52 protein-coding genes and 3 tRNA genes (2 of these 55 cut by a window edge) are annotated in these 57,671 nt (G+C 45.7%); 46 read left to right on the top strand and 9 right to left on the bottom strand.

Features of this window, described 5'->3' with window-relative positions; all coding sequences use genetic code 11:
- From fliF to AC27KT_RS01620, 32 genes are all read left to right on the top strand, one after another.
- Positions 1–321: the 3' portion of a flagellar basal-body MS-ring/collar protein FliF gene (gene fliF, locus AC27KT_RS01775; protein WP_487126871.1), read on the top strand. It extends 1,374 nt beyond the left edge of the window; the window shows 321 of its 1,695 coding nt (coding positions 1,375–1,695); the start codon falls outside the window, past its left edge; its stop codon occupies positions 319–321.
- Between the two features lie 12 nt (positions 322–333).
- Positions 334–1,374, top strand: coding sequence for a flagellar motor switch protein FliG (fliG, locus tag AC27KT_RS01770; RefSeq protein WP_025254367.1), 1,041 nt, complete (start codon positions 334–336; stop codon positions 1,372–1,374).
- A gap of 103 nt (positions 1,375–1,477) precedes the next feature.
- A complete protein-coding gene (gene fliH / locus AC27KT_RS01765) occupies positions 1,478–2,260 on the top strand; it encodes a flagellar assembly protein FliH (RefSeq protein WP_334057493.1) in 783 nt (260 codons plus the stop codon).
- Entirely contained in the window at positions 2,253–3,587 is a 1,335-nt protein-coding gene (gene fliI, locus AC27KT_RS01760; protein WP_039223070.1) for a flagellar protein export ATPase FliI, read from the top strand. Before fliH ends, fliI begins: the two co-directional genes overlap by 8 nt.
- A gap of 72 nt (positions 3,588–3,659) precedes the next feature.
- Positions 3,660–4,097, top strand: a complete 438-nt coding sequence (gene fliJ, locus AC27KT_RS01755; RefSeq protein WP_487126868.1) for a flagellar export protein FliJ — start codon at positions 3,660–3,662, stop codon at positions 4,095–4,097.
- 358 nt (positions 4,098–4,455) lie between these two features.
- Positions 4,456–6,759 carry a flagellar hook-length control protein FliK gene (locus AC27KT_RS01750; RefSeq protein WP_487126866.1) on the top strand — a complete coding sequence of 768 codons (2,304 nt, stop codon included), beginning with the start codon at positions 4,456–4,458 and terminating at the stop codon, positions 6,757–6,759.
- A 227-nt stretch (positions 6,760–6,986) separates the two neighbouring features.
- Entirely contained in the window at positions 6,987–7,526 is a 540-nt protein-coding gene (gene fliL / locus AC27KT_RS01745; RefSeq protein ID WP_487126864.1) for a flagellar basal body-associated protein FliL, read from the top strand.
- A gap of 27 nt (positions 7,527–7,553) precedes the next feature.
- Positions 7,554–8,612: a flagellar motor switch protein FliM gene (fliM, locus tag AC27KT_RS01740; protein ID WP_014948638.1), complete on the top strand. Its 1,059-nt coding sequence runs from the start codon at positions 7,554–7,556 to the stop codon at positions 8,610–8,612.
- A 17-nt stretch (positions 8,613–8,629) separates the two neighbouring features.
- A complete protein-coding gene (gene fliN / locus AC27KT_RS01735) occupies positions 8,630–9,037 on the top strand; it encodes a flagellar motor switch protein FliN (protein WP_014948639.1) in 408 nt (135 codons plus the stop codon).
- 28 nt (positions 9,038–9,065) lie between these two features.
- Positions 9,066–9,518: a flagellar biosynthetic protein FliO gene (gene fliO, locus AC27KT_RS01730; protein ID WP_487126861.1), complete on the top strand. Its 453-nt coding sequence runs from the start codon at positions 9,066–9,068 to the stop codon at positions 9,516–9,518.
- A complete protein-coding gene (gene fliP, locus AC27KT_RS01725; RefSeq protein ID WP_487126859.1) occupies positions 9,511–10,266 on the top strand; it encodes a flagellar type III secretion system pore protein FliP in 756 nt (251 codons plus the stop codon). The genes fliO and fliP overlap by 8 nt, the downstream gene beginning before the upstream one ends.
- An 8-nt stretch (positions 10,267–10,274) precedes the next feature.
- Positions 10,275–10,544, top strand: a complete 270-nt coding sequence (gene fliQ / locus AC27KT_RS01720) for a flagellar biosynthesis protein FliQ (RefSeq protein WP_012517675.1) — start codon at positions 10,275–10,277, stop codon at positions 10,542–10,544.
- A gap of 12 nt (positions 10,545–10,556) precedes the next feature.
- Positions 10,557–11,336 carry a flagellar biosynthetic protein FliR gene (fliR, locus tag AC27KT_RS01715; RefSeq protein ID WP_487126856.1) on the top strand — a complete coding sequence of 260 codons (780 nt, stop codon included), beginning with the start codon at positions 10,557–10,559 and terminating at the stop codon, positions 11,334–11,336.
- Positions 11,337–11,342: 6 nt separating this feature from the next.
- The gene (gene flhB / locus AC27KT_RS01710) at positions 11,343–12,467 is read left to right on the top strand and encodes a flagellar biosynthesis protein FlhB (RefSeq protein ID WP_487126854.1); all 1,125 of its coding nucleotides are present in this window, start codon (positions 11,343–11,345) and stop codon (positions 12,465–12,467) included.
- 163 nt (positions 12,468–12,630) lie between these two features.
- Positions 12,631–14,730: a flagellar biosynthesis protein FlhA gene (gene flhA, locus AC27KT_RS01705; protein WP_487126852.1), complete on the top strand. Its 2,100-nt coding sequence runs from the start codon at positions 12,631–12,633 to the stop codon at positions 14,728–14,730.
- A gap of 29 nt (positions 14,731–14,759) precedes the next feature.
- Complete coding sequence (flhF, locus tag AC27KT_RS01700) at positions 14,760–16,169, top strand: flagellar biosynthesis GTPase FlhF (protein WP_487126850.1); 1,410 nt, start codon at positions 14,760–14,762, stop codon at positions 16,167–16,169.
- Positions 16,170–16,174: 5 nt separating this feature from the next.
- Positions 16,175–17,041 carry a MinD/ParA family protein gene (locus AC27KT_RS01695; RefSeq protein ID WP_039223052.1) on the top strand — a complete coding sequence of 289 codons (867 nt, stop codon included), beginning with the start codon at positions 16,175–16,177 and terminating at the stop codon, positions 17,039–17,041.
- On the top strand, positions 17,038–17,769 hold the full coding sequence (locus AC27KT_RS01690; RefSeq protein WP_039223050.1) for an RNA polymerase sigma factor FliA: 732 nt from the start codon (positions 17,038–17,040) through the stop codon (positions 17,767–17,769). The genes AC27KT_RS01695 and AC27KT_RS01690 overlap by 4 nt, the downstream gene beginning before the upstream one ends.
- A gap of 36 nt (positions 17,770–17,805) precedes the next feature.
- Complete coding sequence (gene cheY / locus AC27KT_RS01685) at positions 17,806–18,189, top strand: chemotaxis response regulator CheY (protein ID WP_025254383.1); 384 nt, start codon at positions 17,806–17,808, stop codon at positions 18,187–18,189.
- 34 nt (positions 18,190–18,223) lie between these two features.
- On the top strand, positions 18,224–18,979 hold the full coding sequence (locus tag AC27KT_RS01680) for a protein phosphatase CheZ (RefSeq protein ID WP_487126847.1): 756 nt from the start codon (positions 18,224–18,226) through the stop codon (positions 18,977–18,979).
- A 12-nt stretch (positions 18,980–18,991) separates the two neighbouring features.
- Positions 18,992–21,226, top strand: a complete 2,235-nt coding sequence (locus AC27KT_RS01675; RefSeq protein ID WP_487126845.1) for a chemotaxis protein CheA — start codon at positions 18,992–18,994, stop codon at positions 21,224–21,226.
- Positions 21,227–21,254: 28 nt separating this feature from the next.
- Positions 21,255–22,385, top strand: a complete 1,131-nt coding sequence (locus tag AC27KT_RS01670; protein ID WP_487126843.1) for a protein-glutamate methylesterase/protein-glutamine glutaminase — start codon at positions 21,255–21,257, stop codon at positions 22,383–22,385.
- 28 nt (positions 22,386–22,413) lie between these two features.
- On the top strand, positions 22,414–23,178 hold the full coding sequence (locus AC27KT_RS01665) for a ParA family protein (protein WP_487126841.1): 765 nt from the start codon (positions 22,414–22,416) through the stop codon (positions 23,176–23,178).
- Between the two features lie 7 nt (positions 23,179–23,185).
- Entirely contained in the window at positions 23,186–23,992 is an 807-nt protein-coding gene (locus tag AC27KT_RS01660; protein WP_487126839.1) for a chemotaxis protein CheW, read from the top strand.
- A gap of 17 nt (positions 23,993–24,009) precedes the next feature.
- Positions 24,010–24,501 carry a chemotaxis protein CheW gene (locus AC27KT_RS01655; protein ID WP_039223036.1) on the top strand — a complete coding sequence of 164 codons (492 nt, stop codon included), beginning with the start codon at positions 24,010–24,012 and terminating at the stop codon, positions 24,499–24,501.
- Positions 24,502–24,560: 59 nt separating this feature from the next.
- Positions 24,561–24,995, top strand: a complete 435-nt coding sequence (locus tag AC27KT_RS01650) for a DUF2802 domain-containing protein (protein WP_487126836.1) — start codon at positions 24,561–24,563, stop codon at positions 24,993–24,995.
- 110 nt (positions 24,996–25,105) lie between these two features.
- On the top strand, positions 25,106–26,044 hold the full coding sequence (metA, locus tag AC27KT_RS01645; protein ID WP_487126834.1) for a homoserine O-succinyltransferase MetA: 939 nt from the start codon (positions 25,106–25,108) through the stop codon (positions 26,042–26,044).
- Positions 26,045–26,047: 3 nt separating this feature from the next.
- Entirely contained in the window at positions 26,048–27,115 is a 1,068-nt protein-coding gene (locus AC27KT_RS01640; protein ID WP_487126832.1) for a homocysteine S-methyltransferase family protein, read from the top strand.
- Between the two features lie 9 nt (positions 27,116–27,124).
- On the top strand, positions 27,125–29,749 hold the full coding sequence (gene metH, locus AC27KT_RS01635; protein WP_487126830.1) for a methionine synthase: 2,625 nt from the start codon (positions 27,125–27,127) through the stop codon (positions 29,747–29,749).
- A 23-nt stretch (positions 29,750–29,772) separates the two neighbouring features.
- A complete protein-coding gene (locus tag AC27KT_RS01630) occupies positions 29,773–30,363 on the top strand; it encodes a DUF938 domain-containing protein (protein WP_487126828.1) in 591 nt (196 codons plus the stop codon).
- Between the two features lie 34 nt (positions 30,364–30,397).
- Entirely contained in the window at positions 30,398–30,682 is a 285-nt protein-coding gene (ppnP, locus tag AC27KT_RS01625; RefSeq protein ID WP_014948660.1) for a pyrimidine/purine nucleoside phosphorylase, read from the top strand.
- A gap of 273 nt (positions 30,683–30,955) precedes the next feature.
- Complete coding sequence (locus AC27KT_RS01620; protein WP_487126826.1) at positions 30,956–32,977, top strand: methyl-accepting chemotaxis protein; 2,022 nt, start codon at positions 30,956–30,958, stop codon at positions 32,975–32,977.
- 134 nt (positions 32,978–33,111) lie between these two features.
- On the opposite strand, the gene AC27KT_RS01615 is transcribed toward AC27KT_RS01620, so the two are convergent.
- Positions 33,112–33,999 carry a LysR family transcriptional regulator gene (locus AC27KT_RS01615; RefSeq protein WP_487126824.1) on the bottom strand — a complete coding sequence of 296 codons (888 nt, stop codon included), beginning with the start codon at positions 33,997–33,999 and terminating at the stop codon, positions 33,112–33,114.
- Positions 34,000–34,016: 17 nt separating this feature from the next.
- Positions 34,017–34,985, bottom strand: coding sequence for a hydrogen peroxide-inducible genes activator (locus AC27KT_RS01610; protein ID WP_487126822.1), 969 nt, complete (start codon positions 34,983–34,985; stop codon positions 34,017–34,019).
- Between the two features lie 158 nt (positions 34,986–35,143).
- Here AC27KT_RS01610 and AC27KT_RS01605 point away from each other — a divergent pair, with 158 nt between their 5' ends.
- From AC27KT_RS01605 to betI, 4 genes are all read left to right on the top strand, one after another.
- Positions 35,144–35,797: a carbonic anhydrase gene (locus tag AC27KT_RS01605; RefSeq protein WP_014948664.1), complete on the top strand. Its 654-nt coding sequence runs from the start codon at positions 35,144–35,146 to the stop codon at positions 35,795–35,797.
- Positions 35,798–35,808: 11 nt separating this feature from the next.
- Positions 35,809–37,446: a SulP family inorganic anion transporter gene (locus tag AC27KT_RS01600; protein ID WP_487126819.1), complete on the top strand. Its 1,638-nt coding sequence runs from the start codon at positions 35,809–35,811 to the stop codon at positions 37,444–37,446.
- Positions 37,447–37,697: 251 nt separating this feature from the next.
- On the top strand, positions 37,698–40,130 hold the full coding sequence (locus tag AC27KT_RS01595; RefSeq protein ID WP_487126817.1) for a TonB-dependent receptor domain-containing protein: 2,433 nt from the start codon (positions 37,698–37,700) through the stop codon (positions 40,128–40,130).
- Between the two features lie 74 nt (positions 40,131–40,204).
- Complete coding sequence (gene betI / locus AC27KT_RS01590) at positions 40,205–40,780, top strand: transcriptional regulator BetI (protein ID WP_487126815.1); 576 nt, start codon at positions 40,205–40,207, stop codon at positions 40,778–40,780.
- Positions 40,781–40,996: 216 nt separating this feature from the next.
- Here betI and AC27KT_RS01585 read toward each other — a convergent pair whose 3' ends face one another.
- Together AC27KT_RS01585 and AC27KT_RS01580 are read right to left on the bottom strand one after the other, a co-directional pair.
- Positions 40,997–43,072 carry a M13 family metallopeptidase gene (locus AC27KT_RS01585; protein WP_487126813.1) on the bottom strand — a complete coding sequence of 692 codons (2,076 nt, stop codon included), beginning with the start codon at positions 43,070–43,072 and terminating at the stop codon, positions 40,997–40,999.
- A complete protein-coding gene (locus tag AC27KT_RS01580; protein ID WP_487126811.1) occupies positions 43,062–44,387 on the bottom strand; it encodes a GNAT family N-acetyltransferase in 1,326 nt (441 codons plus the stop codon). The genes AC27KT_RS01585 and AC27KT_RS01580 overlap by 11 nt, the downstream gene beginning before the upstream one ends.
- A gap of 118 nt (positions 44,388–44,505) precedes the next feature.
- Between AC27KT_RS01580 and AC27KT_RS01575 the strand changes: the two genes are divergently transcribed.
- The 10 genes from AC27KT_RS01575 to AC27KT_RS01530 all read left to right on the top strand — a co-directional run bounded on the left by AC27KT_RS01575 (position 44,506) and on the right by AC27KT_RS01530 (position 53,185).
- Positions 44,506–44,964, top strand: coding sequence for a regulatory protein RecX (locus tag AC27KT_RS01575; protein WP_487126809.1), 459 nt, complete (start codon positions 44,506–44,508; stop codon positions 44,962–44,964).
- A gap of 297 nt (positions 44,965–45,261) precedes the next feature.
- Positions 45,262–47,859: an alanine--tRNA ligase gene (gene alaS, locus AC27KT_RS01570; protein ID WP_487126807.1), complete on the top strand. Its 2,598-nt coding sequence runs from the start codon at positions 45,262–45,264 to the stop codon at positions 47,857–47,859.
- A 134-nt stretch (positions 47,860–47,993) separates the two neighbouring features.
- On the top strand, positions 47,994–48,185 hold the full coding sequence (gene csrA / locus AC27KT_RS01565) for a carbon storage regulator CsrA (protein WP_012517705.1): 192 nt from the start codon (positions 47,994–47,996) through the stop codon (positions 48,183–48,185).
- A 565-nt stretch (positions 48,186–48,750) separates the two neighbouring features.
- Positions 48,751–48,842 (top strand) — tRNA-Ser (locus AC27KT_RS01560).
- 37 nt (positions 48,843–48,879) lie between these two features.
- Positions 48,880–48,956 (top strand) — tRNA-Arg (locus AC27KT_RS01555).
- A gap of 53 nt (positions 48,957–49,009) precedes the next feature.
- Positions 49,010–49,086 (top strand) — tRNA-Arg (locus AC27KT_RS01550).
- 141 nt (positions 49,087–49,227) lie between these two features.
- Positions 49,228–49,704, top strand: coding sequence for an acyl-CoA thioesterase (locus AC27KT_RS01545; RefSeq protein ID WP_487126804.1), 477 nt, complete (start codon positions 49,228–49,230; stop codon positions 49,702–49,704).
- A gap of 219 nt (positions 49,705–49,923) precedes the next feature.
- Positions 49,924–50,211, top strand: coding sequence for an OadG family protein (locus AC27KT_RS01540; protein WP_061485071.1), 288 nt, complete (start codon positions 49,924–49,926; stop codon positions 50,209–50,211).
- 19 nt (positions 50,212–50,230) lie between these two features.
- Positions 50,231–52,051 (top strand): sodium-extruding oxaloacetate decarboxylase subunit alpha, encoded by a 1,821-nt coding sequence (oadA, locus tag AC27KT_RS01535; protein ID WP_487126802.1) that lies wholly within the window; start codon positions 50,231–50,233, stop codon positions 52,049–52,051.
- Positions 52,052–52,054: 3 nt separating this feature from the next.
- Complete coding sequence (locus AC27KT_RS01530; protein ID WP_487126800.1) at positions 52,055–53,185, top strand: sodium ion-translocating decarboxylase subunit beta; 1,131 nt, start codon at positions 52,055–52,057, stop codon at positions 53,183–53,185.
- A gap of 164 nt (positions 53,186–53,349) precedes the next feature.
- Here the strand turns inward: AC27KT_RS01530 and AC27KT_RS01525 are convergent, their stop codons facing one another.
- The 5 genes in view from AC27KT_RS01525 to AC27KT_RS01505 are tightly spaced (at most 47 nt apart) and all read right to left on the bottom strand, a layout consistent with a single transcriptional unit that may run on beyond the window.
- A complete protein-coding gene (locus tag AC27KT_RS01525; RefSeq protein ID WP_487126798.1) occupies positions 53,350–54,153 on the bottom strand; it encodes an ATP-binding cassette domain-containing protein in 804 nt (267 codons plus the stop codon).
- Positions 54,153–55,148, bottom strand: a complete 996-nt coding sequence (locus tag AC27KT_RS01520; RefSeq protein ID WP_487126796.1) for a peptide ABC transporter ATP-binding protein — start codon at positions 55,146–55,148, stop codon at positions 54,153–54,155. The genes AC27KT_RS01525 and AC27KT_RS01520 overlap by 1 nt, the downstream gene beginning before the upstream one ends.
- Position 55,149: 1 nt before the next feature.
- Positions 55,150–56,043: an ABC transporter permease subunit gene (locus AC27KT_RS01515; protein WP_487126794.1), complete on the bottom strand. Its 894-nt coding sequence runs from the start codon at positions 56,041–56,043 to the stop codon at positions 55,150–55,152.
- Entirely contained in the window at positions 56,030–57,010 is a 981-nt protein-coding gene (locus AC27KT_RS01510) for an ABC transporter permease subunit (protein WP_487126792.1), read from the bottom strand. Before AC27KT_RS01510 ends, AC27KT_RS01515 begins: the two co-directional genes overlap by 14 nt.
- A 47-nt stretch (positions 57,011–57,057) precedes the next feature.
- Positions 57,058–57,671, bottom strand: the 3' end of a protein-coding gene (locus tag AC27KT_RS01505; RefSeq protein WP_487126790.1) for an ABC transporter substrate-binding protein. Its footprint extends 1,090 nt past the window's final position; 614 of the gene's 1,704 nt are visible here — the last part of the coding sequence; its start codon lies off the right edge, out of view — the gene reads right to left on this strand; it ends in the stop codon at positions 57,058–57,060.

Here is a 57,671-nt window from a genome sequence, read left to right as displayed (position 1 = left end):
CTAGTTGTTGGTGGCTTGGTTATAATAGTGCTTATCATCTTTGTGATTCGACCTATGCTGCGTCGTCTTATCAACCCAGATGAGTCTAACGAGGCCGATGAATTTGATGCCGATGAAGGCTTAGACTTAGGCGATGACACAATTAGCATGCTAACGTCTGACTTTGACGAAGGACAGGTAGGCTTTGCGCCAGATGGCTCACTTATGCTGCCTGACCTACACAAAGACGAAGATGTACTTAAAGCCGTACGCGCCCTAGTGGCCAATGAACCAGAATTATCAGCCCAAGTAGTGAAGGGCTGGTTAATGCAAGACGAGTAGTGAGATAAGATTATGGCTGAAGAACTTGCCAATGTTGAAGAACCGTCATACGACGTCAGTAAATTAGAAGGCGTAGAGAAAGCTGCCATCTTACTACTAAGCTTATCTGAAGAAGACGCGGCGCAGATATTAAAGCACCTTGAACCGAAACAAGTGCAGAAGCTGGGTTCTGAAATGGCGAAAGTGGACGATATGACGCAAACCAAAATCACGTCAGTTCACAAACATTTCATTGAAGAGATTCAGAACTACAGCACTATTGGCTTCCAGAGCCAAGACTTTGTTAAGCGAGCGCTAACTGCGGCGTTAGGTGAAGATAAGGCAGCAAATCTTATCGATCAGATCCTAATGGGCAGCGGCGCAAAAGGTCTAGATTCACTGAAGTGGATGGACTCTAAGCAGGTGGCGAGCATTATTCGCAACGAACACCCGCAGATCCAAACTATCGTATTGTCTTATTTAGAGCCTGAGCAAAGTGCTGAAATATTGGCGCAGTTCCCGGAAAAGGTTCGACTCGACTTGCTAATGCGTATTGCAAATCTAGAGGAAGTTCAGCCGGCAGCACTACAAGAGTTGAACGAAATTATGGAGAAGCAGTTCGCAGGTCAAGCGGGAACGCAAGCGGCGAAAATGGGCGGCTTGAAGTCTGCGGCGAATATTATGAACTACCTGGATACCGCGATAGAAGGTCAGTTGATGGACGCTATCCGCGAGCAAGACGAAGAGATGAGCCAGCAAATCCAAGACCTCATGTTTGTTTTCGACAACTTAGTCGATGTAGACGACAAAGGCATTCAAGCAATACTGCGCGAAGTACAGCAAGACGCGCTGCTTAAAGCCATTAAAGGCGCTGACGAAGAGCTTAAAGATAAAATTATGCGCAATATGTCTAAGCGTGCTGCTGAAATGCTTGGCGATGATTTGGAAGCGCTTGGCCCTGTTCGTATCAGTGAAGTGGAAACGGCACAAAAAGAAATTCTTTCTGTTGCCCGTCGACTTTCTGACTCAGGTGAAATTATGCTTGGCGGCGGTGGCGGTGAAGAGTTCTTGTAAGGGCTCTGATGCCCTTACTGTTGTAGCTGAGGTATAACTAAAGCTTGTAATAAATAGTCTTCTAATAAAGAGCCTTGTACTAAAAAGTCTCTGGTAATAAAAAATGTCTGGTAATAAAAATTTCAGTGAAAACGAAATAAACGAAGCTAAAACCTGGGACCTGCCTTTTGTCGATGACCCAAGAGCATCTAGGAAGGATGAACCAACCAATGCACTGAATAAACGCTCAGACTGGAAGTATGAGCCACCTGAAGTTGAAGAGGAAATTAAGCCGCCAACAGCTGAAGAGATTGAAGCTATTCGCCAAGCTGCCTATGAAGAAGGTTTTCAAGAAGGCAAGGAAAAGGGTTTTGAGGAAGGTAAGGCTGAAGGCCTCGAAGCGGGTTTGACCGAGGGTAAAGAACAAGGTCATAACGAAGGTTTGGAACAAGGTTTAGACGAAGGTCGCCAGCAAATGGCAACCCAAGCCGAAGTGTGGCAAATGCTTGCTGAAAAATTTCATGACCCACTTTCGCAAGCTAACGATGAAACGCGTGACCAGTTGGTGAAACTTGCCGTAACTCTTGCAAAAGCTGTAATTAAAACAGAGGTTAGCACTAACCAACAGGTGATACTCCAAGCGTTAAGCGAAGGCATCAAAGCGCTGCCCATTAATCAAGCGGATTATCAAATTCACATGAACCCTGACGATATTGAATTGGTAAAAGCCCACTTTGGCGACGAAGAGATTTCTAAAAAAGGGTGGAATTTAATTGAAGCGCCAGCGATGGAACGTGGCGGTTGCGATATTACTACTGTGCAAAATGCCGTCGACGTGTCCATTGAACGCCGTTGCCGCGACGTAATTGATAAATTCCTATTAAACCAAGGTTTGTCAGATGACTAGCCCTTGGCACACTCACTTTGAATCCCTCACAAAACAGGTCTCTTCTCCTCCTGTTGTTGCTGCAGGCAAGTTAGTCCGAGGTATCGGTTTAACTCTTGAAGCTGTGGGGTGTCAGCTACCCGTCGGCAGTCAGTGTTTAGTGCAAACTATCGAAGGTGAAATAGAAGCCGAAGTAGTTGGTTTTGGCGATGATATTACTTATTTGATGCCCACTGAAGCAGTTCGCGGCATTGTGCCCGGAAGTCGCGTGATGCCGTTAAATCGACAAAGCGGTTTGCCGGTAGGTATGGGGCTTTTAGGGCGAGTGGTAGATGGCAATGGTCAGCCCCTTGACGGTTTAGGCGAAATAAATGCAGAAGCCCGCGCGCCAACCACTAGACCGCCTATGAACCCGCTTATCCGCCGGCCAATAAACGCACCTATGGATGTTGGCGTACGTGCTATTAACGCACTTAACACGGTTGGTGTAGGGCAGCGTATGGGGCTTTTTGCAGGAAGTGGCGTGGGTAAAAGTGTGCTACTTGGCATGATGACCCGAGGCTGTGAAGCCGATGTGGTCGTGGTTGGGCTAGTTGGTGAGCGTGGACGAGAAGTGAAAGAGTTTATTCACGAAATCCTCACAGAAGAAGAGCGCCAACGTGCAGTTGTAGTAGCTGCACCTGCTGATACTTCACCTCTTATGCGCTTGAAGGGTTGTGAAACTGCAGTCACCATTGCTGAATATTTTCGCGATAAAGGCATGAAGGTGCTGCTGCTCATTGATTCGTTAACTCGTTATGCCATGGCGCAGCGCGAGATAGCGCTGGCTGTGGGTGAACCTCCTGCAACAAAAGGCTATCCGCCATCGGTCTTTGCTCGGTTACCTGCATTAGTTGAACGAGCTGGTAATGGCAGCGAGCGCCAAGGCTCTATCACGGCCTTTTATACGGTACTTACTGAAGGGGACGATTTACAAGACCCCATAGCAGACGCTGCTCGTGCCATTCTAGATGGTCACGTGGTTTTATCGCGAACCCTTGCCGATAGTGGTCACTACCCGGCAATTGATATCGAGGCGTCGATAAGTCGAGTAATGCCAATGGTGGTAAGTGAAGAGCATCAATTAATGGCTCGTCGCATTCGCCAGGTTTACTCAAACTACAAACAAAACCAAGACCTTATTTCTATTGGCGCTTATGCAAAAGGCTCCGACCCACGTATTGATTTAGCCATTCGTGCAGAGCCCGCAATCAATGCTTTGTTGCAACAAGGAATGAAGCAGGTCATTCCTTATGACGAAAGCCTAGAAGGTATGGCAGCGCTTGCCAAAGGGTTAGGGCAGGGATGATGGCTTTGTTAGTAAAGAATAATAAAACGCTCGTGAAGAAGAAATCAAAACTCTTGAGTAAGGGCGCTAAAAATGTCTAAACAACTAGAGCGTCTAGCCGAGTTTGAGCGAGAAAAAGAGCAGCGAGAAGCCCGGTATTATCAGCAGGCTCAGCAAAACGTAAATCAGCAAAAGCAAAAGCTTACTAGCCTCGAGCAGTACCGTATTGACTATATAAAGGGCATTCAACAAACCGGTCAAGCGGGTGTTACCGCCACCTATTATCAGCAGCATTTATCCTTCGTTGGAAAACTAGATAAAGCGTGTGAGCAGCAGATGCAAGTGATTGCTCGTGCACAAATGGCTGCGGATCAGCGAAAGCAACTGTGGCTAAAGCAACAGCAAAAAGTGAAAGCCGTAACCTTATTACTTGATAAGAAAAAGTTGGTAGAACAGAAAAAAGAGGCCAAGGCAGAACAGGCCATGATGGATGAGTTTGCTACCCAACGATTTTTCAGAGCCAAGCGTTGACCTTTCTAATCATTAGTATAGCCTCAAGCCACTTTGGCTCGACCTTTGCAAAACCAATATCAAATGGCTCAACGTGCCGAAATTACAGCGTAATAAATATCACGGTTTAACAGTTTTTTGGATAATTTCTAAACAGTTTATAAAGTAAGAAATTCAACCAAAAATAGCGTAACCCTTAACGCGAAACATTAGCGACGTAGGGGGCGAGATAGCCTTAAGTGGTTGTAATTAAAACAAGCGTTGGTGGGTTTGCGATAATCTGGGTTTAGGATGCTTTGTTTAACGCCTAGTAAATAATTCGCATCACATTACGTCTTCTTTGGTGAAAGACGATATAAATGTAGGACGGTAGGACAATATGCAACAAGTTGCCGCACATAAAACAGACATTGCCGCATTACCTTTTTCTGCTTCTAGCACAGCTAAAGCGGTCGAAACAGGTATTGGCACGCAACAGCAAGCGAATAGCGAAAACAACCAAGCATTTAATCGACTTTATCAGGAAGCAAAATCGAGCAAATCAGATTTTGTTTTAAATGACAAAGATGCAATGCGCTCTCTGTCCGGGGAGGCAGCCCGTGCAACCAGTTCTGCAGCTCATTCTTCAGTTTCTAATGAGGCGGTAGAAAAGGATAAAGACCGAGATGCCGGACATACCAATCTTCCCGTTGAAAAGAAAGTAACAGACAATCCTGCTGAGTCCGAGCCGTCTACAAAAGAAGAAAGAACTGCTATCGGTTCAAATGAGACAGCAGCACAGCGCAACTCGGGCGATAAGGAAAAGGCCGGTTTGATAGTAGATGACGCTGAAGGTGATGTTGAACAAAAAGCCGTAACCGAAGCAGAGTTTGTCATTGGAGAAGGCGGCAAAAAAGATGCAGAGGCTGGCGTCATTACCACGCCGGGTACGCCAGATGGAAAGCCGGACAAATCTGATGAAGAGCCTGACTGGGTTGCCTATGTTGAAACCCTAGCTGATCGCTTTGGTAAGGCTGATAGCAGAGAGCAAACTCAAGGGCAACCAGGTAACAGAGCAGCCAATGGTATTTCTGAAGTTCCAGATGAGACCGTTAATGTTCTTTCTGTAAAAGAAAACGGAAAGCTTTGGAAGATCCCAGACAGTGTAGATGCCAGCGACGCGCCCTCGGTAATGGCACATTTACTTTCTCAGCTTAAAAGTGGCAACAGTGAGGGGGACATCGCTATCGAATCCCTTTCGACTGACGCACAACAAACACTGAGTGCTTTAACTGCACTATTGATTGGCGCTGAAAGCGAACAAAATAGTGCCGGTAGCGAACAAAATGATGCTAACAGCGAAGCTAACGCTGAACTTTCTAAATTCCTTACCGAGGATAAGTCAGACCCAAATGCCAGTGAACTTTCGACGCTAATAGCGCAACTCATGCAGCAAAAAGAGAGCGATAACGATGTAGAGCAAAGCGTGAGCGAAGGGGCAGAGGGAATGCTGGCAAATAGTAAAAACGCAGCAGATGAATCTCTTGTGTTAAGCCTGTTATCTGATGAGCTTAAAGCGATGCAGCAACAATCGTCAGATGAAGCCAGCTCTCAATTAGAAGCATTGTATTCTGATGCAACCACTGTCATAGCCGCTGAAGTAGCCATTGACGGGGCTGTTCTGGAAAATGTTGGTGTAAATGCTAACGGGGCAGACAAAAATAAGGTAACGGCTACTGACGCAGCGTCATTGATGAATACCCAAAATGCTGCACCTCAAAACACAATGTCTCAAAGTACTAGCTTTGAAATGACCGGTGATCCACAAAGTGACTTATTAACTGCGTTAAGTGAACTCACCCCACAAACTGCACAAAAGGCTACCGAGGCGTTTGCTGAGCGCGTCGTTGCAGTAATGCCAAGTGGTGCACAACAACAAGCTGTGAAGACAAACATCATTGCCGGTATCAATGAATTTCAGCAACAAGTTCAACAAGGTAGAGAGCCTGGCATCGATTTATCAGCTATCGTGGCAGACGCCGCAAAAGAGGCGACAGTGAATACCGACGTAACTGCTTCAATGACGGCTAGGGTCGATAACCAAGCAAGTCAGTTCCTAAATTTAATGACGCAAACGCAAGCCAGTGCTCAACAGGCTTTTGCAAGTATGATGGGACAAACCGATACGGTAATACAAGAAAACGCACAGCTTCGCGCTGAAGCGTCAAAATCTCAACAGCAGTTTGAGGGCTTTGATAAAGCGGTCAATATTCATAAGCCAGAAGGACAGCAACAGCTAAACGAAAAAATTCGCTGGATGGTGAACGCGCGTAACACCATGGCTGAAATCCGTCTTGATCCACCTGAGTTGGGAAGCATGCAGGTGCGGGTAAACGTTGCAGGTGACGCGGCAAGCGTGAGTTTCGTTGTGCAGTCTCAACAAGCTAAAGAGGCGCTAGCTGACGCTATGCCAAAACTAAGAGATATGCTTTCAGAACAAGGCATTGAATTGGGTGATGCGCAAGTAAGAAAAGATAATTCTTCAAGTAGCGAAAATGGCCAGCAACTTGCAGAAAATAGTGGCAGTAGAAATGGCGCCGGAAACCGCGGAGAAAATGACGGTTTAGACGACGTGGATGAAATGCGAATTGTCGAGCAATCAGTGACGCGGGCAGCCAAGGGCGGAATTGATTTCTACGCTTAAGATAGGGCAAAACTATTATCAATAGGTAGCATGGTGAGATTATTTCAAGACTGCTATGTTTGGGGTATTCGTTTAATTCTGAACGAACAGTTCGATGAAACGCTGCATATTGCGAGTTAATTGTTGCTGCTACAGTGTTGACCATCTGTAGATACGAATTATGGCATTGCCATTTGCGGTGGAACATTGATAATACGTTTTTTCTTAAAATTACTGATGAGTTACACATGGCTGATGAAGAGTTACAGGTAGAAGAAGGCGGTAAGAAGAAAGGCAAAATGATGTTGATCATCATTATCGCTGTGGTTCTTGTAGGCGGCGGGGCTGCCGCTTATTTCTTGCTTTTCGCGGGCGGTGATGAGCCTGCGGCCGAGGAATTGGCTGAAGCTGATGCTGCAGCAGCTGCTGCAAGTGCGCCGGCAGCGAGTACAGGTAACGCTGAAATTGGTACGGCACTTTATGTTGCTATGCCGAGACCTTTCGTTTTTAACGTGCCGGGTTCGGGACGAGACCGATTGGTTCAAATTAAAGTACAGCTATTAGTACGTGGTTCTGATAACGAAGAATTAGCAAAAACGCATATACCGCTTATTGAAGGTACGCTGTTGCAAGCTTTTAGTACGTCAAATGCGGACGACTTGGTAACAGAAGCCGGTAAAATTGAGCTTCGCGAGCAGGCGGTAAACGAAGTGCAGAAAGCATTAAAAGACATTACGGGCAGCGATGTAGTTGAGCGCGTATTGTTTACTGGGTTTGTCATGCAGTAATGCAATGACCAAGTAAGGTAGAAGACGGTGAGTGATTTATTATCTCAAGATGAAATCGATGCCCTATTACACGGGGTAGATGATGTAGAAGAAGAAGAGGTTGGCGGTAGCGACTCTGATGCTTCTACGCTCGAGTACGACTTCTCCTCGCAAGACAGAATTGTGCGTGGGCGTATGCCTACGCTTGAAATCGTTAATGAACGTTTCGCACGTCATATGCGTGTGAGTTTGTTCAACATGATGCGACGTTCAGCTGAAGTATCGATTAACGGTATTCAGATGATTAAGTTTGGCGAATATATTCACACATTATTCGTTCCAACGAGTTTGAACATGGTGCGTTTCCGCCCACTTAAAGGCACAGGGCTTATCACCATGGAAGCCCGTTTGGTATTTATTCTGGTAGACAACTTCTTTGGTGGCGATGGTCGCTATCATGCGAAAATTGAAGGCCGAGAGTTTACGCCAACGGAGCGCCGTATTATCCAGATGCTGCTTAAAATAATCTTTGAAGATTATAAAGAAGCCTGGGCACCGGTCATGGATGTGTCGTTTGAATATTTGGACTCAGAAGTAAACCCTGCGATGGCGAACATTGTGAGCCCGACCGAGGTTGTAGTTATCAGCTCGTTCCATATCGAGCTGGACGGAGGCGGTGGCGACTTCCACGTGTCCTTGCCATACTCGATGTTAGAGCCCATTCGCGAATTGCTTGATGCGGGTGTTCAAAGCGATAAAGAAGATACAGACTTACGTTGGAGTAAGGCGCTTCGCGATGAAATTATGGACGTTAAAGTGGCGTTAACTACGCATATGCTAGACGTTGATGTACCGCTTCGCGATGTGATGGAGTTTAAACCTGGCGATATCATCCCTGTGGAGATGCCAGAAACTATCACAGTATTAATTGAAGATTTACCCACATTCAGGGCTAAGTTAGGTCGTAGTCGCGACAATTTGGCGCTGAAAATTGTAGAGAAGATTGCAAGACCGACTTCAGTGAAGTCTGAGCTACAGTTATTAACCCGCGGTGGGCGCATTATTGATAATGACGCAGAACTGCAAGTACTCGAAGAAGACCTGTAAGGTAGAGGGGAGTTCCCATGAGTGAAGACGGTATGGACGATTGGGCAGCGGCAATGGCCGAACAAGCCGAATCTGAAGCGGAACAAGAGGCTGGCGATAACGAAGACGTACAAGTTGCTGAACTTGACGAATTAACTGACGACGCGCCGATTACGCAAGAAGAAAAGAAAAAGCTAGATACTATTCTAGATATACCTGTGACTATTTCGATGGAAGTCGGTCGTAGTCAAATAAGTATCCGAAATCTGCTACAGTTGAACCAGGGTTCTGTGGTGGAGCTGGATCGTGTTGCCGGTGAGCCACTAGATGTATTAGTTAATGGCACGTTGATTGCTCATGGAGAAGTAGTAGTGGTCAACGACAAATTCGGTATTCGATTAACGGATGTTATTAGTCAAATTGAGAGAATCAAGAAGCTCAGGTAAAACTTCTTATAAACTAAGGGGTTGCGCAATGCTGCCCCTTTTATTTAGCCAGATAGCCGTCGCGCAGTCGACCCAGTCAATCACCAATCCCACGTCGGTACTGTCAATTTTCCTTTCTTTACTTGTCGTTGTTGGCGTGATTTTCGCCCTTGCTTATGTGATGCGTCGATTTAATGTCACTGCGATGGGAGGAAATCAAATGAAAGTCGCGGCCAGCATGGTTGTTGGCACAAAAGAAAAAATCATGGTGATTCAGGTAGGTGAAGAACAGCACCTCATTGGTGTTACCAGTCACAACATCTCTCATTTGAGTAAATTAGATAAGAATCTCGATATGCCCGTGAAAGGTGTGAACAAAACCACAGGCGAGCAACAAAATGGCGCCGATGCGTTTAAACAAAAACTTGTTGCTGCTATGGCGGGAAAGCTCAACCCGAATATAGAAAAGAATAAAACAAAGGAAGAGTCGAGAGATGCGTAAGTTTGCCTGGCTACTTTTAATGCTGCCCTTATTACTTCTCGTTGAGCCCGCCTATGCTCAACAGGGAATTTCTGCCGTCACGGTGACAACCAATCAAGATGGATCTCAAGACTACACCATGACGCTTCAAGCGCTGTTTATCATGACAGCGCTAAGCCTTATTCCTGCGTTTATCATGATGATGACGTCGTTTACGCGTATTATTGTGGTGTTGTCGATTCTGCGTCAGGCTATCGGTTTACAGCAATCTCCGTCAAACCAGATACTCATTGGCGTAAGTTTGTTTCTATCCATGTTTATTATGGCGCCGGTATTTGAAGAGGTAAACGAGCGAGCTTTACAGCCCTATCTTAACGAGCAGCTCACCAGCTTGGACGCTCTAGAGCAAGCCAAAGGCCCCATGCGCGCATTTATGCTTTCACAAACACGGGTAAAAGACCTAGAAACATTTGTACGGATAGCCGGAGATGAAGGGAAGTATGCCGATACCAATGAAGTACCGCTAACCATCCTTATTCCCGCATTTGTAACCAGTGAACTTAAAACCGCGTTTCAAATTGGTTTTATGCTATTTATTCCCTTTCTCATCATTGACTTGGTGGTAGCGTCTATATTGATGGCCATGGGTATGATGATGCTTTCACCTATGATTGTATCCTTGCCATTTAAACTCATGCTGTTCGTGCTAGTTGATGGTTGGAACCTGATTTTCGGTACGTTGGCGACCAGTTTCGGTATGGGCGTCTAGGAGGGCTTATGTCACCAGAAGTCTTTGTAGAAATACTACGGGAAGCCATGTTTATGGTTATCGTGTTGGTATCTGCGGTGATTGTCCCAAGCTTGATCGTAGGTCTAGTCGTCGCTGTATTTCAGGCCGCCACCAGTATCAACGAACAAACCATGAGCTTCTTACCTCGCTTGCTTGTAACGCTTCTTGCGCTGAGTTGGGGCGGTAACTGGTTGGTGCAACAGCTTATGGACTTTACTTTCAGAATGGTTGATATGATCCCTCAGGTTGTGGGATAGAAGGCTAGCGCTGTGGAATTTGAACTCGCGACCATCAATCAATTCCTAGCAGACATGCTGCTGCCGTTTATGCGCATTAGCGGCTTGTTTGTTGCCATGATTGGCTTGAGTGCTAAATCAATTCCCCCGCAGGTAAGAGCCTTGTTGGGTATAATGCTCACGCTCATCATCATGCCAGTGGTGCCCCCGTCACCCATAGAAAATTTGGTCGATGTGGGCACATTTTTAATTGTTATTCAGCAATTGCTAATAGGTATTGCTATTGGTTTTATATCAATGATGGTGCTCAATACCTTCGTGCTTGCAGGTCAAATTATAGCCATGCAAACCGGTTTAGGTTTTGCGTCTATTGTTGACCCGGTAAACGGTATTAACGTGCCCGCGGTTGGTCAGTTTTATCTAATATTGGCGACCTTATTGTTTTGGACCTTGGACGGGCATTTGTCTATGATCCAAATGATAGTCATGAGCTTCGAGGCGTTTCCTATAGGCGAAGCATGGTGGACAGGAGAACAGTTCCGCGATATTGCCCATTGGGGCGGTTGGATGTTTATATCGGCAGTGACCCTCTCCCTTGCGCCAATCGTCTCGCTGCTGATCGTGAATTTAGCGTTTGGTGTAATGACCAAAGCTGCGCCACAGCTAAACATTTTTAGTATTGGTTTTTCGATTGCTCAGGTAATGGGATTGCTGATTATCTGGATAACACTTGACAATTTTACTGCACACTTTGAAACTCAATGGTTTAGAGCCGAACAGTTTATGTGTGAACTATTGAATATTTGTTCGTAGGAAAACATGGCAGATTCAAGCGAAAAAACAGAAGACCCCACGGGGAAAAAACTCGAAGATGCCCGAAAAAAAGGGCAGCTAGCCCGTTCCCGTGAACTCTCTACGACCCTAGTACTTATCGTCAGTGCTTTTATGTTCTTGTTTGTGGGAGGGTGGATTGCTGAATCTGTTTTTAAACTTACTCAGAGAATGTTCATTCTCTCTCGTGACGAAACCTATGATATCACCCACATGTTTGGCGCATGGGGTGAAGCATTTTCTGCGGTAGGTCCAGCGGTGCTGCTTTATATGGTGGTTGCCATGATAGCGGGCATTTATGGCTCTATCGCGCTTGGTGGTTTCAACTTTACTTGGGAAGGGGCAAAGCCTAAAGGCTCTAAGATGAGTCCTATTCAAGGCTTCAAGCGAATGTTTGGCACAAATGGCTTGGTAGAGTTATTGAAGTCCATAGCGAAAGTGGTGGTCATAATCGGCATGGCCATCGGGGCGTTACTGTTCTTTGAAGATGAAGCATTGCATTTAGATATGGAACTATATCCGGGAAACATCTTTCACGCACTCGATATGCTTAAGTGGGCGTTTCTTATTTTAGTGTGCGGCATGATCCCTATTGCGCTCATTGATGTGCCTTATCAAATGTACAAGCACAACAAAGAAATGAAGATGACCAAGCAAGAGGTGAAAGACGAGCGGAAAAATGCGGAAGGCGACCCTATGGTTAAAGGCCGAATTCGCCGTCTGCAATATCAGGCTGCAACCAAGCGCATGATGCAAGAAGTCCCACAAGCCGACGTGGTTGTGACCAACCCCACTCACTTTTCTGTTGCCATTAAGTACGATGAGAAGGGCGTAAGGGCGCCGGTTGTGGTCGCTAAAGGTGCTGATGAGTTAGCGATGCATATCAGAAAAATTGCTACCGCTAACGACGTGCCGCTGATCCCTTCCCCCATGTTAGCGCGAGCCATTTTCTACTCTACAGAAGTGGACGACGAAATCCCTAACGCCTTGTTTATGGCGGTAGCGCAGGTGCTAGCACATGTTTATCAGCTTAAAGCGCATAGGGCTGGAAAGGGCAAGCGACCTAAGCCGCTCAAACGAGATCTGCCAATACCACCGGAATATCGACGCTAATTCACTCAATGGATTGAAATTTTGCACCCATTTAGATGTGACGCGAATTTCATCAGGATTAGTCGAATCTAAATTCCTCTTTCTATAAAGCTGGCACGTTAGTTGAAGACTCTTTTGAAGATTCACACAAAGCGTCAATTTTCTGATAGAGAGACACCAAGCCATGCAGTTATCCGGTTATCTTCAGCGATTCGATAAAAATCAGCTGCAAAATTTTACCAGTGGTTTAGGCGCACCCATCGTCCTTTTAGCAATTATGGGCATGGTTATATTACCTATGCCGCCATTTTTATTGGACGTGCTGTTTAGTTTCAATATTGCCTTGTCTCTCGTCATCATTTTGGTGGCAGTTTTAACGCAAAAGCCCGTCGATTTTGGCATATTTCCCTTAGTGTTACTGATTGCTACGGTTTTACGACTTGCATTAAACGTGGCTTCTACCCGGGTGGTTTTACTTTACGGTCACGAGGGCGGTGATGCTGCTGGAAAAGTGATTGAAGCCTTCGGTGCGGTTGTTATCGGCGGTAACTATGCTGTAGGTATTGTTGTGTTTGCTATCCTTCTTATTATCAACTTTAAAGTTGTGACCGCAGGCGCAGGGCGTATTTCAGAGGTAAGTGCTCGCTTTACCTTGGACGCTATGCCTGGTAAGCAGATGGCAATTGATGCCGACCTGAATGCTGGTTATATAGACCAGGATCAAGCGCGACAGCGCCGCGAAGAGATTACCGCTGAAGCTGACTTTTACGGGTCGATGGACGGTGCGTCAAAATTTGTGAAAGGTGACGCAGTGGCGGGCCTGTTCATCATGCTCATTAATATTGTCGGCGGTCTATTCATTGGCATGATTCAGCATGGGCTATCATTCGGGAACGCCATAGAAATCTATACAATTTTGACTATTGGTGATGGTTTGGTGGCGCAGATACCTTCATTGCTACTTTCGGTAGCCACAGCAATTATCGTGACCCGCGAAAATGAAACTCAAGAAATGGGGAAGGAAATCCGCGGTCAGTTAGGTAATAACCAAGCTCTATACATCGCCTCGGGCGTTCTATTTGTCATGGGTATTATCCCGGGTATGCCTCATATCGCATTTTTGGGTTTTTCCTTCCTGATAGCGGGCTTTGCTTACTGGCAGTCGCTTCAGGCGAAGAAAAAAGCCGCAGAGCCTCAAGTACCAGAGAATATATCAAAAGATGAAACCGTGGCCCCTGAAGTTAAAGAGTTAGGTTGGGACGATGTCCAGCAGGTCGATACAATCGGTCTAGAAGTGGGTTATCGTTTAATTCCTCTTGTAGACAAGTCTCAAGGTGGCGAGTTGTTAACACGGATTAAAGGGGTACGTAAAAAGCTTTCCCAAGAGCTTGGCTTCCTTATTCCACCGGTTCATATCCGCGATAATTTAGACCTTGAACCTAATACTTATACGATTGCTATGCTTGGCGTAACCATTGGCGATTCAGTTATTAGTCACGATGAAGAGCTTGCGATTAACCCAGGGCAAGTGTTCGGTAAATTAGAGGGGCGTGCGACTAAAGACCCTGCGTTTGGCTTAGATGCAGTATGGATAAAACCTAATAAGCGTGAGCACGCGCAAACCCTTGGGTATACCGTTGTAGATGCAGCTACAGTTGTCGCCACGCATTTAAGTCAGTTGCTTTCCAATAACGCTTATCAGTTACTTGGGCATGAAGAGGCCCAACAGCTTCTGGATATGCTGGCCAAACAGCACCCTAAATTGGTTGAAGGCTTGGTGCCTGATATTCTGCCGCTTAGTACAGTAGTGAAAGTGCTGCAAACCTTGCTTTTCGAAGGCGTACCTATTCGCGATATGCGCACTATCGTGCAAACGCTTAGTGAGTACGGTACGCGTAGCCAAGACCCAGATGTACTGGTGTCTGCGGTACGTATAGCACTTAAGCGTCTTATCGTTCAAGAAATTACCCAAGGGGCGAAAGAGATACCTGTCATAACCTTGGCGCCAGAGTTGGAACAGATGTTGCACCAGTCACTTCAAGCAGGTGGCGAAGATGGCGCTGGCATAGAGCCAGGTCTGGCAGACAAGCTGCAAAAATCATTGCAGCAAGCCAGTCAGCAGCAAGAGTTAGAGGGAGAGCCTGCAGTACTCCTTACCTCTGGCATGTTGCGACCCGTTCTGTCTCGCTTCTTAAAGTATTCTGTTGTTGGGCTTCATGTTCTTTCATACCAAGAAGTGCCTGACGACAAACAAATAAAAATAGTCAGTTCGGTCGGTCAATAATCTGACACTGGGTGATTGGAGAGGTTGCAATGAAAATTAGACGTTTCTTCGGCAAAGATATGCGTGAGGCGCTAAGCCAAGTTAAAGCTGAGTTAGGCAGTGATGCTGTGATCATGTCAAATCGCAAAGTCGCTGACGGTATCGAGCTTGTAGCAGCCTACGACAAAGAGCCTGAAGCTAAGCTTTTCACGCCTAAGGCGGCTCCACAAGCCGCAGCTAAAACACCAGGTCAAAAGGCCGTGCCTAGCTTAAGTGAAATTATTGGCGACGACGGCCCTGACAGCTTAAAAGCATTGCTTGAAAAGCAGCATGGTGGAAACCCAGGCGCGAGCAGTTCTGCACAACCAACACAGCCAATATCAGCGAACGCTAAACACGCCAACGAAATTGCATCTCACTTAGATTTTTCAGAAGCCTTTATCGACGACCTTGGAACACAATCCCAACCTCAAGACATTGTCGAGCAACAGCCTTTTCCTGAGCACCAAGCGTCAAGTATGGGTGAAACACCTGTATCTCAGTCTGCTGAACTAGCTCAAATCAAAGAAGAGTTAGCCTCGCTTCGCGACGTATTACAGTATCAAGTGGCCGACTTAATGGAAGCGAAGAACAAGCGTCAAAAACCTGTTCATCAATACCTAGTCACGCGATTAACTGATATGGGTTTGAGTAGCGCGCTTGCAACACAGCTTATTAGCTATACACCTGCTCATTACAACGAACGTGACGCATGGGTATATCTTCTTAACCTATTGGCTAATCGCATAAATGTTACCGGAAACGATATACTTAGCTCACAAGGTGCCGTTGCATTAGTGGGGCCTACTGGTACGGGTAAAACAACCACTGTTGCAAAGTTAGCCGCTCGCTATGCGCAGAAATACGGTGCAGAGTCGGTGGCTATGATAACCATTGATACGTATAGAATTGCAGCCTATGAGCAGCTAGCGACATACGGAAAAATTATTGGCTGTACTGTGCGAAAAGCGCAAACTAGTGAAGAACTTGCAGATTTATTGTTCCAACTTCGTCATAAGCGACTAGTATTGATTGATACAGCAGGTTTTAGTCAGCGTGATAGTCGATTAATTAAGCAAATTAAGCAGTTCGACAATGGCCAAATGCCGAAAGTTAAAAAATATTTGGTAGCGCAAGCTAATACGCAATATCCTGCTTTGCAGAGAATCATTCAAGCGTATGATGATATTGAACTAAGTGGCTGTATTTTCACAAAGTTAGATGAGTGCTACTCTTTAGGAGAGGTACTTAGTGCAGCGGTTGAATATCAACTACCGGTTAGTTATGTCACCGATGGCCAAAAAGTGCCTGAAGACATTAAGATTGCAGAAGCGAAATCTTTAGTTTCCGCTGCTGCAAAGCTTTATAAAAAGTACGGTTTGAATCATACTAGTGGTAACAACGCAATTAAAACAGCATAAGCAGTATGATTGACGACCAAGCGAGTAGCTTAAGAAAAATGAAGCAATCACGGTTAATCAAAGTAATCGCCGTCACTGGTGGTAAAGGTGGCGTAGGTAAAACAAACATTACACTCAACACTGCTATCGCGATGGCGAAGCAGGGTAAGAGAGTAATGGTTCTTGACGCCGACCTTGGCCTTGCCAACGTAGATGTTATGCTAGGGCTAAGGGTTGAGAAAAACCTATCTCACGTGCTCTCTGGAGAATGTACGTTGGACGAAGTGTTAGTGACCGGTCCTCACGGCATTAAGATTGCGCCTGCCACATCGGGCACGCAGTCAATGGCAGAGCTTTCACCAACGCAACACGCTGGTTTGATCAGAGCGTTTAGCGAATTACGCTCTCAGATAGATGTGCTTATCGTCGACACCGCAGCAGGCATATCAGATATGGTATTAAGCTTCTCAAAGGCCTCACAAGATATCATGGTCGTCGTATGCGATGAGCCAACATCTTTAACAGATGCCTACGCACTAATAAAAATTCTTAACCGCGAGCACGGTGTTTTTCGTTTCAAAGTCGTAGCCAATATGGTTCGCGATGTGCGTGAAGGTCAGGAATTATTTAGCAAATTAAGCAAAGTGACAGGGCGTTTTCTCGATGTTGCACTAGAATTAGTGGCGACAGTGCCCTTCGACGAGAATATTCGCAAGGCGGTGCGCAAGCAAACGGCTATTGTTGACGCCTTTCCAGGCTCTCCGGCAGCAGTAGCGATAACTAAGTTGGCAAGTAAAGCACTTACGTGGCCAATTCCAGCGCAGCCCGGTGGCCACTTAGAATTTTTCATTGAACAATTAGTTGCAGAAAAAGCCGTAGGAAGTCAGCGTTGAACAGCAAGGCAGCCGCTTATCAACAACAAACAGATAAATCGCAGTTAGTCGAAAGACATGCGCCTCTGGTAAAGCGAATTGCGCATCATTTGATTGCGCGACTGCCTGCCAGCGTACTTGTTGATGACCTTATCCAATCAGGCATGATTGGGTTGCTAGAAGCCGCACGAAACTTTGACGGCTCTAAAGGCGCAAGTTTCGAAACCTTCGCAGGAATTCGGATCCGTGGTGCCATGCTCGACGAAATACGAAAAGGTGATTGGACCCCGCGTTCTGTTCACCGTAACGGCCGCGCCATAACGGAAGCGATATCTCAAGTAGAGAGCGAGACAGGGCGCGATGCACGAGATTCAGATATTGCTGACAAGCTTAACGTAAGCTTGCAGGATTATCACCAGATGCTTAATGAAGTAAATGCCGGAAAGCTGGTGGGTATTGAAGATTTAGGTGTGTCGGAAGATGTTATTACTACTGAACAAAGTAGAGGCAGTGACGCACCGTTAGAAGATTTAATGCAGGGTGCTTTTCAAAAAGCGCTTGCCCATGCAATTACGACATTACCTGAGCGAGAAGCGATTGTACTTTCACTTTATTACGATGAAGAACTAAACTTAAGAGAAATAGGCGAAGTTCTTGATGTAAGTGAGTCGAGAGTCAGTCAAATTCATAGTCAAGCCATGTTAAAACTCAAATCACGAATGAAGTCGTGGCAAGCTGACGAAGAATAGAGATTAATAACAATTAACCCCTCACTGGAGGCTATTTTGGACAAAAGCATGAAAATTCTCGTGGTCGATGACTTTTCTACCATGAGACGAATCATCAAAAACCTGCTAAAAGATTTGGGTTTTGCCAACATCCAGGAAGCGGATGACGGAAGCACTGCATTACCTATGTTACAACAGGGCGATTTCGACTTTGTTGTGACCGATTGGAATATGCCTGGTATGCAGGGCATCGATTTGCTTCGCGCTATAAGAGCAGACGATAAGCTTAAGCATTTGCCTGTGCTTATGGTTACTGCGGAAGCGAAAAAAGAGCAAATCGTTGCAGCGGCGCAAGCAGGTGTAAATGGTTACGTTGTAAAGCCGTTCACAGCAGCAACACTAAAAGAAAAATTAGATAAAATATTCGAACGTTTAGGTTGATCCAGACGCTCACCAGATAAATGAGGTTTACTGGATGTCAACGAATGTAAACGTTCCAATATCGTTAGAGGAAGCAAAACAACTTGTCGCTTTTCTTGAAGAAGGCGATAAGACTTCAGCTAACGCACTACTTGAAGCCGTCTCAATGAAAGAAAACGTTGAGTTGTTTGCTGAAGTAGGGAAATTGACGCGTCAACTCCACGACGCGTTAAATAACTTTCAAATAGACGACCGCATCAAAAATTTAGCTACAGATGACATTCCTGATGCGCAGTCCCGCCTTACCTACGTAATTGAAGAAACTGAAAAAGCTGCTAATACTACTATGGATGCCGTTGAGGCGAGCATGCCGATAGCAGAAATGCTGTCGGAGCGGATCGAAAAGGTCATGCCAGAGTGGAAGAAGCTTATGAATCGCCAAATCGAACTTGGTGAATTTAAGGCTTTATGCGCAGACTTAGACGAATTATTGGAAGAAGGTTCGGCTCAGTCAGCTAAACTTACACAATTGCTTACCGAAGTGTTGATGGCACAGGGCTATCAAGACTTAACAGGGCAGGTTATTCGTCGTGTTATCGACCTTGTAAAAGAGGTAGAAGATAGCCTTGTAAACATGCTTACCATGTTTGGGGAACGCGACGGTACAGAACACACTAAACCATCTAGCGTTAAGGCCGATAAGGTTGATGGTGTAGAGGCGGAAGGCCCAATCATTGATGCTGACCAACGGGACGATGTCGTTTCAGGTCAAGATGATGTAGATGATCTTCTGTCTAGCTTAGGTTTTTAGGGGAGCGGGCGCATGTCGTTTGATGTTGACGAGGATATATTACAGGACTTTTTGGTTGAGGCCGGAGAGATACTTGAACAATTACAAGAACAGCTCGTTGATCTTGAGAACAATCCTGAAGACGCGGATTTACTAAATGCAATTTTCCGCGGCTATCATACAGTAAAAGGGGGAGCGGGCTTCCTTTCTCTTACTGAGTTAGTTGAAATTTGTCATGGTGCCGAAAACGTTTTTGACGTAATGCGCAATGGCCAAAGAACGCTAACACCTGAATTAATGGATATTATTTTGCAGGCCACGGATGTGGTCGTTGAAATGTTCGAGCGCGTCAAAGCGCGCGATCCATTGGAGCCTGCAGATGCGCATCTAGTGGACGTTTTACACAAATTAAGCCGCCCAGAATCTCCAGATGAAAACATATTCGATAACGCCAGTACGGCCGCTGCCGAGCCAGAGGTGGTATCTGAAGAGCCCGAGTTAGTTATAGAAGAGCCAGCACCGTCAACGCCTGATACCAATAATAGTAGCGGTGGTATTGACGAAATTACCGAAGATGAATTTGAGGCTCTTCTTGACGAGCTTCATGGTTCTAGCGCCCCAGGGCAGTCAGCACCAGCTAAAAGCGAACCTGCTAAGTCATCTGCACCGGCGGCGAGTTCTGATAGCGATGATATTACCGACGAAGAGTTCGAAGCACTGTTAGACGACCTTCACGGAAAAGGTAAATTTGGCGGTGAAGAAAAAGCGGTGGCTGCGCCAGCGCCAGCATCTGCAGCGCCATCTTCATCAGCAACCAGCGCAGGTGACGAAGAAATTACCGACGATGAATTCGAAGCGCTACTTGATCAGTTACATGGTTCTGGCCAGGGGCCGACTAAGCAGGGCGCGGCGACAACGACGCAAGAGCCTCTTGTAGATAAAGCAGCAACAGAAGCTGTTCAGAAAGCAAAACAAGCCGCGCCTAAAGCGACACCAGCGCCTAGCGCTGCAGCGCCAGCTAAAACAAGCGCTCCTGCTGCGCCCAAAGCAGCACCGAAAAAAGATGAGAAGAAGGCAGCACCTGCTGCGCCTCCTGCTGAGACTACAGTACGTGTAGATACCAAGCGCCTTGACCAAATCATGAACATGGTAGGCGAACTCGTACTAGTGAGAAACAGGCTCATTAGCTTAGGTATCAACAGTAACGACGAAAGCATGTCAAAAGCCATTGCCAACTTAGATGTGGTAACGGGTGACTTGCAAGGTGCGGTAATGAAAACCCGCATGCAGCCTATCAAGAAGGTGTTTGGTCGTTTCCCTCGTGTTGTTCGAGACCTTGCAAGAAGCTTGAAGAAAGAAATAACCCTCGAACTTGTGGGTGAGGAAACTGATTTAGATAAAAACCTGGTTGAAGCGCTGGCCGATCCACTTGTGCATTTGGTGAGAAACTCTGTTGACCATGGTATTGAGATGCCGGATGACCGTGCTGCTGCAGGTAAGCCTCGCATGGGTACGGTTCAGCTATCAGCATCTCAAGAAGGCGACCACATTCTTCTTACAATCGAAGATGATGGTAAGGGAATGGATGCCGAGAAGCTAAAAGAGATCGCTATTAGTCGTGGCGTACTAGACGCGGATGCTGCAGCACGAATGTCAGATGTTGAAGCGTTCAATCTTATATTTGCACCAGGCTTCTCAACTAAGACAGAAATCAGCGATATTTCTGGTCGCGGTGTTGGCATGGACGTGGTTAAGACCAAAATTAACCAACTCAATGGCACCGTGAACATTGACTCACAGCTAGGAAAAGGCACGCGACTGGACATTAAAGTTCCGCTGACGCTAGCCATTCTACCCACATTAATGATTGTTGTAGGAAAACAGACCTTTGCGTTACCATTAGGTGCGGTGAACGAAATAATAAACATGGACATCAAGAAGACCAATACGGTCGATGGCCAACTAACAATGATAGTTCGTTCAAAAGCAATTCCTTTGTTTTTCCTTGGTGAATGGTTAATCCGAGGCCCCAAAAATATCGATAAAGAAAAGGGGCATGTTGTTGTTGTGCAAATCGGTACACAGCAAGTCGGGTTTGTCGTAGACGCGCTAATAGGCCAAGAAGAAGTGGTTATTAAACCGCTTGATGCATTGTTGCAAGGTACGCCCGGTATGGCGGGAGCAACAATTACGTCAGACGGTGGAATTGCACTAATTTTAGATATTCCGAGCCTGCTAAAACGGTACGCGCGTAAACCCATCAAGTAAGGCGATGAATTAACAGGAATGATAATCCATGGTCTTTAAAGTCCTAGTCGTGGACGACTCGACCTTTTATCGCCGCCGAGTAAGAGAAATACTTGACGGCGATAGAGAACTTGAAGTTGTTGGGGAAGCGAGAAACGGGCGTGATGCACTCGACAAAGCTGAGGCGCTCAAACCCGATGTAATAACCATGGACGTTGAAATGCCAGTTATGGATGGTATTTCGGCCGTTAAGGCCATCATGGATAAACGTCCTACACCTATTTTAATGTTCTCTTCACTAACGCACCACGGTGCCCAAGCGACGCTTGACGCGTTAGAAGCAGGCGCGCTAGATTTTTTGCCCAAAAAATTCGAAGACATCGCGCAAGATAGAAAAGATGCTTCGCGGCTACTTTGTACTAAGGTTAGGTTGATAGCGCGAAGAGGACTGGGCTTGAAGCGTCCAACCTTTCGCAATATTGAGACCAGAAAACTTCCTGATAACGCGCCTAAACAAGCGTTTTTCAAAACCTCGGGGTTACTTTCTGGTCATAAAGACGCGGCTAAGCAGCCTACCGTTTCGTCTGTGAGACCAACAGGGAAGCAGTATAAATGTTTGGCAATAGGGGCATCAACAGGTGGGCCCGTAGCACTTCAAAAAGTGCTTTCTCCCTTACCTGGGGACTTTCCTTACCCTATTTTACTTGTGCAACATATGCCCGGCACCTTCACTAGTGCATTTGCACAGCGCTTAGACAGCAATTGCAAAATTGCTGTGAAGGAAGCTGAACAAGGCGATATTTTGAAGCCTGGGCATGCTTACCTTGCGCCCGGAGGCAAGCAAATGCTTATTGAGTCTATCGGAAGCAACAAGCGGATATCGATTGTCGATGCAAGCCAGGCAGATAAAGTGAACTATAAGCCAAGTGTAGACCTTACTTTTAGCTCGTTAGCTAGAGCCTATGGTGGAGATGTATTGGGAGTTATATTAACGGGTATGGGGGCTGACGGTAGGGAAGGCTGTCGACTACTTAAAGATAAAGGTGCGACTATTTGGGCGCAAGACCAAGACTCCTGTGTAGTTTATGGTATGCCTCAAGCTGTCGCCGCGGCCAACATATCGAGTAAGAATATTAATATCGATGATATGAGCAGTTGCGTTCAAACCGAAATGCGATAGCAGTTTGAATAGTAATGGAACAGCAATTATGAAAGTGTGGACGGTAGCAAATCAAAAAGGCGGGGTAGGTAAGACCACTACAACTGTAAGCCTTGGTGGCTTGCTGGCTCAAAAGGGCAAGCGAGTGCTTATGATTGATACTGATCCACACGCATCGCTCAGCTATTACTTTGGTATTGATGCAGAAGCGACAAGTCATTCAGTTTACGACATTTTTATTAAGTCTAATGAGATTTCTGCCGATAACGTAATGGATTGCCTTTGTCCTACAAAGCTTGATAATTTGTATGTGCTACCAGCGACTATGGCTCTAGCGACGCTAGACAGAACCATGGGAAGCGAACAGGGTATGGGCTTAGTGTTGAAAAAAGCACTCGCTAAAATATCCGGTGAATTCGACGTTGCTATTATCGACTGTCCTCCGGTTTTAGGGGTGCTGATGGTAAATGCACTAGCGGCATGCGATAAGGTGATTGTGCCGACTCAGACAGAGTATTTAGCACTTAAAGGTTTGGATAGGATGATCCGTACTATGGAAATCATGGGACGTTCGTTAAACAAGTCCTTTGACACCCTGATTATTCCAACTATGTTTGATAAGCGTACAAACGCCGCGTTAGCGTCAAGAAAACGATTAATGAGCGATTACGGCGAGCGAGTCTGGGAAGGCGTCATTCCCGTTGATACGCATTTCAGAGATGCGAGTTTGGTTCAACTACCTATCTCTGCAGCGTACCCGAAGACGAGAGGTGTAAATGCCTACGATAAACTGTTAGCCGTATTGGAGAAATAACAAAACCATGAGCAAGCAATCGCCATTTGCCCGTGAAGAAGTGATGGAGGCATACTTAGACAGCCTTCTCAAAGAGCCAGAAGCACCGGAAGATGTGACTGCGCGCACGGCAAAATTGCTCGAACAGGCTTCTCAGCAGATGGCTGAAACAGCGCTCGCTTCAACGGCAAATGAAAGTGAGCCACTATCGAATGAACAAGAGGCGATAGCTGAAAAGGTTACATCGTTAATTGAGACGCAAAAAGTAGAGACGATTGAGGATGAACAGCAACATCTTGATGCCGAAACTTCAATAGAGCAAAGACAAGACGAGGTATTAGGCCGAACTCCAAAAACAAAAGTTCCACTAAAGGATACTCTCGGCTTTCGCTTTCAGGCGCTATTCTTTGAGGTGGCGGGATTAACCCTTGCGGTGCCATTAACATCGCTAGGTGGTATTCACCAAATTGAAAAAATAGGCCCCTTATTTGGAAAACCTGACTGGTTTATGGGTGTAATGTTGCACAGAGAGTCTAAACTAAGTGTTGTTGACTCTGCAAAATGGGTAATGCCGGAAAAATATGACGAAAACCTCGCACAATCACTTAACTACCGATATCTTATAATGTTAGGAGAGAGCGCGTGGGGATTAGCAAGCGAAAAGCTTGTAAACACAGTCAATTTGACTACCGATGATGTTAAATGGCGCGAGTCCACAGGTAAGCGTCCCTGGTTAGCAGGGATGGTTAAAGAAAAAATGTGCGCGTTAATTGACGTTGAAGAATTAATATCTATGCTTAACAAAGGCTTAGGCAGTAACGACCAGACGCCATAGTATTGGGAGCCAGGTTCATGAGCGACGAAAGAATGAATAATAATGCTACCGACAGCAACGACGAAGTCCTTCAATGGGTGACGTATCGCTTAGGTGAAGAAACTTACGGTATTAACGTAATGCAAGTACAAGAAGTCTTGCGTTATACCGAAATAGCCCCTGTACCCGGTGCACCAGACTATGTGCTTGGTATTATAAATTTGCGTGGCAACGTGGTAACCGTCATCGATACCCGCGCGCGTTTTGGGCTACCTCCGACGGAAATCACGGACAATACACGTATAGTGATCATTGAGTCCGACGAACAGGTTGTCGGTATCTTGGTGGATAGTGTAGCCGAAGTGGTGTATCTGAAATCTTCAGAAATTGACAGTGCACCTAACGTTGGTACTGAAGAAAGTGCCAAGTTTATCCAAGGCGTTAGCAACCGCGATGGTGAACTGCTCATCCTAGTCGATCTCAATAAATTGCTAAGCGACGAAGAGTGGGATGAGCTTAGCAACATATAGATAATGAATAGGCGGTATGGATTGTCTATACCGCTTACACTTTCCCAAGGGTTACGTCCATGGATTGGCAGCTTGCTGCACCTACCTTCATTGAACTTATCTTGAGCGGTTTTATCATTGTACTTGCTGTTACTGTAAGTATTCTGTACTCGCATGTTAAGACGCTACGCATAGCACTAAGCGAAAGTGAGCAAGCTAACGCAGAGGCTATTGCCCGTGCTGAAGCGCTCGCTAAAAACGCAAATAACCAACAAACAGAGGCGCAAGCACGCACATTGGTCATTACTCGCCACCTTCAAGAGCTAGACGAAAAGCAAATTGATATAGAAAATCAGCTTCGTGAACTTAAACTGCAAGACCCCTCACTACGTTTATATCAACGTGCTGCAGACTTAGTTAAGCAAGGCGCCAGTATTGACGAAATTATTGAAGCCTGTGACATTCCTCGCGCTGAAGCTGAAATGTTAGTGATGGTGCATAAGCAAAACAGCTAACATTTTTCCTACCAGATAAAAAAACGTTTAGACGTCTAGACGTAAAGATGTTGACATATCGCCAGTTATAGACACAATACAGATATTGTAAATTATCACTGGAGTCCTCTATGCCAATTCGTATTCCTGAGCAGTTACCCGCGCAGAATGTACTACTAGGTGAAAACATTTTTACCATGGACATGGACAGGGCTGCCAATCAGGATATTCGTCCTCTTGAAGTCGGCATTCTTAATTTGATGCCGAATAAGATAGAAACAGAGGTACAGTTACTCCGCCTGTTATCGAACACGCCGCTGCAAATAAACGTGGATTTAATTAGAATTGATAATCAAGCACCCAAAAATACTCCACAGTCACACATGGATGCCTTCTATCACGACTTTTCAGCAGTCGCGAACAAAAAATACGATGGGCTTATAGTAACCGGTGCGCCTCTCGCGCTTATCGATTATGAAGAGGTGAAGTACTGGGACACTATGACCACCATACTGGAGTGGGCGCAGCGACACGTTAACTCTACTCTGTATTTATGTTGGGCTGCACATGCGGCTATGTATCACTTCTATGGTATAACCCGAGAGATCAGAGACGAAAAATTTTCCGGTGTTTTCAAGCATAAAGTGAACGATCCTCACAATGAACTATTGAGAGGTTTTGACCCCACGTTTTACGCCCCACACTCTCGATATGGGCACATCAATACCTCGTTATATAACAGTGTTGATGGGTTGAGTGTTGTGGCAGAGTCCGACGATGTGGGTGCGTATATCGTGGCGTCAGAAGACAAGCGAATGGTGTTTGTAACGGGCCATCCAGAATACGATCCAGATACGCTTAAAGACGAATATTTACGGGATATTGCGGCGGGACAAACGCCGGCAATGCCGAAAAACTATTTTGAAGGGGATGATCCAGCCAAGTCTCCTATAGTACAGTGGCGCTCGCACGGCAGCCTATTGTTTACGAACTGGCTGAATTATTATGTCTATCAGACCACGCCTTACGATTTAAGTCAGCTTGCTGAAAAGTCACAGCCAAAGAGGTAGCACGTGAGCCAAAGATCACATTCAAACGCGCAGGCAACGCTTACAGAAGCCGCTAATAAACGCATTCTTATTTTAGACGGTGCGATGGGCACCATGATCCAGCGCCATAAGTTAGAAGAAGAAGACTACCGCGGGACGCAGTTTGCCGACTGGCACTGCGACGTAAAGGGCAACAACGATCTGCTGGTCCTGACCCAGCCAGATATTATTTACCAAATTCATTGCGATTATTTTGAAGCTGGTGCGGACATTATTGAAACGAATACGTTTAATGCTACGACTATCGCTATGGCCGATTATGATATGCAGGCCCAATCACGTGATATCAATTTAGCAGCGGCTAAATTAGCGCGTAAAGCAGCAGACGAATTTACTGCAAAAACACCTGAGAAACCCCGTTTTGTTGCCGGTGTATTAGGCCCAACAAACCGCACTGCTTCAATTTCACCTGACGTCAATGACCCAGGCAAGCGCAATGTCACGTTTGACGAATTAGTAGAAGCGTATAGCGAGTCTACCGAAGCTCTCATTGAGGGCGGCGTTGACTTAATCATGCTCGAAACTATTTTCGATACGCTAAACGCCAAAGCGGCAGCGTTTGCCGTAGAGTCGGTATTTGAAAAACTCGGTAGATTTTTACCAGTGATGGTATCAGGCACTATTACCGATGCATCTGGGCGTACGCTGTCTGGTCAAACCGCGGAAGCGTTTTATTACTCGATGCGACATATTAGCCCATTTTCCTTCGGCTTAAACTGCGCACTGGGCCCGGATCTATTGCGCCAATACGTAGATGAAGTGGCTACTGTTAGTGAGTGCTTCATATCCGCACACCCTAATGCTGGCTTACCAAACGAATTTGGTGAATACGATATGGAAGGGCCAGAGATGGCCGAACACATCAAAGAATGGGCGCAGTCAGGGCTAGTGAACATTGTAGGGGGCTGTTGTGGCAGTACCCCAGAGCATATTCGCGATATTGCTAACGCGGTTAAAGGTATCGCGCCACGCAAGCTACCCAAATTTGAACCTAAAATGCGTTTGTCAGGCCTAGAGCCGTTTGTACACTAGGAGGGCATTATGAGCGCAGAATTTTCTACATTTATTAATATCGGTGAGCGCACCAACGTTACAGGCTCTGCTCGCTTTAAACGTCTTATTCTTGAAGGTGATTATGAAACCGCACTTGATGTCGCAAGACAGCAGGTAGAAAACGGTGCTCAAATCATTGATATCAATATGGATGAGGCCATGCTTGATTCAAAGCAGGCCATGATCACCTTTTTAAACCTGATTGCCTCTGAGCCAGATATTAGCCGAGTTCCCATTATGATCGACTCGTCTAAATGGGAGATTATCGAAGCAGGGCTTAAGTGTGTGCAGGGCAAAGCGATTGTTAACTCTATTAGCTTAAAAGAAGGGGAAGAGATCTTCTTAAACCAAGCCAAGCTAATAAAGCGCTATGGTGCTGCAACCGTAGTTATGGCGTTTGACGAGACCGGCCAGGCCGATACACAAGCCCGCAAAGTTGAGATTTGTCAGCGTAGTTACAAGCTGCTGACCGAAGAAATCGGCTTTCCACCTGAAGATATTATTTTTGACCCTAATATTTTTGCTGTAGCGACAGGTATTGAGGAACACGATAACTACGCGGTTGATTTTATTGAAGCGACCCGCGAGATACGTAAAACCTGTCCGTACTCACATATTTCCGGCGGCCTTTCTAATATTTCGTTCTCGTTCAGAGGGAACAATCCGGTTCGCGAAGCTATGCACTCGGTATTCCTATATCACGCTATTCGAGCCGGTATGGATATGGCTATTGTGAATGCAGGTCAGCTAGAAGTATACGACGAAATACCCGCTGAATTGCGCGATGCGGTTGAAGACGTGATTTTAAACCGCAGAAGTGATGCTACTGAACGCTTACTCAATATTGCACCGAACTATCAAGGCGACGGTAAAGCGGCCGCGAAGGAAGATTTATCCTGGCGCGAGCAAGAAGTGAATAAGCGCTTAGAGCATGCGCTTGTTAAAGGCATTACCGATTACATCATTGAAGATACCGAAGAAGCGCGTCAACAAGCTGAGCGTCCGTTACACGTTATCGAAGGGCCGCTAATGGACGGCATGAACGTGGTAGGGGATTTATTCGGTGAAGGTAAGATGTTCCTTCCGCAGGTGGTAAAGTCGGCCCGCGTAATGAAAAAAGCGGTAGCTCACTTACAGCCCTTTATTGAAGAAGAAAAATCAGACGATGCAAAGAGCAACGGCAAAATTCTTCTCGCTACGGTAAAAGGCGATGTTCACGATATTGGTAAGAATATTGTGGGCGTGGTGCTTCAGTGTAATAACTTTGAAGTGATTGATCTTGGCGTAATGGTGCCAGCGGCAACAATCTTACAAACCGCCAAAGATGAAAACGTCGACATGATTGGTTTGTCGGGTCTAATTACACCATCACTTGATGAAATGGTCCACGTTGCCAAAGAAATGGAGCGTCAGGGTTTCGATATTCCGCTTCTTATTGGCGGGGCGACTACATCAAAAGCGCATACCGCAGTAAAAATAGAACAAAATTATCATGCACCTGTCGCTTATGTTCCAAACGCAAGTAGAGCAGTAGGCGTGTGCCAGCGTCTTTTAAACAAAGCGTCTAGGGATATTTACGCACAGGAACTGGCAAAAGAATACGACACAGTGCGTGAACAGCACGCTCGTAAGAAGCCGCGCAGCAAGCCGGTGACGTTAGAACAGGCCAGAGAAAACGCTTTTAAGCCAGATTTTACGACTTTGCCAGTAAAACCTGCGAGCCTGGGTGTAACACCGGTAACCGCCGATTTAGCTACGTTGCGCAACTACATTGATTGGACGCCGTTTTTCTTAACTTGGTCTTTGGCAGGCAAGTACCCGCGTATACTCGAAGATGAAGTAGTGGGGGAGCAGGCGCAGTCACTGTTTAATGACGCCAACGCTATGTTAGATAAAGTTATCGAAGAGAACAGCCTTCAGGCGAAAGGCGTTATCGGTTTGTTTCCTGCCAACCGCGTTAATGACGATGTTGAAATTTATACTGATGAGTCGAGAAACCAGGTTCAAGGTGTTGCCCATCATTTGCGTCAGCAAACGCTAAAAGACAAATTTGCTAATTATTGTTTAGCAGACTTTGTAGCTGAAAAGTCGAGTGGCATAAATGATTACGTCGGCGCATTTGCTGTTACCGGTGGTATAGGGGAAGACGAGCTTGCTGATAGCTATATTCAAGCAGGCGATGACTACAACGGTATTATGGTTAAAGCGGTGGCAGACAGACTTGCCGAAGCGTTTGCGGAATATCTGCACGAGCAGGTGCGTAAACACTATTGGGGTTACGCCGCTAACGAATCACTGAGTAACGAAGAACTTATTCGCGAAAAATACCAAGGCATTCGACCGGCACCAGGCTACGCCGCGTGTCCCGAGCATACTGAAAAGCAGCTTATTTGGGATTTATTGTCAGCAGAGCAGCATACAGGTATGAAGCTTACGGAAAGTTACGCCATGTGGCCGGGCGCGTCGGTATCGGGTTGGTATTTTGCTCACCCTGATGCTAAATACTTTGCGGTTGCCAAAATTCAAGCCGACCAAGTAGAAGATTACGCCACACGTAAAGGCTGGACCTTGGAAGAAGCTGAAAAGTGGTTGGGTCCTAACCTAAGTGATTAATGCTGGTAAGGCAGGTAACGTGTATGCAAGTCGAAAAGCCTTTTAGTCAGGCCTGTGAAAACAACAAGCGCGCTATTTTGAGCGTGCTTGAACGTACATTTGCTAACTGCCGACAAGTATTGGAAATAGGAAGCGGGACAGGTCAACATGCCGTATTTTTGGCTGAACACTTACCCCATCTTATTTGGCACACAAGCGACCAACCACACTATCACGAAGGCATTGCCGCGTGGCTGAGTGATTCAAATGCGGGGAATATACAACCTCCCATAGCATTTACCGTTGGGCAAGATGACTTTCCCAATCTCGACGCAGACGGCATTTTTACGGCAAACACCGCGCATATCATGCAAAAAGAAGAGGCGAAGCTACTAATGGAATCAGTAGCGTTGCACTTACCCAAAGGGGGAATATTCTGTCAGTATGGCCCTTTTACACACAGCGGTAAGTTTACTTCTGAAAGTAACCAAGCCTTCCATGCTTCGCTTTTAGAGCGTGGTTATGGTGGCTACCGCGATATCAATGAACTTACTGCTTGGGCAGGCGAGTTAAGCTTGCTAGAAATTATCGACATGCCCGCCAACAACCATATGCTTATTTGGCGAAAACGCTAAAGAAGTATCAATTGCATCAATCAAAGGAGTAGCTATGAGCTTTAAAGTAAACCATTATTTCGACAACAAAGTGAGCTCGATTGGGTTTGAATCTGCAAACGGCCCTTGTACCTCGGGCGTAATGTCGCCGGGTGAATACACATTTTCTACCTCTCAAAAAGAGCTGATGAAAGTGGTTGAAGGTGAGCTAGTGGTAAAGCTACCGGGAAGTGACGAATGGCAATCTTTCGCAACGGGTACCAGTTTTAATGTGCCTGCCGATGCATCTTTTGACGTTAAAGTGTCTACGCCTACCGCTTATCTCTGCTTTTACAGCTAATTCTTCTAAGCGTTCAATCCGCTCTGCATTTAAACTTTCGTATAATTGACTTTCAGAGGTTGTAAAACTTTCCTGTATATCTCAAAGTATTAGAAGTGCAAGCGAGCTCGGCTCACTTGCGCTTTTATACTAATAAAACTAAACCGTCAAACATCCGCCTTGTCTAGATGGCACAAAGACCGCTGCAAAAATGTACAACAAAGGTCAACAGGCCCTAGTGCTGGAATACACTTTTCACACGTTATGGCGTTTAGTAAACAATGAGAAGTACAAATGAAATCCATATCACTCCAAAAGAAGTTTATGCTTATCGTTGGTGGTAGCATAGCTTTGATGTTACTTATCACGGCGTTTTTCTTAGTCAATACCGTTGCAGATAACACCCGCAGTCGCGTAGAAAAAGAGCTTAAATCCTTAGTTGCACGTGAGGCTAATGACGTTGAAGGCTTCTTCGCAACTTATGGCGGCGTTGCTAGAGCGTTCCTAAGTAGCCCTTTTCTACAAGATTTTTTTACGCGCCATAACACGCGAGGGGCGCCCGAAAGCCAACTGGCTCAATCTAAAAATATTTATGCCACTTTCAAGGGCATCAGCAGCCAAGATCCCATTATTAAATCTGCATTCTTTGGTTCAGCTAAGACGGGTGAATACTTTTACGAAGAGGGCCGAGTCGGCGTCGACACTTCGGGTCCTGATGCTGGCAATCCTAACGCCGGTTACTTTGCAACTAAGCGCCCGTGGTTTACTACTGCCGTAGAGAAGGGCAAGTTGTATGTAACGCCCCCCGCTGTCGATTCTCAAGATGGAAGCGTATCTGCAGTAGTACAAGCCCCGATATACAAAAATGGAGCGTTACTAGGCGTTGGCGGGGTCGATATTCTTATTAGCACGGTGGGTAAGGTCATAGATGCCATTCGTTATGAAGAACAAGGCACGGCGTTTTTACTCGACGAAAACCAAAACATTGTTTACTTTCCAAAACAGAGCAAGGCGTTGCCACTAAGCTCCTCTATTGGCAACTTTGACAGCGTGTTTGATAGCACCGAAGGGTTTGGCAAGTTGGCGGGTAATATAGCGGCTAATGAATCTGGTATTGTGCACGTAACCTGGAAGGGGGAAGACTATGTTGCGGTTTTTGAGCACGCTAAGTTAACTAACCCACAAATGAACTGGTCGCTGGGTATTCTTATCCCTGCAAGCATCATTGATAGCCCTATAAATAATGCAATTACTACGGCAATTATAGTCGCCATTGTTATTATTGGATTAATAGCACTTATTACTTATTTTGCGAGTGCTAAAGTCACTCAGCCTTTGGTCGAAATGCGCAACGCAATGGCGGAAATAGCGCATGGCGACGGCGACTTAACCAAGCGTCTGGAAGTTAAGAGTAACGACGAAATCGGTGCGCTTGCCATAGAGTTTAATACCTTTACCGATAAACTAAGATCATTGCTAAAAGATACTGCCGCTAACACTAAGGCTGTTTCTGATGCAGCGGATCACCTTCGAGATGTGAGTCACGCGACTAGCAAGGAAATTAACCAAGAGCGTAGTCAGGTGGACAATGTGTCTACGGCAGTGACGCAGATGGCCGCCACCGTCGTTGAAATTTCAAAAAATGCGGCACAGTCCAGTGACGCTGCGACTAAAGCAGATGAATTGGTACAAGCCGGCAGTGAGCAAGTGCAAGACGCTATGAGAGAAATTCGCGCGCTAGCCGACGCCATCAGTCAGGGTGTTGAAGTTGTGGGCGGATTGAGCAAAGAGTCAGACAGCATCGGTGCTGTAGTCGACGTCATTAACAGCATCGCTGAACAAACTAATCTACTTGCCTTAAATGCCGCCATTGAAGCGGCGAGAGCGGGAGAACAGGGGCGCGGTTTTGCCGTCGTTGCAGACGAAGTTCGCTCGCTGGCAAGCCGTACACAAGAATCGACCACTGATATACGAAAAATGGTTGAGCGATTGCAAGCGATGTCTGAACAGACCAACAGTGTCATGCAGGAAGGACAAGCCCGTTCCCAATCTGGTGTTGATAAGACAGAAAAAGTTGTCGAAACGCTTAAACATATTACACAGTCTATAGGTTTGGTTCACGAGCAAAGTACTCACATTGCTCTTGCCACCGAGCAGCAAACGGGTGTAGCTCAAGACATTAATAAGTCGCTCGTGGCAATCACAAGCTTAAGTGACAAAACTAGTCAACACGCTGAAGAGTTAGCGGTGGAAGCGACGCAGCTCAGTGCCGTCTCTGGTGACTTAAAAGAGCTGGTGGGCCAATTTAAGATTTAGTGCCTCTCGTGGCTGAAAGTACTGCGCATTCAGTTGCATTTTAAAATAGTGGTTTCCCGCTTGCCATTTTAGATGGCAAGCGATTCACCCACTTCTAACAAGCAATGGCATCTCCACCGTAAAGCTTAGAAGGGTTATGGTTTGTGGGTTTGAGAAAGAGAAATGAAATCATCTACAAACCCCAATACGTCCTGCGTTTTTCTATGACCCAAATATAAGGTTTTCGATATACCATGCTCTCCAAGAGACCGGTACGCTAAAAGATCGCGCTCTTTCGATTCTTCAATCAACCATTTAGGCAGCGCCGTAACTCCACGCCCCGCTGCAACCATTTGCAAGATAATTTCAGTCGTCTCAATGGTCTTGTGCTGTTTGACCGTACAATTGGCAGGAGTAAGAAAATGCGTGAATACGTCCAGTCGACTGAGTTCTACGGGGTAGGTGATAAGGGTCTCATTGCTTAAGTCTTTCGGTGTAACAAATGGCTTCTCTGCCAAAGGGTGGTGCTTATCCATTACCAACACTTGTTCATATTCGAACACTGGTGTGTAGGTAATGGTTTCAAGTGAAAGAGGGTCTGGTGTGAGCAATATATCAATATCGTACCCGTGAAGTGCTTGTAAACCGCCAAAAGAGAACGCGCGGCGTACATCTACATCAACATCTGGAAAGGCTTTCAAAAAAGGCGCCACTACCTTGAGCAACCATTCAAAACACGGGTAGCACTCCATACCAATACGTAATATGCCCTGTTTTCCATCGGCGAATCGGCGTAATTGGGCTTCAGTATGCTCAAACTGGGGTAAAACTCGGTGAGCTAAGCCCAATACACTCTGACCCGCCTGAGTCAGCGTGAGTCTTCTGCCGTCTTTTTTCCAAAGCGGTACGTCAAAATGGGCTTCCAACTTTTTCATTGCGTGGCTTAACGCTGACTGGGTTAGAAAAAGCGATTTTGCCGCTTCTGTCATCGTGCCTTCAGCATCTATCGCTCTTACTATTCGTAAATGTTGTCTATCAATCATAATAAATTACAACCAGTTTAACGTTTTTGAAGAGGGCTTGGGGCAGCACTGACTATAGTCACGGCGTCCGACAGGCGAGTTTCAATTATCTCTTTTATGATAATTGATATTTCTCTAAAGGTCTTTCGTCCAGGCGCAGTGTTTCTCCACGCTAATGAGTGCTGACGCTCAATAGGCATATCAGCAATCTCACATACATGTAACGCTTCAGGCTTGTGCAACTCAGAATGAATATAAAGTCCTGGCAAAAAGGCCACGCCCATTCCCATTACCACCATTTGGCGCAAAGTATCTAGACTGGTTCCTTCGTAATCACGTTGTAAATCGGCACCGATCTCATCACAAATACGCTGTACTTGGTGGTGAAAGTGATGCCGGTCTTCTAGCGTTAATACTTTTTCACCACTTATCTCGTGCGGTTTAACATAGGCTTTGCCCGCTAATTTATGATCGGAAGGCGTTACAAATTTTAACGGCTCTTTAAAAAGTGGTTGCGTGATCAATTGAGAGTTTTCGCCCGAAAGTGGGGAAAGAATTAGGTCATATTCACCACGCAGTAGACCGTGTTGCAATGCGTTAGGGGCGCCTTCTCGAACATAGAAGCGCAAGCCGGGCTTCCGTTTGTGCAGATCTGGTAGCACAAAGGGAAGCAAATAAGGCCCTAGTGTTGGCGGTATTCCTAACCGGTAGGTTACAACTTCACCCTCGGACAAGTCTCGTGCAATTTCGCTGAACCGTTGAGAGGCCTGTAGCACCTCTTCCGCTGCATCAAGCAAGGCTTTACCTTGGGGAGATAACAGCGTTCCTGTGCGTGAACGTTCAAAAAGCGTTAGCCCTAATAGGTTTTCTAGCGCACTGATCTGACTGGTCAGAGTAGGCTGACTAATTCCCAGTATTCCCGCTGCTTGCCTGAAGCTTAGGTATTTAGCCACTGCAACAAAATAGCGGATTTGGTTAATTGACGGGGTCTTTCCGTTGAATTGCATGGTGAAAATGGCTCTCTCTTACTATGCTTATGAATAGTGATACGTAAGCGGTGATAGCATTTAGCTATCGCGAGTTAGTATATTAAACTATTAATCTATCAGGTGAAACTGGCGTAATTACATAATCATTACAATTATTAAAAAATTGGGAGTTATATATGGATCACGTTATCTCAGGTGTTGCCAAATTCCAGAAAGAAGTTTACCCAAACAAAAAAGCTACGTTTCAAAAACTAGCTACTGGGCAGAACCCTGAAGTGCTTTTCATTACGTGCTCTGATTCACGTATCGACCCGAACTTAGTAACACAAACTGATCCGGGTGAACTATTTATCTGCCGTAATGCTGGCAACATCGTACCTCCTCACAGCAATCAAACTGGTGGCATGACAGCGTCTATTGAGTTTGCAGTTGCTGCACTGGGCGTTTCTCACATTGTTATTTGTGGCCATACTGACTGTGGTGCGATGAAAGGCGCCATCAACCCTGAAGGCTTAAGTGCGCTTCCGCATGTAAAAGAGTGGCTAGGTCATTGCCGTGTTGCAACTGAAGTTGTTAAAGAGCGCTGTGGCCATTCAGACCTTTCTATTGACGATCTAGAAGCGGTAACGAAAGAGAACGTTGTTCAGCAAATTCAGCACCTTCGCACTCACCCTGCTGTTGCTGCAAAAATTGCAACAGGTCAGGTTAAACTTCACGGATGGGTTTATAACATTGGTTCAGGTGAAGTGCTTTACTACAACACTGAGTCTGGTGAATTTGATGTAATGGACGAGTCTACTGCCGAAGCACAACTTGCTCGCGGTGAATAAGGTCTATAACTATGGTAAAAATTAACCTTTCAAACCTACGAGGCGATTTTACCGGCGGTTTAACAGCCGGTATCGTTGCTTTACCACTGGCGCTTGCACTTGGTGTAGCGTCAGGCTTAGGCCCAATGGCGGGTCTGTACGGTGCTATTGCGGTTGGCTTCTTTGCCGCACTTTTCGGTGGTACACCAGCTCAGATTTCTGGTCCAACGGGGCCTATGGTTGTTGTTCTTGCAGGCTTGTTCGCAAGTCTATCAGGCGACGCCAGCCTTATATTCACCGCCGTGATATTAGCCGGTATCTTTCAGATAGTATTTGGCTTTTTAGGCGTAGGTCAGTATATACGCTTAGTGCCATACCCGGTTATTTCGGGCTTTATGTCGGGCATTGGTGCAATCATCATTATTCTTCAAATCGGTCGCTTGCTGGGTCATGAGCCTCCTGGCGGAACGATAGGCGCATTGACATACTTGCCAACCGCGCTTGCCGATATCGATTTTGCAACCTTGGCGCTTGGCCTTGGTACTTTGGTTATTGCCTACAAGTGGCCACCGCAACTAGGTAAGTATGTGCCTGGTGCTCTGGCTGCACTAATTATCGGAACATTAGTAAGCCTTGCGCTATCTGTACCTGTTCTTGGTGACATTCCTACAGGACTACCAAGTCTGCACCTTCCAGTATTTGAGCAAAGTAAAGCACTGCTTATTCTTGAAGCCGCCTTTATTCTAGCAGTGCTGGGAGCCATCGACAGTCTACTTACATCTCTTGTTGCTGATAACATGACGCGTACCCGTCACGATAGTAACAAAGAGCTAATCGGCCAAGGTATTGGTAATACATTTGCTGGTCTTATCGGCGGTATTGCAGGTGCAGGTGCAACTATGCGTACTGTTGTAAATATCCGTAGTGGTGGTAAGTACAACATTTCAGGCATGGTTCACGCGCTAGTGCTTCTAGCAATTGTGTTAGGTCTTAGCCCGCTAGCGGCGCAAATTCCTCACGCTGTTCTTGCCGGTATCTTGGTTAAAGTTGGTTTAGATATCATTGACTGGAGCTACTTAAAGCGTGCACACAAAGGACCGCGTTGGGACTTTGGCCTTATGATTATGGTACTTGCGCTAACGGTATTTGTAGATTTGATCACAGCAGTTGGTGTTGGCGTGGTATTCGCAGCATTAGCTTACGTTAAGCAAATCGCACAGCTGCAAATTGAAGAGCTTAAGAAAATCCCTGAGTCGTTAAACGACCCTAAAGATAATGACCTACTAGAGTCGCTTAAAGACAAAGTATCAATCTTTAGTTTTGGCGGACCACTAAGCTTTGGTGCGGCTGCCGATTTGGGCCACCACGTTCGTGAGCGTGTGAAACCGGGTTCTAAAGTCACCATTTTAGATTTCTCGCGCGTTCCACTTATGGATGTTTCTGCTGCGATGGCAGTTGATACAGTTACCTCAGACGCACTTGCTGCTGGTCGTCAGCTAGTCATTTGCGGTGCAAACGCTGAGGTCAATAAGGTGTTAGAGGGCGTAAACGAAGCACACCCTGGTATACCCAATTTTGAAACCTTGCACGACGCCTTGCTTTATGCAGAAAAGCAAGTAGCCGGGACTGAAAGCAAAAACACCCGTTTTCAAGCCGCAACGCAGTCGTAAACTAATATCAAGGTAAGATAAACCTTTCCCTTTTGGCCCTCCTTAGTGAGGGCTTTTTTGTTTCTTTCACTTATTAACTTTAATTACGCAACTGCAATCTAAATCAACAAGCTGGTCTGAGCTTCCGTTGAACGTTAGTTATTAAATGAATTGCTTTTAAATTAATTGATTGTTCAATTAAACTTAACGCAAGTGTAACAATTCGCTTCTAAAGTGGTGCGCAAACTATACACAACTACTTTGGGAAACACATGAAATCACGCAATAAACTATCTGTAGCGATACTTGCAGCTCTATCATCTATGGCAGCGGTAACAGCACCTTTACCGGTTCTCGCCGAAGAAGCGGAACGTGCTGACGAAGAGCGCATAGAAGAAATCACCGTTGTAGGGCGAAGCGTTTCTTACGCGAACAATGCAACGAGTGACGACATGTTTAAACAACAGGCTAATCTTAGCAGCGTGTTAGCTGCGGTTGATAACCTGCCGGGTGTACTTATTAACGAAGGTGATACCTTTGGAGCCGATGATTGGTCAACGTCTATTGTTATTCGTGGCTTTCAAGTTAACTTAAACGAACAGCAAATTGGTATGACGGTAGACGGCATTGCCAACGGTAATTCAAACTACGGTGGTGGCGCAAAAGCGAATCGCTATATCGACACTGAAAACGTAAAAGGCGTTGAAGTTTCTCAAGGAACGGCGGATATCGCTTCCCGTTCACATGAAGCCCTTGGCGGAACACTGAATTTCACCACCATAGACCCGTCTATGGAACAAGGACTGGTTACTAGTGTGACAGCGGGTTCATTTGACGCATCAAAATATTACGTGCGTTATGAAACGGGCGAAATTTTTAAAGATACCTACGCGTGGATAAGTCTTTCAAGCCAAGAAAGCTCTGACTTTATGCAGCAAGCAGCAGAGAACACCCGAGACCACTTAGCCGTGAAGTTTATCTCTACGGTTAACGACGTGTCGCTTACGGGTTACCTGTCTTACGACGATACTCACGAAGATAACTATCAGCGCATTTATGGGCTGGCGCAATATGAACAAAACCCAGATTGGGATCAGTTAACCGACGAATGGACAGGCGTGCCTTATCAAGATCAGGCATATCGCCGTGGCTGGTCTACGTTACGTGAAAACTTATTCGCCTATTTACAGGCAGAATTTACGATTGGTCAGGTCGATTTTATGACCAACGTGTATTATCACGACAATGAAGGCCGTGGTGAGTGGGTGCCTCCATATATCGTTGATGTTACTGATGACGGCGCAGAAGGCCATTCAGAGCTTGTGGTCGGTAATACGGTTTACGGCGGGCAACAACTCGGACAAATTTACTTTGTGGATAGACAAGGCAATCAGCTAAGCCCTATTGAAGGGTGTCAAAGCTCATTGACTTTCCCTTATGGTGGCGCAGGCGCTGAGTATGATCCGGGGTGTCACGAGCAAGGCGCAATTCCTGTGGGCTCATATCGTCATACTCATTATGATAAAGAGCGTATTGGTATTAATGCTGATGCAGTCTGGTACACCAAAGTTGGTGATTTTGATAATACGGTCCGATTTGGTATTTGGTGGGAAGACTATGAGCGAGGCGAGTCTCGTGATTGGCACAAAATTACTAATTCGTCTATTAGCGTCGATTATGACAACGTGCCTTACTGGGTGCAGTACGATAGAACCTTCCCAGTTGATACCTTAATGTATTATGTTGAAGATGAGCTTGATCTAGGCTTTGCCCGAATTCGTGCTGGTGCGAAGAAGTTTAACGTCGATATTGAAAAAACGGACAACTTTGATTCAGCCAACAACTTAGCGGTGAATACTGATTCAGATACGCTATTCTCAGCGGGTATTGTTGCACCATTGCCATTTGAAGGGCTAGAGGTCTTTGCAGGTTACGGTGAAAACTTTGCGGCAATTAAAGATGCGCAACTAGAACGTAACGATACTGACCTTCGCTTTATAAAGCCAGAAACTGCTGACAACATAGACGTGGGTTTGCGCTACGCATCACCGGGCTTTAATGCCAGCGTGACCTACTACAATATTGAGTTTAACGACCGTATTCAATTTACCAGTAACGAAACCTCAGAGGGCATAGACTTTCTTGAAGCAGCCGCGGGTGGATACAAAAACGTGGGCGGTATAGAGTCCAGTGGTTTTGAAGTTTCAGCAGACGTTATGTTAACCGAAGAGTTCTCGTTGTTTACTTCGATTACCTTAAGTGATTCTGAGTACGTTGCGACGGTAGGCAGTTCAGGTACGCAATACGATACCCTTGCCGATGCCCAAGCGGCCATTGCAGACGCTGAAAACCCTGAGGTATCCCTGGTAGCCATTGAAGGTAATACCGTTATCGGTACACCTGACACTATGGCGGTTGTAAGCCTCGACTGGGCTCGCGATAACTACTTTGCTGGTTTGTCTACCAAATACGTTGATAGTCGCTACCTGGATATTGATAACGCTGCACAAGTTGATGACTATATAGTTAGCGACTTCTATATTGGCGGTTTTATCGAAAACATTGGCCCAGGTGTTGAAGAGCTGGAAGTGCGTTTAACAGTAAACAACCTGTTTGATGAAGACTATGCGTCTACCATTGCCCCAGGTGCATTTTGGATTGGCGCGCCTCGCGCTGTTGCAGTCAACGCACGCTTAACCTTTTAATCGTGATATCATGCCTGCGGCAGCATAGCGCTGTCGCGGGTTATTTTTTTAGATTTAAGGTTTGGAGTTGTAGCATGCCCAAGGTGGGAATGGAGCCAGTTCGTAAGAAACAATTAATTGAAGCAACGTTAGACGTGATGGCAGAAGTGGGCTATCACGGAACAACGATTAGCTTAATTAGTAAAAAAGCTGGGCTTTCTTCAGGGATAATCAGTCACTATTTTGGCGACAAACAAGGCTTAATTGAAGCAACCATGCGCCACCTTCTCGATGCGCTCAAAATTACACAGCGAATTGACGATCCGCTAGAGCGAATTGATTTCATTATCGAAAATAACTTTTCACAAACACAAGGCGCAAGCTCAGCCACCAATACCTGGTTTAATTTCTGGGCGCTGTCACTCCACAACGAAGGCTTGCATCGTTTGCAGTGTATTAACCACAAACGTTTAGAGCGTAATTTAGCGTTTAGCTATCGCAAGCTACTTCAGCCTGAGCAGGTCAAAAACGCCGCTGCGTCTACTGCTGCATTAATTGATGGGTATTGGCTGCGTTATTCAATGGGAAGCGTAGGGAATGGCGACTTTTCAGAGGCTGTAGCACGCTGTAAGCAGTACGTTCGTGATTTAATTGCCCAATACGGGAAATAAGCAAGCAGTTGAAGATAAACAGGACTGCGCAAAATAAATTAGGGCTCGCTGCAGATACGTTAAATCATAAAAAACATTGAATTCGGAATATAAAAAAAGGCGGTAAGACATAAGTCGTACCGCCTTTTTTATAGTTTAAGCAGTTGTTGCCAAATGCTTTATGCTATTTAGCGTAGTGAGCCAATGTATGGCTCACAAAATTGTGCACTCAACGAGTTACCAAATTCTTACACGCTCTTCTGGCGCAAGGTAAAGGGCATCACCCGGTTTCACGTCAAACGCTTCATACCATGCATCATGGTTTCTTGGTGCTTGTGCACGATAACGACCTGGTGCGTGTGTACCTGCGCGAAGTTGGTTCAGCATGCTTTCTTCGGTGCGCTTTTCTTTCCACACTTGTGCCCAAGCAAGGAAGAAACGTTGATCGCCTGTCAGACCGTCAATTACCGGCGCTTCCTTGCCGTTAAGGCTAAGCTTGTAAGCGTGATAGGCCATAGCTAAACCGCCCACATCGCCAATGTTCTCACCTAGGCTGTTGCGACCGTTAACGAAGTTACCTTCGATAGGCTCGTATTGACTGTATTGCTCGGCTAGCATGTCTGCTTTTTCTTCAAATGCTGCACGGTCGGCATCGGTCCACCAGTTGCGCTGAATACCGTTGGCATCAGACTTAGAACCTTGATCGTCAAAACCGTGGCCCATCTCGTGGCCGATTACCGCACCAATAGCACCGTAGTTAACAGCTGCATCGGCATTAGGATCGAAGAATGGCGGTTGTAAAATAGCCGCTGGGAACACAATTTCATTGAACGAGCTATTGTAGTAGGCATTAACGCGCTGCGGTGTCATACCCCAGCGATTGCGATCCGTTTTCTCTAGCTCACGTTCTACCGACTGGTCTTGGAAGAATGTACGTAGGTTGCGAACATTGCCAACTAAGTCTTTGTCGCTGATGGTTACGCCGTCGAAAGACTGCCATTCGTCTGGGTAGCCAATTTTAGGGTTAAATGCCATTAGCTTTTCTTTTGCATTTACCTTAGTTTCTTCGCTCATCCAGTCTAGGTTTTCAATACGCTCACCGAGTGCTGTACGCAAGTTTTCAACCAGCTCTGCCATCTGCTCTTTTGAGCTTTCTGGGAAGTATTCGTTTACGTAAATCTTGCCGATTGCAAAACCCAGTGACTCAGTACCAGACATCTGACTAACCGCGCGTTTCCAACGAGGACGAGGCTCTTGCTGACCGCTTAATGTACGACCAAAGAAGTCAAAGTTGGCTAGGTAGATGTCTTCAGATAGGAAGCCCGCATTGTTTGAAATAGTGTGGTACTTCAAGTACGACTTCCAATCAGCGAGATCAGCTTCGTTAATAATCTTAATAACGTCTTTTACTGGCTCAGGCTGTGTAATATTAAGCTCAGGTACCTTATAACCGGTTTGAGCAAAATAGGTATCCCAATCAAAGCCAGGGTACTCGTCAGACAGCTTACTACGTTCAATCTGGTTAAGAGTAAGATCGCGGTCACGGCGTTTTTCGCGAGGCCACTGAATTTCTGCAATTTGTGTTTCAAGGGCAAGGATGTTCGCTGCTTTTTCAGCTGCGTTTTCTTCACCTGCAAAATTAAGCATCTGCTCGATGTGCGCTACATACGCTTCACGAATTTTAACAAAACGTTCGCTATCGCTCAGGTAGTAGTCGCGATCAGGAAGGCCTAAACCACCAACACCAACACTTAATTGATATTCATTTGGGTCAAGGCGGTTGTACCACATACCGCCGCCAATTGGCGTGGTTGAGCCGACTAACCAGCTATTACCAAATGCTTTGGTTAGGTCAGTTTTGTTTTCAATGCTATCGATAGACGTGAGTACGTCTTTAATTGGCTCAATACCTTTTTCGTTAATGGTATCTGTATCCATATAAGCAACGAAAAAGTCGTGAACAAGCTTTTCTTCTGCATTTAGCGAAGACTTTTCCATTAGCCCATCAATGATGTTTTTAACTTGCTCTTCACTGCGCTCTGCAAGACCAGTAAACGCGCCGTAGCGAGTTTTGTCAGCGGGCAGTTCGTAGTTGTCGTACCATGTACCGCTTGCGTACATGAAGAAGTCATCACCAGGTTTTACCGCTTCATTGCGAGCGGTTAAGTCTACGCCGAAAGAGCCTAGTTCCGCTTCGCCTTTCATTTCTGGCGCTTCAACATTGCTGGTTTGTTCTTGGGCTTTTTCAGGCTGACCGCAACCAGCAAGTCCCAAAGATGCCGCAATCGCTACGGCAAGAAGTTTATATTTCATCGTTTTTCTCGTTGTGATTATAAGTGTCGTCGTTAGGTGCAGTGACACTCGTTGTTTTTAAAGTAGGCACAAATTCCTTGTTAAACGGTAAAGCATTCCGTGCCTGATTAAAATAGCTTGCGATATGTGGCGTTTCTCGCTGTAAAAAGTCTGCTACAGCAGTGTGAAACGACGGATGTTGTAATTTGTGATGAGAACGGCAATAAATGGGCTCGAAGCCTCGAAGTATTTTATGTTCACCTTGGGTACCGGGATTAAAAATCGATAGTTTTTTCTCAATGGCGAATTCAATGCCTTCAAAATAACAGCAGGCAAAATGTAGCCCGTCTATTTCTTTCAGCGCTCCCCAGTATCTGCCATACAGTCCTGTATCATCGTAGAAAAAGAGGGCGCTGGCTACTGCTACCTCATTCTCTATTGCCGTAACGATAAGCATGTTATCGCTCATGCTCTCGACAAGCTGCTCAAAGAACGCATCATTTAAATATCCCACGTGACCGCTTCGTTTTAAATAGGTAGCTTTGTAACACTTTGTGAAAAACTTCAGGGTCTCAGTGCTAATCTCATCGCCGGTATGATGGGTAAAGCGGACCCCTTGCTCGCTCAATTTGCGTCGACTTTTCTTGATATCTTTTCTTTTGCGGGAGGTAAGCGCGTTAAGAAAGTCGTCGAAATCACCATATCCGTAGTTATGCCACTGAAACTGAACCGCGTATCGGGTCAGGTAGTGGTTGGGAGAACGGGGTTGAACTTTGAACTGGCCACTAGGCAACTCTTCGCCTAACTCACTGGCCTCAGGCTCGCCTTTGCCAATGAGTTGAGCCGAGGTACTTTCATTGGGAAATAGCCAATGAAATGAAGATAAAGCCTCACCAAATACGGATTCTACATAGGCTGTCAATGTGTTTTCCAGTTCACTTAAAAGCGATGGAGTAAGCGCAATGTGCTCATCACAAAGTAGTCTAGAACCTGTCACGGGGGTGAAGGGGATAGCCGATATCCATTTCGGAAAATAGTCGAGACCGTGCTGTGCATAAGCATTAGCCCACGCGTGGTCAAAAACGTATTCGCCGTAGCTGTGAGTTTTCAGGTAGCCGGGAATAACGAGATTAACAGCCTCATGCTGCCTATGCGCTATAGCAATATGGCAAGGCTGCCACCCAGATTCATTGCTGCACGAACCGCTGCGTTCTAAAGCATGTAAAAATTCATAAGAAACGAAAGGACCCGCTTCTTTTGCGAGGTATTGCCAGCGCTCCTTAGAGAACTGTTCAATCGAGTCTATTATTGTTATGCGATAGTCAGATGCTGTCATGCGGTTTACATCATGTAGAAGTTAAGTGCGTAAAACGTTAGATAGTCGCAATGTACGAGTATTTAACGCTAAAATAACGCGGTTTCTACGTTTAATACAGAAGAGTAAGTTTACAAAAATGTCAGAGTTTGACCGAAAAATCATTACCGACGCGATTACTCGCATGCTGGCACGACGAGAGCATAGCTTTAACGAGATTATGCGAAAGTTGCAGCAGAAGGGAATAGCGAGTGATGCTTTCATGCCTATTCTGGAGGAATTCAAGGATGCTGATATCCAAAGCGATGCTAGATTTGCAGAAAGCCGAGCTCGCGCACTGTACTTAAAAGGAAAGGGACCCCGCGCGATTAAATTAGACTTACAGCAATACGGTGTAGATGAAAGTACTTCAGAACACGCAATGAGAGAGATTGACGCTGACTGGTTTGAAAGTGCTAAAAAGGTAAAAGAGAAAAAGTTTGGCGAGTTTTATGAAAACGAATTCGCGTTGAGACAAAAGCAGAAACAATTTCTTCAATATCGTGGCTTTTACCAAGATCACATTGAATATGCCGTAAGCGCAAACGAATCTAGCTAAAATGGCTGGATTACGCTCATGTTTATCGACAAATAGATGCCGTTGGCGATTTGTTTTATGAATACTGGCTATTTTCGTCTACTTAAAGTGAAATTTGAGCCTATCTTCCCCCCGTTACACTTAACAAAATTGCGTTATCCATGGTATTGTTGCGCAAATTTGTGTGCATTTTAATTATCCAGAGAATTATAGCGAGGATAAGCGTATTGCGTATTCGCAAACTGCCCCGATTATAAAGCTCATTAGAACAGGCAAATCGCACGTTTCAAAAATAGAATAAAGGAAGTTAGGTTTTCAATGACATTATCAACTGCTGACTTACGTAACAAGTTTATCGATTATTTTAAAAGCCATGGCCACCAAGCGGTGGCGAGCTCGTCACTGGTTCCGGCAGATGATCCCACACTTCTTTTTACTAACGCGGGCATGAACCAGTTTAAAGACTGTTTTTTAGGTGCGGAAAAACGCAGCTATACCCGTGCGGTATCCTCTCAGCGCTGCGTTCGCGCAGGTGGTAAGCATAACGACCTTGAGAACGTAGGTTACACTGCGCGTCACCATACCTTTTTTGAAATGCTGGGTAACTTCAGCTTTGGCGATTATTTCAAAAAAGAAGCGATAGAGTTTGCGTGGAATTTCCTGACCAAAGAAATTGGTTTGCCAAAAGAAAAGCTGCTAGTTACCGTTTATTCTGAAGATGACGAAGCTTTCGACATCTGGGAAAACTATATTGGTGTTCCAAAAGAAAAGATTATTCGCATTAGCACGTCAGATAACTTCTGGTCTATGGGCGATACCGGTCCATGTGGTCCTTGTTCTGAAATCTTTTACGATCACGGCGCGCACATTTGGGGTGGTCCTCCGGGAACACCAGAAGAAGACGGCGACCGTTTTATCGAAATTTGGAACCTGGTATTTATGCAGTTTAACAAACAAGCTGACGGTACTATGGAGCCACTCCCTAAGCCTTCAATCGATACCGGTATGGGCCTAGAGCGTATTTCAGCTATTTTGCAAAACGTGCACAGCAACTACGAGATCGACCTTTTCCAAAACTTGATCAAATCAGCAGCATCAATTGTTGGAAGCGAAGATTTAGAAAATAAATCGCTACGGGTTATCGCCGATCACATTCGTTCGTGCAGCTTCTTAATTTGCGATGGCGTTATGCCATCGAATGAAGGGCGCGGATACGTATTACGCCGCATTATTCGTCGCGCTGTTCGCCACGGCTATCAGCTTGGCGCAAACGATATTTTCTTCTATAAGCTTGTAGCATCACTTGCCAAAGAAATGGGTGAAGCATATCCAGAACTTGTAGACCAGCTACCGGTAATTGAAAAAGTACTACGTGTTGAAGAAGAGCAGTTTAGCAAAACGTTAGCCCGTGGTATGGCTATCCTAAACGATACATTAGAAACCCTAGAAGGCGACACAGTGCCGGGTGACGTAGTGTTCAAGCTTTACGACACCTATGGTTTCCCTACTGACTTAACCAATGATGTAGCACGTGAGCACGACCTTAAGATTGACGAAGAAGGTTTTGAAGCTGCTATGCAAGCACAGCGTGCCCGTGCACAGCAGGCTAGCAACTTTGGTGCAGACTACAATAGTAAACTCGCCATTGACCACACAACCTCATTTACTGGGTACACCGATGTAGAAGGCCAGGCGAATGTGGTTGAACTTATTGCCGACAATGCGTTTGTTGAGAAGCTTGAAGACGGTCAAGAAGGCGTTGTGGTATTAGACAGCACACCGTTCTACGCTGAAAGCGGTGGTCAGGCAGGTGATAAAGGTGTGCTTCGCGTGGCAAACGGTGAATTCATTGTTACTGACACCCAAAAAATGGGTAATGCGTTTGCACACAAAGGTATTGCTAAAGGTTCGGTATCTAAAGGTGATACGGCAACCGCAGCGATTGATGCAGCAAATCGTGAAGCCATTAAAAAGAATCACAGTGCTACGCACTTACTCCATGCAGCCCTGCGTGAAATTCTAGGTGAGCACGTAACCCAGAAAGGTTCATTGGTTGAAGCGCCTCGCATGCGTTTTGACTTCTCGCACTTCGAGGCAGTAACGGCTGAGCAGCTTGCTGAGATTGAAAGACGAGTTAACCAAGAAATACGTGCAAACCACACGTTGGCAACTGAACTTATGGATTTGGATGAAGCCAAAGCATCAGGCGCTATGGCGTTGTTTGGTGAAAAGTACGACGAAAAAGTTCGCGTGGTAACCATGGGGCCATTCTCTGTTGAGTTATGTGGCGGTACTCACGTAACGCGTACTGGTGACATTGGTTTGTTTAAAATTACCAGTGAAGCGGGTATTGCATCGGGCGTTCGACGTATCGAAGCAGTTACTGGAGAACACGCACTTGAAGTCGTGCAAACCCAACAAGCGACACTGTCTTCATTGTCTGCGTTATTAAAAACAGACAGCCAAAATGTACTTGATCGTGTAGTTTCTCTACAAAATCAGACTAAAGAACTAGAAAAAGCGCTCAATTCTGCGAAACAAAAACTGGCGAGTCAGCAAGGTGCTGATATGCTTAGTAATGCAGTAGAGATAAATGGCGTTAAAGTTCTTATTGCTAATTTGGAAGGTGTTGAAGCGAAGTCATTGCGTTCAATGATGGATGACATTAAAAACCGAATTGGCGAAGGGATCGTAGTATTAGGTGTGGCTAATGACGCGAAAGTGAATCTTATTGCTGGCGTTACTAAAAACCTCACTAGTAAAGTTAAAGCGGGCGAGCTAGTTAACTTTGTCGCATCACAAGTAGGTGGCAAAGGGGGCGGTCGCCCTGATATGGCACAGGCAGGTGGTGATCAGCCTGAAAACTTGGGGCAGGCGCTAGATTCGGTTAACGCTTGGTTACAAGATAAGCTATAATTATTTTTGTGTATAACAGTGAGTTTTTGAAGTGACGCAGAAACATGGAATCACTGTCGCTTCCATCGGGTCGTGCCGATGGGTTGGCAAATCTTAATGGATGATGTTCAGTATTAAGGAACAGGAGCAAGAGAATGCTTATTTTGACTCGTCGAGTTGGTGAAACGCTTATGGTAGGTGACGATGTGACCGTTACCGTACTAGGTGTAAAAGGGAATCAGGTACGTATAGGTGTGAATGCACCAAAAGAAGTTTCTGTGCACCGTGAAGAGATATACATGCGCATTCAAGCAGAAAAAGGCGGTCAGCCAGGCTCTGCAGAATAATTGCATAATACGCTTCATAGGAAAAGGTCAGCTTACGCTGGCCTTTTTTGTTTTAAGTGAGTAAATCTTATCGGGCTTTAGCGCAAGTCTATTGTTTCTGGTCTATTTCGACAGAAATGACGCTGTGATGTCTTGCGCTAACGAGCAAGTTAATTTTCTGGGTCGTGCACAGCTTTTTTCTTGTACTATGCCTTCTGGTTGGACGGTTTTTTCATCGAGATATTTGGCGCTTTATTCGAGGTTTTGGAGCGTTTTTAAATAACTTAAGTAAGTAATACGAATCAGCGTACTTGGTTATAAACAAATAAATTCAAAACTTTTTGATATTATTTTTGAAAAATTGACTAAATTATTAAGGCGGGTCAGTTAAAACTGCAATGAAGCTGCGCATATTCAAATGCAAATTAACGAGCATCGTTAAATAAAAATCGGTTTAATTGCTTGTATTGCGAACAAATTACTGGTTTTTTGCTCGAATCGTTTAAAATGGCAGCGGGTGAACAATTTCTTTATAAAAAAGGTTTGACTCAGGCCAATGAATCCGTAAAATGCACCCCGCAGTCAAGGAGAGGTGGGTGAGTGGCTGAAACCAGTTCCCTGCTAAGGAACCATACGCATATACGCGTATCGAGGGTTCGAATCCCTCCCTCTCCGCCATTATTCGTTGGCAGTGACGGCCAACAACAAGTTTTGCGCGTGTGTAGCTCAGCTGGATAGAGTACCTGGCTACGAACCAGGCGGTCGGAGGTTCGAATCCTTCCACACGCGCCACTTATTTTAAAGCGTCACCTTTTGGGGTAATATTCAAAAGTACACAAGTTTACGCGTGTGTAGCTCAGCTGGATAGAGTACCTGGCTACGAACCAGGCGGTCGGAGGTTCGAATCCTTCCACACGCGCCATATTGATAAGCCCACCTTTTTAGGTGGGCTTTTTCATTTCTACACTTCTAATTTTGGTTAACTCTACTTTCGTATAAACGCGCTGTCTAAAATTTAAGCTAAACTTGATGTGTCTAACAGCAGTAAAGTGCGGGGTACGCTATGGCACATCCATCTACTACTTTTCGATTTTTAGCAGAACCTACCGACGTAAACTTTGGCGGTAACGTTCACGGTGGCATTGTAATGAAATGGATTGACCAAGCAGCCTATGCATGTGCCGCGCAGTGGTCCAAATGTTACTGCGTCACGGTGTCTGCCAATGGCATACGTTTCATAAAACCTATAAAAGTAGGCCAGCTAGTTGAGATAACCGCATCGTTGGTACACACTGGTGCGTCAAGTATGCATATCTATGTTGTGGTTAAATCGGGCAACGCCACGGAAAATACCACGTCGGTCGCAAATCGCTGTTTTATAACTTTTATGGCGGTGGACTGTGAGGGAAGTCCAGTAAATGTGCCTGCATACGTACCTGAGGATGAACGACATATGCAGCTAGAATTAGTGGCGATGCATGCGAAAGATTTCGCTAAACAGCTAGACAGTGACTTTACGGAAAATATAGGCTTTCATTAAGGCGTAAGTATAAATGAACGTAAACGCAGGTTGCTGGCATCGGCAACGCTTATGCTAATTCCTAAAATATGCTTTTGTTGCAAATTTATTAAAGAATAATGCATTAAGTTTCATTTTGGCGGGTTTTATTCATTTTAAAGTGGTTTTTTATGCTGCTTTGTTGTGTTTTGAAAAACCACGTGATACTTATTCAGGTACAAAATAACAACAGGATTGAATATGGATTCGGGATCCGTCGCTAGCCTGCTCTTTGAAGCAGGGTCTCTTATGCTTATAGGAATGGTATTTGTTTTCTCATTCTTAGGGCTTCTTATTGTGGGTATTCATCTCATTGCCCGATTTTGTGAAGCCTTTCCCGGTGAAACAGCAGAGCCTTCAGCTAATTTAAAAGGGCCTTCAGCTAATTTGAGTCGAAACAATCAAGCGGTACAACCAGGAATAGACGGAAACGTTATCGCAGCTATTTCTGCCGCAATTCATACCCATCGCCAAAATTCTAAAAAATAAAGCCTAATCAGGAGTTACCATGTCTAAGCCTCTGGCCCTTACCGAGCTGGTTCTGCGTGATGCCCACCAATCCCTTCTTGCTACGCGCATGCGTATTGAAGATATGCTTCCCATAGCGGAAAAACTAGATAAAGCTGGCTTCTGGTCTGTTGAGTCTTGGGGTGGTGCTACATTCGATGCCTGTATTCGTTATTTAGGGGAAGACCCTTGGGAGCGCATCAGAAAGCTAAAAGCAGCCATGCCTAACACGAAACAGCAAATGCTGTTGCGTGGTCAAAACCTATTGGGTTACCGCCATTATGCTGACGATGTTGTCACCCGCTTTGTAGAGCGTGCTCACGAAAGTGGCGTAGATGTATTTAGAATTTTTGATGCCATGAATGACATTAGAAATTTGAAAACCGCAGTAAAAGCGACCATAGACAGTGGCGCTCACGCGCAAGGGACAATTTCTTATACGGTAAGCCCTGTGCACAATCTTAAGCTTTGGCTCGAAATGGCGAAACAGCTTGAAGACCTAGGGGTTCATTCTATCTGCGTAAAAGATATGGCTGGGCTTTTAAAACCGTACGAGTGCGAGGCATTGATTACCGGATTAAAAGAAACGGTTGATGTACCTATTGCCATGCAGTGCCATGCCACAACAGGGTTGAGTACGGCGACGTATCAAAAAGCTATCGATGCCGGCATTGATATGCTGGACACGGCTATTTCTTCAATGAGCATGACTTATGGTCATAGCGCAACTGAGACCATGGTTTCTATCGTAGAAGGTACAGAGCGCGATACGGGTATTGCACTACCCGAACTAGAAGAAATTGCCAGTTACTTCAGGGAAGTAAGAAAGAAATACAGCAAGTTCGAAGGCAGTCTCAAAGGGGTAGATGCACGTATTCTTTTGGCTCAAGTACCGGGCGGAATGCTAACCAACATGGAAAGTCAGCTTAAAGAGCAGGGCGCTGAAGATAAATTCGAAGAAGTGTTAAAAGAAATTCCACGGGTAAGGGAAGATCTTGGGTTCATTCCTCTTGTTACGCCAACCTCACAAATCGTGGGCACGCAGTCAGTGCTTAACGTACTCACCGGTGAGCGTTACAAAAGCATTACAAAAGAAACCGCAGGCGTTCTCAAAGGTGAATATGGCGCTACCGCAGCATCAGTAAACAAGGAATTGCAGGCGCGTGTGCTTGATGGCGCAGAACCCGTGACATGCCGCCCTGCAGATAATATTGCCCCAGAGCTGGATACGCTGAGTAAAGAGCTTGATGAGCTGGCTGAGAAAAAGCAACTATCGCTGTCAGACGATAAAATTGATGATGTTTTGACTTACGCCTTATTCCCGCAAATAGGGCTTAAGTTTATCGAAAACCGCGGCAACCCTGATGCGTTTGAACCTGCACCTAGCGCGCAAGAGTCGCAAAGCTTGAATGCGCCTAAGCCTGCTGAAGCCAAGTCAAACTCACAAGGGGCTACCGCGAACGAAACTTACGACGTAAACGTAGATGGAAAAGTGTATCGCGTAGAAGTGGCACCTTCAGGCACGCTGACGAGCGTTACACCTGCTATTGGCTCTCAGGCGCAGGCACAGTCTCAAACCAATAGCGCTGCGCCATCAGCCTCTACCGCTTCACAGTCTATCGATGCACCGCTTGCAGGTAACGTCTTCAAAGTCTTGGTGAGAAACGGCGACAGCGTGTCAGAAGGCGATGTGGTGATGATCCTTGAAGCCATGAAAATGGAGACAGAGATCCGCTCCGCATTTACAGGTACTGTTACCGACATTACCGTTGGTGAAGGCGATGCCGTAACCAGTGGTCAACCGTTAATCTTATTGGGGTAGTACATGGATAAGTTAATGGTACTTTGGGATAGTACCGCGCTTGCGCACTTTGAAGCCGGCCAGCTGATTATGATGGCGGTAGGTTTTGGCTTGCTGTACTTAGCCATTGTTAAGAAGTTTGAGCCATTGCTTTTACTGCCCATTGGTTTTGGTGCATTGCTTACTAACATCCCTATTGCTGGTTTTTCAGAAGTAGGTGGGTTGCTGCACTACATATACAAAATCGGCATAGATACAGGGGTATTTCCTCTGCTCATCTTTATGGGCGTAGGCGCAATGACTGACTTCAGTGCGCTCATTGCTAACCCCAAAATGTTGTTGCTTGGCGCAGCTGCGCAGTTCGGCATTTTTGCTACTTTATTTGGCGCTATAGCGTTAAACCTTATACCTGGCTTTGAGTTTACGTTAAAGGACGCGAGCGCCATTGCTATCATAGGTGGCGCGGATGGGCCGACGGCTATTTTCCTCGCCTCAAGGCTTGCGCCTGATTTGCTTGGCGCGATTGCGGTCGCTGCATACTCTTATATGGCATTGGTGCCTATTATTCAGCCACCCATAATGAAAGCGCTGACTACAAAAGAAGAGCGCGAGATAAAAATGGGGCAGCTTCGACCTGTGTCAAAGCGAGAGAAGATTATTTTTCCGCTTGCTGTGCTGTTTATGACTATCTTGTTTTTGCCCGCCGCAACGCCGCTTGTCGGCATGTTCTGTTTTGGTAACTTAATGAAAGAGTGTGGCGTCGTAGACAGGTTGAGCAAAACAGCCCAAAACGAGCTCATCAATACGGTTACTATTTTCCTTGGTTTGGCCGTAGGCTCTAAGTTGTCAGCCGAAGCGTTTCTTACGGTTGAAACCCTTGGTATTTTGGGGCTTGGGGCTATCGCTTTTGGTATAGGCACAGCTGCGGGTGTACTTATGGCCAAGCTAATGAGTAAGCTGTCGGGTGGCAGTATAAACCCGCTAATAGGCGCGGCTGGCGTTTCTGCTGTACCAATGGCAGCCAGAGTGGTGAACAAGGTTGGGCTAGAAGCTAACCCTCATAACTTTCTTCTAATGCATGCAATGGGACCTAACGTAGCCGGTGTGCTAGGTAGTGCGGTTGCCGCAGGTATTCTTTTGGCACTTGTCGGGTAGGTCCTACAACCGCATTTAGAAAAAGGGGCATCTCACTGCCCCTTTTTTAAATTTTTAGCACTATTTCAGCAGAGGGTGTCGACTAGAGTGAAGATAGTTAGCGCATTCAGTTTCATAGGCTAAATCAGCGTGAGAGAAGTTTAATGAGATTGGAAGCTAGCGTTTTATCTTATCGTATTTTGAGGCACTAGCGATTGGTATGCGGTTACTAGCTTCTTAGTACGAGTATGCTGTGGCCATCTAAATATGGTCTCGGTCTTCCCTTCCTCTACAATTTCGCCGCCTTCCATTACGATAATTCTATCTGCAATGTGACGCACAATCCCTAAATTGTGGCTAATAAAAATAAAGGCTAAGCCCAACTCTTGTTGCAGCTGCAAAATAAGGTTTACGGTTTGCGAACGGATAGTAGGGTCTAGTGCTGCAAAAGGTTCATCAGCCACTAACACTTTAGGTTTTAATACAATGGCCCTGGCTAGCGCTACGCGCTGCTGTTGTCCATCAGAAAGCATATGACGGTAAAAGTAATAGTGTTCGCGTAAAAGCCCTACCTTAACCAACATATCTTCAATAATTGGTTTGCGTTCGGCTTCACTTAGCCCTGTATTTAAACGCAAAGGTTCGTCAAGAATTTTGCCAACGGGTACAGCCGGATTCATCGACTCAGCACTGTGTTGCAGAATCATCCTAATGTCGTGAGTGCGTTTTCGCTGCCCATCTTTTGACTGGTACTTAGCTAAATACTTGTGGGTATTTATTTCGATTTCACCCGCATCGGCCGGCAGTGCACCTACTAGTAATTTTGCAAGTAACGATTTACCTGAACGGTTTTCACCAATAATGGCGATAGTTTCTCCTCGCTTAACGCTCAAATTAACCGGGCCAAGCTGGAATACTTCAGGCCGCTTTAACCATCGCTTCTTTTCGTTATGTACAAACGTGAGATCTTTTACCTGCAAAATATCCATTACAATTTCTCCATATGAAGCGGATAATGGCAGCTATAGTTATGGTCATGAATTTTACGTACTGCAGGAGTTTGAACACAGGCTCGTTGCGCGCGCGGACAGCGCGGACCCAATCGGCATCCAATAGGTAAATGTTGAAGCGTTGGAATAGAGCCGCTTAAGGTTGGTAGTAATGACTTCGGCGGCAAATCTTTTCTGAAACTCGGTGCACTATCTAGCAATGCTTTGGTGTACGGATGAAGCGGGCGCTTCTTAATGTGCTTCATTTTTCCAGATTCGACGGTTTGTCCAGCGTATAGCACTGTCATAGAATGAGACATACTTGCGATTGCCAGCAAATCATGGCTGACAAACAAAATAGATAGCGAACGGGTTTGATTCAGGCGCGTAAATAGCTTCAATATCTGTGTTTTTGTTGTTGGCTCCATGCCTCGAGTAGGGTCATCTGCGATTAGCAGTTTTGGTTGAGATACCAACGCCATCGCGATCATAAATTTTTGACCAATATCAGCAGGGATTTGATGAGGAAATGCGCTCAAGTAATGCTTGTGGTGCTTTATTCCCACCTTATGTACGGTACTTATGGCTATCTTCTTTCTGTGCTGAGCTCGTTGCCAAAACCATCCACCTTCAACAAATTCATCAGGAATGCTTTCTTCGAGTTGCTCGCCTAACGTTGCTGATGGGTCCAAACTAGCCTGCGGGTTTTGAAAAACTACCGCGATTTCACGACGCATCACTTCGCGGCGTTGCTGTACCGACATGCCTAAAAGGTTTTCACCATTCCAGCTCATGCGGTCGGCAGTTAAATTCCACTGATTGGGCAGCGCTCCACAGATTGCAGATACAATCAAGCTTTTACCAGAACCAGATTCACCAACCAGAGCGCGGATCTCTCCCGAGCTTACCGACAAATTTACCTTATCCAAGGCCTTTATTGTGCCTTCACCGTTCTGCATTTCTAAGGTGAGATTTTTAATATCAAGCATTGGCATATCAGTAACTCACCCTTTTCCGAAGCGAAGAACGTAGTCCATCGCCCACAATGTTAATGGAAAGCACTATAAAAAATATCGTCATGCCGGGGACCGCTACGTTCCAAGGTGCCAAGTAAGTTACATCCAGCCCGTCGGCTAGAATAACGCCTAGCTCAGGTAGCGGTGATTGGGCCCCTAAATTTAAAAAGCCCAGTGCTGAAATATCAATAACCGCGATAGAAAGCGCAAGGGTCCCCTGCACAACCAGCATTTCCGTCATATTGGGTAAAATAGAGTGAACGAAAAGCTGCCATTTGCTAGCGCCATCTAATGTTGATGCCACGATGTAGTCTTTCTTCATCTCAGCGCGCACAAAGCTTCGCGTGTGATGCACAAACTGAGGAATTAAAGCCAGCGTGATGGCCCACATACTGTTGACCAAGCCTGTACCCAATATAGCAACGATAATAATGGCAATGAGGAGGGTAGGTATAGCCATGAGTGCATCTAGTAGATGGTTAACCACACTGGATCGCACTCCTCTTAGCATGCCAGCGAGCGTACCTAGACTCACGCCCATTAACATAGCAAGCACAACAGTGATAAATGCTGAACCTAACGTAGTTCTGCAGCCATAGATAATACGAGTAAACAAGTCTCGTCCCAACGCGTCTGTGCCAAAAAGATGAGAAATGGAGCCGTTGGCTAGCCAGCTTGGCGGTATTAATAACCCATCAATATTTTGCTCTATTGCATCATAGGGGGTGATGACAGGAGCGAACAATGCACATACAACAAACAGCGCCAGCATGATTAAGCCGAGCATAGAAATGTGGCTCGCTTTAAACGACGCCCAGGTTCTTTGCCACGGCGATGGATGAAATTCTTCTTCGTACAAACTAAACTGTGGCACGTTCGTATTTCTCTCTACTTGGGTCAATCAAACGGTTAAATAAATCAACGAGGATAGTTAGGGTAATCACCACCGTAGATACCGTCATCATGCCGATACGCAGAGCGGGGTAATCTCGTTGATAAATGGCTTGAATCAACCAATTGCCAATACCGGGCCATGAAAATAGGGTTTCAACAATCATAGCATTTGTTATAAGCGTAGTAATTTGAATGGCCATTAACGGTAAAATAGGAAGCAGCGCATTACGGAGAATATGACGAAAGAATATTTGCCAGCTAGAAAGCCCGCGTGACACTGCAGCAGCAATGTATGGTCGATGCTTGACATCTATCACAGAGCGCCTGGTTATGCGAATCATTGAAGCGGTGGTAATGGCACCAATCGCAAATGTAGGCAGTGCTAGATGCGATAGGGCATCTTTAAATGCCAAAGATTTGTTTTCGATATTTGACAGTAAAACGTCAAACAGAATAAAGCCCGTAACTGGGTCTATGTCGTAAATCAAACTTATGCGACCAGATAGTGGTGCCACGTCTAATTGCAAACTAAATATGAGAATTAGCAGTAACGCAAACCAGAAAACGGGGAAAGAATAGGTAGTAATACTCGTGCTATTGATTAAATGATCAGACGTTGAATAACAGCGAATACCGGCATAATACCCTAAAGGTATTCCAATGAACAAAGCCATTAACATCGCATATGTTGCTAATTCTATGGTGGCGGGCATGGCAATGCCCACTTCTTCTCGAAGCGGCAGACCAGAGGTGAAGCTGTACCCCCATTCCCCCGTCAGTAGATTACCCACGTAGTAGAAAAATTGAAAAACATAGGACTGGTCTAGCTTAAATTGTTTTTCAAGTGCAGCGCGCTGAATTTCGTTTTGAGGCACAAGCCCGGTCAAGTTTTCGAGGGTGTCGCCTGGGAAAAGGTATGCGAGTGAAAACGAAATAATTGTTAACACTAAAAGCGTTAATATAAATAAAGTACAGTATCTTACGAGAATCTGGATCACAGTGTTTTTTCTACCCCGCCAAAACGCACACCACCGAAGGGATTTATCGTCATGCCTTGTAATTCATTTCTGTATGCTTGATAGCGATAAGCATGGGCAATGGGTACCAAGGGAAGACGCTCGTATAATAGACGGTTCACTTGCTTATAAATAGCGGTACGTTCTTCAATATCATCGGTTTGAAGGGCTTCGTTGAGCAGCTTATCATAGTCGTCGTTACACCACATCGCCCGGTTTGTGCCCGATGGTATGGCGCCGCAGCTCAAAAGGGGACGATAAAAATTATCAGGGTCACCGTTATCTGCAGACCAGCCAATTAATACTGAATCGTGCAGGCCTTCCTGAAGATGGCGCCTGAATGTAGTCCAATCGTAGCTTACAATAGTGGCCTCTACCCCAACGTCGCGAAGGTAGCGCTGAATAAGCTCAGCCATTTTATTCGCGTTTGGGTTGTAAGCGCGTTCTACAGGCATAGCCCATATCGTCATTGAAAATCCAGGCGCTACACCAGCATCAGCCAGTAATTTGCGCGCTAATACCGGATTATAGGCCGTGTCATCAGCATCATTTTGAAACGCCCAACTTGCTGCAGGCAGCAATGTTTTCGCTC

The organism is Alteromonas sp. 5NW40-0090 (genome assembly GCF_057552975.1).
This window is presented reverse-complemented; position numbering and strand designations above follow the sequence as displayed.

Bases quoted from the DNA above. Each gene is read 5' to 3' on its own strand.
- metA (WP_487126834.1), top strand. From the start codon at position 25,106: ATGCCAATTCGTATTCCTGAGCAGTTACCCGCGCAGAATGTACTACTA.
- AC27KT_RS01660 (WP_487126839.1), top strand. From the start codon at position 23,186: ATGAGCAAGCAATCGCCATTTGCCCGTGAAGAAGTGATGGAGGCATAC.
- ppnP (WP_014948660.1), top strand. From the start codon at position 30,398: ATGAGCTTTAAAGTAAACCATTATTTCGACAACAAAGTGAGCTCGATT.
- fliG (WP_025254367.1), top strand. From the start codon at position 334: ATGGCTGAAGAACTTGCCAATGTTGAAGAACCGTCATACGACGTCAGT.
- AC27KT_RS01540 (WP_061485071.1), top strand. From the start codon at position 49,924: ATGGATTCGGGATCCGTCGCTAGCCTGCTCTTTGAAGCAGGGTCTCTT.
- AC27KT_RS01630 (WP_487126828.1), top strand. From the start codon at position 29,773: ATGCAAGTCGAAAAGCCTTTTAGTCAGGCCTGTGAAAACAACAAGCGC.
- csrA (WP_012517705.1), top strand. From the start codon at position 47,994: ATGCTTATTTTGACTCGTCGAGTTGGTGAAACGCTTATGGTAGGTGAC.
- AC27KT_RS01665 (WP_487126841.1), top strand. From the start codon at position 22,414: ATGAAAGTGTGGACGGTAGCAAATCAAAAAGGCGGGGTAGGTAAGACC.
- alaS (WP_487126807.1), top strand. From the start codon at position 45,262: ATGACATTATCAACTGCTGACTTACGTAACAAGTTTATCGATTATTTT.
- AC27KT_RS01670 (WP_487126843.1), top strand. From the start codon at position 21,255: ATGGTCTTTAAAGTCCTAGTCGTGGACGACTCGACCTTTTATCGCCGC.
- AC27KT_RS01680 (WP_487126847.1), top strand. From the start codon at position 18,224: ATGTCAACGAATGTAAACGTTCCAATATCGTTAGAGGAAGCAAAACAA.
- AC27KT_RS01525 (WP_487126798.1), bottom strand. From the start codon at position 54,153: ATGGATATTTTGCAGGTAAAAGATCTCACGTTTGTACATAACGAAAAG.
- fliJ (WP_487126868.1), top strand. From the start codon at position 3,660: ATGTCTAAACAACTAGAGCGTCTAGCCGAGTTTGAGCGAGAAAAAGAG.
- AC27KT_RS01655 (WP_039223036.1), top strand. From the start codon at position 24,010: ATGAGCGACGAAAGAATGAATAATAATGCTACCGACAGCAACGACGAA.
- flhA (WP_487126852.1), top strand. From the start codon at position 12,631: ATGCAGTTATCCGGTTATCTTCAGCGATTCGATAAAAATCAGCTGCAA.
- betI (WP_487126815.1), top strand. From the start codon at position 40,205: ATGCCCAAGGTGGGAATGGAGCCAGTTCGTAAGAAACAATTAATTGAA.
- AC27KT_RS01575 (WP_487126809.1), top strand. From the start codon at position 44,506: ATGTCAGAGTTTGACCGAAAAATCATTACCGACGCGATTACTCGCATG.
- AC27KT_RS01610 (WP_487126822.1), bottom strand. From the start codon at position 34,985: ATGCAATTCAACGGAAAGACCCCGTCAATTAACCAAATCCGCTATTTT.
- flhF (WP_487126850.1), top strand. From the start codon at position 14,760: ATGAAAATTAGACGTTTCTTCGGCAAAGATATGCGTGAGGCGCTAAGC.
- AC27KT_RS01650 (WP_487126836.1), top strand. From the start codon at position 24,561: ATGGATTGGCAGCTTGCTGCACCTACCTTCATTGAACTTATCTTGAGC.
- AC27KT_RS01585 (WP_487126813.1), bottom strand. From the start codon at position 43,072: ATGAAATATAAACTTCTTGCCGTAGCGATTGCGGCATCTTTGGGACTT.
- AC27KT_RS01600 (WP_487126819.1), top strand. From the start codon at position 35,809: ATGGTAAAAATTAACCTTTCAAACCTACGAGGCGATTTTACCGGCGGT.
- AC27KT_RS01530 (WP_487126800.1), top strand. From the start codon at position 52,055: ATGGATAAGTTAATGGTACTTTGGGATAGTACCGCGCTTGCGCACTTT.
- AC27KT_RS01580 (WP_487126811.1), bottom strand. From the start codon at position 44,387: ATGACAGCATCTGACTATCGCATAACAATAATAGACTCGATTGAACAG.
- AC27KT_RS01695 (WP_039223052.1), top strand. From the start codon at position 16,175: ATGATTGACGACCAAGCGAGTAGCTTAAGAAAAATGAAGCAATCACGG.
- metH (WP_487126830.1), top strand. From the start codon at position 27,125: ATGAGCGCAGAATTTTCTACATTTATTAATATCGGTGAGCGCACCAAC.
- fliI (WP_039223070.1), top strand. From the start codon at position 2,253: ATGACTAGCCCTTGGCACACTCACTTTGAATCCCTCACAAAACAGGTC.
- AC27KT_RS01605 (WP_014948664.1), top strand. From the start codon at position 35,144: ATGGATCACGTTATCTCAGGTGTTGCCAAATTCCAGAAAGAAGTTTAC.
- oadA (WP_487126802.1), top strand. From the start codon at position 50,231: ATGTCTAAGCCTCTGGCCCTTACCGAGCTGGTTCTGCGTGATGCCCAC.
- fliN (WP_014948639.1), top strand. From the start codon at position 8,630: ATGAGTGAAGACGGTATGGACGATTGGGCAGCGGCAATGGCCGAACAA.
- AC27KT_RS01615 (WP_487126824.1), bottom strand. From the start codon at position 33,999: ATGATTGATAGACAACATTTACGAATAGTAAGAGCGATAGATGCTGAA.
- fliQ (WP_012517675.1), top strand. From the start codon at position 10,275: ATGTCACCAGAAGTCTTTGTAGAAATACTACGGGAAGCCATGTTTATG.
- flhB (WP_487126854.1), top strand. From the start codon at position 11,343: ATGGCAGATTCAAGCGAAAAAACAGAAGACCCCACGGGGAAAAAACTC.
- AC27KT_RS01620 (WP_487126826.1), top strand. From the start codon at position 30,956: ATGAAATCCATATCACTCCAAAAGAAGTTTATGCTTATCGTTGGTGGT.
- fliL (WP_487126864.1), top strand. From the start codon at position 6,987: ATGGCTGATGAAGAGTTACAGGTAGAAGAAGGCGGTAAGAAGAAAGGC.
- fliO (WP_487126861.1), top strand. From the start codon at position 9,066: ATGCTGCCCCTTTTATTTAGCCAGATAGCCGTCGCGCAGTCGACCCAG.
- AC27KT_RS01675 (WP_487126845.1), top strand. From the start codon at position 18,992: ATGTCGTTTGATGTTGACGAGGATATATTACAGGACTTTTTGGTTGAG.
- AC27KT_RS01595 (WP_487126817.1), top strand. From the start codon at position 37,698: ATGAAATCACGCAATAAACTATCTGTAGCGATACTTGCAGCTCTATCA.
- AC27KT_RS01750 (WP_487126866.1), top strand. From the start codon at position 4,456: ATGCAACAAGTTGCCGCACATAAAACAGACATTGCCGCATTACCTTTT.
- AC27KT_RS01545 (WP_487126804.1), top strand. From the start codon at position 49,228: ATGGCACATCCATCTACTACTTTTCGATTTTTAGCAGAACCTACCGAC.
- AC27KT_RS01520 (WP_487126796.1), bottom strand. From the start codon at position 55,148: ATGCCAATGCTTGATATTAAAAATCTCACCTTAGAAATGCAGAACGGT.
- fliP (WP_487126859.1), top strand. From the start codon at position 9,511: ATGCGTAAGTTTGCCTGGCTACTTTTAATGCTGCCCTTATTACTTCTC.
- fliH (WP_334057493.1), top strand. From the start codon at position 1,478: ATGTCTGGTAATAAAAATTTCAGTGAAAACGAAATAAACGAAGCTAAA.